The sequence below is a fragment of the Flavobacterium jejuense genome, from assembly GCF_006491595.2.
GTDB lineage: Bacteria > Bacteroidota > Bacteroidia > Flavobacteriales > Flavobacteriaceae > Flavobacterium > Flavobacterium jejuense.
This window is the reverse complement of sequence record NZ_VEVQ02000005.1, coordinates 286,730-343,420: the sequence shown is the minus strand read 5'-3', so window position 1 is coordinate 343,420 and position 56,691 is coordinate 286,730. Positions and strand designations below refer to the sequence as shown.

The window sequence follows — 56,691 nt, the reverse complement described above, 5'->3', positions numbered from 1 at the left end:
ATTAATAGAATATTTATACTAAGAAAAAATAATAAGATAAGTCCTATTGCAAGTGCTTGTGACATAAATTTATTTTGTAATATATTTTTCAAAAATTAAAAAAAAATCTTCAACCGCTACTGTTTCCTCTTCTATCCATTCCTCATTTTCTTTGCGATAGATAATGAACCATTTTTTATAGTTATTATCTTCTTTTAGGTATTTTGTAGTTATTTTTTTATAAGTAATTCCTTTTTGGTAAAAAGTTGTTTTATCAATAGAAGATTGGGCGATTTGTTGGAGACTATCAGGAAAGTCAATAAGGGAATAGTTGGATTCATAATAGACAATTTTACATTTTACCGTACCTTTTTCATCATATTGTTCCCAATCATACTCATAAAAACGATGATTTCTATCATCTCTATTAAATGAGAATAATCTTTCGAGTATTAAAATTTCTTTTCGGGTTATTTTATCAACTAATATTCCTTCTTTAGAAAAGGTTTCTTGTTTTTTAGAATTTCTTAAGCGTTTTAGAGTGCCGTTTTCAAAATAAGAAATTAGTTTTTCTTTTCCTTTCCAGGATTCATATTCAGCAAGTTTCCCTGTTTCATAATACAGTTTCTTGTATTTTTTCCAGTAATTTACCTCTTCCTTTATTTGTCCATCTTTATAGTAATGAAGTAATCTATTTCCTTTTTTATAAGGAATTTCTATGTCTGTTATAATTCCTTCTTTATCATATTTTTTTAAAGTATCTGTAAGTTTTCCGTTTTCAAAAGTACCTGTAGCTCTTATTTTTCCTGAAGAATAATAATCTGTTATTTTTCCAGTTGCATTAGTACTGCAATCTTGAAAAAGTAGAATAGGAGGATGTGATACCAAATAAACCATGCGTATTTTTTCCAAAAAAATAGTATCAATTGTAGTTCCAGTTTTCTCAATTTTAATATGTTCTGCGTCATTAAAATCATAAACCAACTCAAACTCTCCTAGTCTAGGTAATAACACTTCAACATCAAAAGGTTGTTTTTTCAAAGGTTTTCTTTGCTTTTTATCAATAATATTCCAAGTAACAGTCTTATCTTCTTCTTTGGTACATTGATTAATAAAAACAGGTTTGTATTTGATTTCCTGAGCAAGCAAATTCATATTAGTTAACAGAAAAAACAAGAAATACATACTATTTTTCATATCATCTTTCTAAAAGTCAAACTCATTCTACCCTTTTCTGTATTCGATTTTGGTATAGCGTGTTGCCATTCTTTTTGCAGTTCACTAGTCATGTAAAACAGGGAACCTGACTCTAAAGGATAATCGATAATAATAGCTTTATTTTCAATATTTCTAAAGCGTAAAATTCTAGTTTCACCAAGAGAAATAATCGCTACACCTGTATCTTTTTCTAAAATATCTGTTTGATCCGAATGATAACCCATTTTCGATTTTCCATCTAAATAATAGTTAATCAAACAATTATTAGGTTCAAAATGCAAAACAGACTGAATCTTACTAATAAGTGGTTCCATTTCAGGAAGAAAAGCTTGATATGGATAGTGAATTTGGGAATAATCATACGCTTTTCCATAACTAGCTGTTTTTCGCGCAACCATTCTTTCATCCCAATGTATTGATGTTTTGAAAAAATCAAATAATTCAGTAGGATTTTCAATGCAGTTGTTGATGTAGGTTATTCCTTCCATTTTATTCATACACACTAGCGCCTATAAATAAGTCTGAAATCACTTTCCAGTTCGGCTCATCAGCATTATAATTTTGATTCGTATCAATATAATATCCTTGAATATCTTCAGCATATCTTCCTATAGCTTCTAGAAAATCAGGAAGTGTTTTGTTTTCCCATGTTGAAGAGTCATTTATTAGATCTTCTCTTAATAGATGAATTAATTCTATAAAAGATTTTCTATTTGTGGGTTTGAAATGTAATATTTTATCGTTCATAATTGTATTTTTGGTGTAATTGAATGATTTTTCTTGAAAAATGATAAAACTAGTAAAATCTTCTAATTGGTTAAGCTAATCAATTAGAATTTATTACATATCAGTTTACAATAAATCTATTCGAATCTCTTTTCTTAATTCTTCTATTTTTATCCATTCTGAAAAAGGTTTAGAGATTGGAAAACACTTTGAGATAGCTGTTCCTTTAGTATTACTATATGCTTTACGAGAATTAGAACCTAAGCTGATTTTTGTTACATATTCCATTTCATTAGTATCATCTATAAAGAAAACTATTTTAGCATTTATCAAAGTTGGAGCGGTTGTTTTCGTTTTTTTTGCTATTGAATGTATTGAAATTTCAGTAGGATAGATCATAAAATTAAAATGTAAAGCTGTATTTTTAAAAGCTTTTTTGAGATTTGTTCTCAAAAAATTCCAGAAATCTGCATTGTAAGGAGTTAAATTATCAATAGTCATTGTAAATAATAAGTATTTAAAGATTATTAGTTATACATCCAAATCAAACAACTTCTTCAATAATGCAATTATTTAAAAAATAGTAATATTTTAAAATGATAATTTTTTACTTTCTAATATTTTTTCTACGGATATCCAAAAGCGCATCAAACTGCCCATGGATTTGTCAGCAAAATTAGATAGTAGTTTGTAGTTATTTACAAATAGAATTTCACTTTCTTGCTCTGGAGTATAAAATCCCATATTCCAATCCACAAAAAAACGCTTTTCTGCAGTATTTTGCCACAATAACTCTATGGAATGATGTCTATCATCTGCACAAATTTTATCATAAATCTGTAAAACATCCTCTTTACTTCCTTCTAAAATTTGAATAAAAAAATCGTTGTAAAAAACCAAACATCCTGTAATGTTGGATTTTGAATTATTAAGGTTTGAACGTTCTAAGATGACATTCAAATCGTCTAAAGCTATTCTAGATGTAGCCTTTGATTTATAGGTTAATTGATATATTTCCATATATTGTAATAGTAGCTACACATCCAAATCAAACAACTTTTTCAGTAGTTCAATATTCGGATTGATGCTTTTTAGTTTTTCAAACTTTTCAATAGGAGTAAAGGCATATTTCGTCTCTGTAGTTTCATTTACGCGAACTTCAATCGTAATATCATGATTGTGCAGTTTGCCTCTTAAATAACCTAAAAGATCGTGATAACCTGTTAAAAATTCTTCTTTGGTACTTTGATTCGGTAATTCTAAGGTAATTGTAGCTCCATCCAGAATAGGATCATTCATTTGCATATAAGTTGCCATCAAACGCTTGCCTTGATCGGTTAATCGTTGGGCAAACTTGTTCCACATCAAACGCATATCGGTTTCTGTAAAGGCTTCTGTAGGTAATTCTTCATGATGCCTTTGATGTTGGGCTTGCTTGGCTTCCAACTCTTTCTTAGCTCGAATACTCGATAAAGAAAGCGCAGATATTTTCGGACTGTTGTCGGTTGTTTGTGGTTTGTTGTCTGTTATTGGTTGTCTGTTATCGGTTGTCTGTTGTTTGTTCTCAGTGATTTGATTTTCAACATTCGACATTCGACTTTGGACTTCAGTCTTCTGACCTTCAACATTCAACTTTGGACTTTCGACTTCTGTCTTTGGACTTTTAACCTCAGTAATAGAATAAGTGGCATTCCTAAAATGTGTGGCTGGAATTATAAAGGACTTAGCTTTTTTTTTTCTCCATCAAAAGTGATAGAGGCTAGTTGCATCAAGCAAAGTTCGACTAAAAGACGTTGATTTTGACTGTTTTTATACTTCAAATCCGTTTCGTTGGCCAATTCGATACCTTGTAATAAAAATTGTTGAGTAGCTTTTCGCGATTGTGTAGCATACAAACTTTGTGCTTGTTCGCCCACTTCTAAAAGTGAAATTGTAACAGGATTTTGGCACACCAATAAATCTCTAAAATGCGAAGCCAAACCAGCCACAAAATGATGACCGTCAAAACCTTTGGCTAAGATTTCGTTGTAAGCCATTAGTAAATCGGGAATTTTATTTTCTAAAATTAAATCGGTGATTTTAATATAGTATTCAAAATCAAGGACGTTTAAATTTTCTGTAACAGCTTGTCTTGTTAAGTTATTGCCACAATACGAAACCACTCGGTCAAAAATTGACAACGCATCACGCATAGCACCATCTGCTTTTTGAGCAATTACATGCAACGCATCATCTTCAAAGGAAACCCCTTGTTCTTTTGCAATTTCTGCTAAATGTTCTTTCGCATCATTAACGGTAATTCTTTTGAAATCAAATATTTGACAACGCGAAAGTATCGTTGGAATAATCTTATGCTTTTCCGTAGTAGCTAAAATAAAAATAGCATGCTTAGGTGGTTCTTCTAATGTTTTCAGAAAAGCATTAAAAGCCGCTTGTGATAGCATGTGTACCTCATCAATAATATAAACTTTATATTTTCCAGTTTGAGGAGGTATTCGAACTTGATCAATAATACTTCTGATATCATCCACACCATTGTTGGAAGCGGCATCTAATTCAAACACATTAAAAGAGAAATCTTCATTCGGGTCATCATAACCCTCTTGATTGATTTTTCGTGCCAAAATACGAGCACAAGTGGTTTTTCCAACACCTCTAGGTCCTGTAAATAGCAAAGCTTGTGCTAGGTGATTGGTTTCAATAGCATTCAACAAAGTATTGGTAATAGCCTTTTGTCCCACAACATCTTTAAAGGTTTGCGGACGGTATTTTCGAGCTGATACTATAAATTGTTCCATTGCTGTAATTGAACCACAAATATAACATACTATTTGTGATTATTCAAAAGGAAATTTAGTTTTTAGTTTTTTGTTGTAGGTTGTGAGTTATGAGTTGTCAGTTGAAAGTGGATTGGGGTTATTTTTCAAACAATAATAGATGTTTAGCAAATGAGACCCTTTACAGGGTGACAAGTTTGTGGATAGCTTTTGTGTTTGTGTTATTTATTCTAAACTACAAACTATATCCACAAACTTGTCATGCTATAAGCATCCCAGAAGTAGCTAAGACAATATCAACTTCAAATGCTTAAGCGAATTACAAAAAACTGTTATATTGTTAGGTATTGTTATTACTTACTGTTTTTGATGCTATTTGTATTTAAATAGTTGTCAATATCTGCCAATATTTTGTATTCATAGTCATAAGGAAATTGACAACTATCTTTTTGTAAGCTATTGTTATTCTGATCTACTAGTTTATACATTTTATCAATTAATTGAAAGTCACTGTTATAAAATTCAGTTTTTGTTTCGTAAGCAACTCCATCTGTGCAAATGCTATTAAAAAAGTTCGTTTGTCTTTCAAAAGCAAAAGTTTTACCGTCTTTGTCAAAGTAGTGTGTTAGGGTTATATTCCAATCTCCACTTTCACTAAAGGGAAATTCAGAAGCTGAAATAATTTGTCCTAAACTGTCTTTGAGAATGTTAAAAGTAACTTCCACGTTTTCAGGAAAATTACCGTTTTTAATTTGTACTATTTCGTTCTTGTCAATCAGTTTGGCTAAAACGAGTAACTTATCTTCGCTGTACTTGAAAAGGGTATCAATACTTGTTTTCTGATAGTTAAGTCTTTCCAAAACATCAGGTTCAGGAAGAAGACGAGAAGTTGAAGTATCACTTTTCTTACTGTTATTTGAGTTGCATGATAGAATAAATCCAACGAAAAGTAATAATAAGGATAGCAGTCGTTTCATGGTTGATTTATTTTAAAATTATAGGTAATCTTTTTACTAGTTCTGTCAGTTAATAGGTTTCAGCAAAAGCAGGGTGATTGTTATATTTGACCATTATATGTAGTTTATCATTTTGCCATTAATGCTTTCAGATTTTTATCTTCTTCTAGACTAAAGGTTTTTGTTCTTGTACATACGTTTGTCCAATACCCATTATAATTTTTAGACTTTAAAGCTGCTTTTTTAAATACATGATCAAAATAACAATCATTAGATAGATAAACTTGATATTCTTGTCCGATGTCAAAATTCAAATAACCACAAGTTGCAGCAAGTCGAGAGGTATAGACAGTAATATATTTTGAAAGTTTTTTTCCTTTATAAACGCTTACGATTTCCATTTTGATTTTTATTATCCAGTCCTTTTCTAAGAAGTCTATTTTTTCTTTTTCAGAATGATATGCAGATTGTATTAATTGGATTCCTTTTTCATTTACAGTACTTGCAAAACTTACAAATTCTTTAGCAATAACCTTAGCATGAATTATTGCATCAGTTGATACATAATCGGATTTAATATCATCAATTTGTTGACATTTACAAGCAAATAGTGATTGATTTGAAAAGGTTATAAGTAAACATAAAAGAATGTAATTCTTCATAGTATTGGTTTAATTACAGACAAAGGTTATGAATTTTGCTTTTGCGTAAATGTAGTATAAATGAGCATAAGTGCAAAATTATGAACTTAATTGGTGCCTACTGATTACTGCAAATGGCAGTTATTGATAAAAAAAAAGTGTTTATTGTGCTCTATTCTTTTTTATCAAATCTAGTACAAAGTCCATTTGTGTGTCTTTTTGCTTCAGGTAGTCTTCGTAGGTTTGACTTACTTTATAATCTGGAATAATACCTCTATTGTATACTTGGTTCTCTTTTTTGGGTACATCTTGCTCTAAATTTACAACTGAAAAACTAATGCCTAACTTTGAATTGGGTAGGACATATTCCAATTTGGTATGACCATTGTGCCCATAGTAACTGCCCATTGTTTCTTCTCCAATCACAATTGTATTTTGATTACCAGCTACCATGGCAGCAAATAAGCTCCCAGCAGATGCCACTCTTGGACTAATTAGTAAATAAACAGAGCCATTAAAGGCATTTTTATTGGGTACCCAAACTTTATGGTCGTTACTAGTAGAGTCTTGATAAAAATGTTCCTTTTCTTTTTTGGGAAAATCTTTTTGGAATTCTCGATTGTATTTCCCAACACCTAGTGGTCTTAAAAAGGCAGGAATATTTGAATCAATATATTTCAAATAAGGAATTTTATGGAAACTAATCCAGGCCTGTTTGTTTTCTGAAAAATTTCTATTGGTTAAATAAGAATACGTTACTATATCATTAGGATCAGTTCCTCCACCATTATAACGTATGTCAACTATTACATTTTTAATATTCTTTGCATTGATGCTAGTAAAAACACTATCTAAAAAGGAAACGTATTTTAGATGTTTGGGATCATTTTCATTACCTATTGAAAAACTATTGATGGTTAATATTCCTGTTTCTGTATCAATTGATTTATAATTGTAGATTTCATTTTCTTGCCAATGCTTATAATTAACTTGATCGAAAGGTTGCGAATATCTATGAGCTACATTTTTAGAATATGCACTATTTGAGATACTTGTTAGTGTTGTTTTTTTAATTTCGTTTGTCTCTTTTGTTTTGTATGTAATGGTAAATTGCTTGCAACTTCCATAATGTAAACGAAAATACTTACTAAAATTTTTGGTTATTCCAATTCGCTTTCCTGTAGTGTTTACACCATCTGTCGTGTAATATTTATAAATATTTTTGACAATAGTTTCTATTTTTTCATCGTTGATAGATAGAATTTCAGACCCTAAAGGAATTTCCCCTTTGTCATAATTGATAATCCATTTGTTGGCTATCCATTTTATAGGATAAGGGAAATACCCACTTTCTTCATTTCTTAAGGATTGACTTATCTTTTTTGGTAAATAAGTATCATTGTGTAAACTGCCTTCAAAATCGGTTAGTTGGCATATAATATTAAAAAAATCGCGATACGTTGTTGATTTTTTAATTGCTATTTCAGCCCAATTATAAATACTATCGATTTGTGCTTTTGTTCTGTATTTGTAAAGTCCGGAGTTGGCTTCTAATCGTATGTTTTTAAAGATTTCAAAATCCTTTGTCATCTTTTTTTGCGAGAAGGGATCATTAATAGATTGAGAAAATACTAGATTTACTGGTATTAAAAAGAAAAGAAATAGATACGTTACTTTGTTCATTGGTTGTTTTTTTCCAAAAGTAATTGTATGTAAGGATAGGTACTTGTATAATATTGGTTATTTTGTTTTTACAAGGGTACTTTCTTTATATTGCTTAGGAGAAATTCCAATAAAACGCTTAAACGTTTTAGAATAATGTGCCATATCAGTAAAGCCGTATTGATACGCTATATCGGTAAGTTCTGTATCAGATTGAATTGCCTTTTTACTAGAAAATATTTTCCGCATTAAAATATAATTCATGGGCGTCATACCTGTTGCCACTTTGAATTTCTTAGCAAATCCAAATTTGTTGATGTGAGCCATTTTGGATAACTCATTAAGGTTGAATTTATCGAAAATATGGGTTTCGATATAATCGATTATGGGATTGAAGGTATCGAAATTTAAATTGGAATACTCTTCTTCATTTTCTTGTGAATAGCATTTTAAGGTATTGGCAAATTCAGATAGATGTAATTCTATTCGTTCCGCATTTTTTGAATCAATAGCCTTTTTTACTAGTAAAAATTCTTCATTCGCTTTTTTACTAGTGATTTGTCGGGTTATAAACTTAATATTTTCCCCATTTAAAATAGATTTCATGATAGCATTTGGCACATAAATGGTATCAAATTTCAAACAAGAATCTTCATCGATGATAGGATTAGAGTGTATTTCGTAAGGGTTCGTTATCGATATACTACCAGCTTCCGTAAAAAGACTATGGTTTTCAAATTCAATTTGTTCTACACCTTGATGAATTAGTGAAATACAAAACGTTTCGTGAAAATGTTTTGGAAAACTTGTGGTTTGCTTTTCTATGGTAATATATTCTAAAGTATCAAATAGCATTACTGTTTTTTTGATTGGTCTTAAATGTTGTCAATTTGTTTTCATCCATTAAATTTCTGAAATATTAAAAAATTTTCTTTTATTGTTGTTTATAAATATACTGTTGATTAACGTTTCTTACTAATTTTAGATAAACTTGACCCTCTTTATATATTGTTATAGCTAATGAATTAATATTTCCTTTTTCTAAAGTATTATCAGCATATTGGTCAATTAAGTTGGTTAATTGATTAAAAGGATGTTCTTTGGTTTTCTTAGGAGATTGGCAACCAAAAATTAGTAATGCAGCGAGGACAATTATTCTTTTCATTTTTTCATTTTTCATTAGTTTGGAAAGTATAGCCAATGTTTTTGTGTATGAAAGGCTGCAGATTTATACTCCAATTTTTCGCTTAATAACGGATGTTAAATTGACAAAAATATCTATCTCTTAAACATCTAAACGCCTATTTTTATTACGATGTTGTGTAGTGTTTATCCTATTTTAAATTTTATCAAAACAAGTAGTATAATAATATTAAAAGGAAGCAACCACCATACCCATCTAGTATTGTTATTACCAAAAATGGAGTCTGATATGAATCTATCCATTTTATTATAAAGCTTTGTACTTGCTTCAAGTTTGTTGTTTTTTGAAATATCTTCTTTTAAATCAATAAGCATTCCAACAAATGGGATTTTGTTTAAAATAAGTATGATTCCTTTACGTAGAAATTTTGGAGTTTTTTGATATTTTGAGTTAACCATTTTTCCAAAATCTAAGGCATTTTTTAATTGATTATCAGTTAAGTTTACTTTGCCTTGGAATAAATTTTCAACTTTATCGATTATTAACTCGCTTATCTTTTGAAAAAATGAAGATAGATTTTCATAAATAACTCTCATTGTATCTATTATAACATATTGATATGTTCTATATGCAGAATAAATTGTGATGCCCAAGCCAATAAGTAAAACAAGTAGTATAATTACTATTTTTGTAAACTCAAAATCTGTTGATAGTAACCGACTAATAGCATAAAAAAATAAAATAGTATTTGATAAAGCAAAAAGAAATAGAACTGTTAAAAAACGTTTTACTCCATTTACACCTAATTTTCCACCTTCTTTAATTAGTCTCCAAGGTTTATTAAGCAATTCCAATAGTTTGTTGTTCTTTTCTTCATTTTCAGGAAGATTGTCAAACTCTATTTCAAATTTTTTTTCTTCATTACCATTTATTTGGTAACTCCCTTCTATCGAATATTTCTTTTTCATTCTTTTGTTTTTACTACTAAATAATGGTTTAAGACTTGTGTTAGTTGCGTAAATTTAGGTCAAAAGATAAGAATTATTAAGCTTTTGATGTAATTTTTAGAGAAAATTTTGAATACAAGCCGAGTCTAGCAATAGCTAAAATGGCTGTTAGTATAAGTTTTTAAGAATCCCATTCTAAAAAGCCGCAGATAAAATGATTATTTAAACAAAACACTGATTTTCCACCTGACGCAGCTAATCCACTTCCAGTTGTCCAATCTGTAAAACAAACTTCATTTTTAAAATATTCCTTCTCGCATTTTTTACAATAAATCGAATGGAAATCAATCTTACGAACAATTTTCATTGAAAAAGAAGAAACATAGTCTTCATTATTTCCGAAATCAATATCAACCTTTTCAGTCAATCCTTCAACTAATTTTGCTTTTAGTTTACTTATTTCTCTAAATTCAATGTGCCTTGGTGCATCTTTTGGAAGTTTTTTACAGTAATTGTGATAATATCTAATTTCCTGATCATATATTTCAATAAGTTTAGGAATTTCAATTTTAATTACTGAAACGAATTCTTTTTTTTCATAAAAATTAAATTTATAATGGTTCATATTTAGGAAGTATATTGTGGTAAAATTTCTTTATCATTATTAGATTCACTCTTGTTATTTTATTTCCAAATAGTTTTCTAAATCTAGCAATTATTAAAAATGATTTTTTAGCGACAGTTTTCTCTACATTGTTCCACTGTTTTTGAAATGGAGTTTTTGGGTATTTCTAACCATTTATTAATTTCGGTTGTATTATTCATGTATAAATCATAGGTTGTGGTTTTCTTTAGCTTTTCCATTTCCTCTTCATTATCTTTACATGTTTTAAGTTCCTCTTTAAATTCAATCAGATATTCTCTTGTGTGTTTTAACCAATCCATATTTGCAAATTGAATAGTTGAATTTTTTAAAATATACAATCTTAAAATGTCTTCTTGCCAAGAGTAACTTAATTGATTATCACAATCTATAATTATACATTGATTTTTAGGTAAACCATCTAAAAAAGGAGTTAATTGATTGTTCCAAGTTACATCACCACTTATGCTTCCCCAAATTTTATATTCTAAAGGATTTTCTGCAACTTTTCTAATTGGTAAACCATAAAAATAAGGTTCATACGATTCATCAAGGATTTTTAATCCCTCATCATCATCTACAACAGAATAGATGAACTCAAAGAAACTATCAATTAAATTAAATTCTGCTTTATACTTTTTTGAGTTTCTAGAGATATTTCTTGTTGATAATTTCGAAGTAGTACCATCTTTTTTGAAATAACTTATAATAAATCCTCCACCATCAAGAGCAGATTCTGATTTATGAATGTTTGAATTTGGAATATTTTGATTTAATTCTTTTTTGAATTTTGTTACTTGTTGACTAGTAAAACTGTATATTTTTATTGAAAGTATTTTCTCTTTATTTTTAGGTATTTTATGCTTCATTTTACAAAACACCTTATTTTTATTAAAATCAATTGTATACTGTGTATCGTAATGTTTAAAATAATTAAAATCCAGTATCACTTTTTCAATTGTATTGTCTTGTGCCATAAGATTGTAACAAAATAGGGCGAAGAATAGGAATAGTGTATTTCTCATTCAAAAGGTTCAGTTAATAATGAAAAGAACTCATTAATTTGTATGTACAAGCTACTATAGCTTTAGTACAAGTTCAAGTTATTTTTAATTCTTTTATACCTACAAACATAAACTATCCTTTTTAGTTGTACAAGATGTATTCTAAGTAAAACAACAGACTATTTTTGAGTATTCAAAAAAAATTTAATATATATTTGAAAAATAAATCATCAAACCATGGAGTGTAAGAATTGCCAAAACCAATTAACTACTAATCAAAAGTTTTGCCCAGAATGTGGCGGAAAAGTAATTGTAAATAGAATTACTTTTAAAACAATTTCTGCCGAAATTTTAGATAAGTTCTTTAACATTGATAATAAATTTTATCAAACCTTTCTCACTTTATTAAAGCAACCACAAGAGGTAATTAATGGTTATGTAGAAGGGAAAAGGGTGAAGTATTTTAATCCCATTTCTTATTTTGCTTTTGCTCTAACTTTATCGGGTTTGTATTTTTATTTGATACAAAAAGGTTTTATAGATTACAGTAAAATGATGGAGGCTACTGTTGCTTCTTATGATAACGAAACGCAAAAAGAAATGGCGTTAAAAATAAATTCGTATATAGCAGAGTACTCTAATGTTATGGCTGTACTTTTTATACCTGTTTATGTATTGTTTTCTAAAATTTTATTTTCAAAATGCAAAGATTATAACTGGGCAGAACATTTTATCATTAACATTTATCTCTATTCTGAAGCTACTATCATTACCACAATTGTTTTACTTTTCTCAGCTATTAATAGCAAACTCATAGTAACTATTAACATGCTAATGTTTTTGTTTCAAATGTTTTATTTTGCGTATGCCTTTAAAAAAATATTTGGGTTAAGTAGGAAGACATTACTTTTACGAACCCTATTCTTCATTTTATTAATTGTAGGCTTCTTTGCTTTACTATTTATAATTAGTATTGCTATAGGTATTCTCATGGAACTTAAATAATAAAATTTCCTCTTAATTATCTCGTTTGGTTAAATTTTTTAATTTTTCTTAAAGATTAATTACACTAAATAACAAAAAAAGGTATTTACTAAATGCCATGAAAACCAAATATTCAGATTAAGAATTAAATTATATTCTATTTTAATCGTTTAAATTATAGAGTTTTACGATTCACTTCTAAAAATTTATAAATTTAAAAGATAGAAGAAATCGATAGAAAAAATGGGTGTTCTATATAGAAATAAAAACGGTTTATAATTCTACTTATAAACCGTTTTAATTATCTATCTTTTACTACCAAAAGGGGCTCTTTTTATTAAATAACTTATCGTACTATGATATTTATCTAAACCTGCCGCAAAAGGTTTTCGAGCTGCGGAATAAATACTAGAGCCTTTATCATTATAAATATCAATAGTTATTTTAGAATTGAAAGTATCTGTTGTTGTAGAACTTCCTGAATTGATTTCTGTTCCCTTTCTTCTATTGTCATCTTTCTTAGATTTATAAGTGCTTACAGAAGACCCTGTAGTCCTAGTACCTGTGTTCTCAATTTCATAAGACCCTAAAACGACATACTCAACACCTAAAACTTCGGCTAATTCAGTAGGGAGCATATTTTGAAGGTCATTCACTGTAATATTATTTTTCGCTAAAGTAGCATTCACTATCCTTACATCTATTACATCAATCATAGGTGATTCTTGTTTGATAATATTGGAACAATCACTCTGAATTTGTCTGCTAAATGCGTCTTTATCTACAGAATCCATATTGGTAATAATTAAAAAAGGCACAACAGCCATTTTACCTTTTCTATCTGATGCATTTGAAATAGGATTTGCTTTAACATCACTTGGCTGTTTTGAAAATTCCTGAGTTCGTCCACTCGCAAAGATAATTTTACTGATTTCATTCTTTTTAATTTCGTATTTTAAAGTTTCATTACTATAAATAAACGAGATAACGTTTTCATTAATAGCAACTACTTGGCCTTTTTTTTCTTCCCCATCAAGCATCACGATTACATCTGTTTTATCCTGAGAAAAAGTGGAAATGGATAAAAAGAAGATAAAAAATGAAATAGCCTTATAAATAAAGGAAACGGTTTTAAATGAATTTTCCATAGATTGTAAGTTTTAATTAGCAATATAGTAACCACTATTATTGAAATAGGATTTATAAAATAGTTCTAGAATTAATAAATTATAATTTAAAAACAGTAAAATAGCAGGTATATATTTGTACTATAGTTTATAAACAATCTTTTTGTTCATTTAATTTAGGGATCATTTTTTCTGCTGTGTGATCGGTAATTTCTATAAAAGAACTCGATCCTAATACAGATCCAGGTGTTTCAACATTTAAATAGTAGGTTTTATTGGGTTCTAATGTTAATTCAAAATGATCAATGTCAGTTTTTGCATTGGAACCACTCATTTGAACGGAAAATTTATGCAATCCAGGTGATAAAACAGTCTTAATATAATGTTGGTTTTTAAGCTTACACTTAAGTGCATCATCAACAAATACTTTAAACTTTGTTAATGCTCCCATTGATTTCGTATTTCTTATGATATACACGGTGATGGCATCAGTTTTAGTCTCTTCTTGAGAATAAGAAGCTGTCAATATAAAAATGGCAGCCAAAATGGTAAGGATTTTTTTCATGTTTTCTGTTTTTTTGTTTTGTTAAATTTAAAAAAAATAAAATATAGTAGCAAGAAATAAAGCTAATTTTGTATATTTCAGTACTTTAACTATAATCTTATGAATATTTGGTTCCATAAAAAAAATCTTTCCTTGCTTTTCATTTTAGGTGTTTCTCTAGTAATACATGCGCAAATTTTCAACTTGAAATTGGCTTCTGATGCATGGCCACCTTTTACAAATGAGAGTACCAAAAAGTCCTTAGCATTAGATATTGTTAATGAAGCATTAACTAGAAGTCAAATTTCGGTTGATCATGAGATTATCGACTTTGAAAAGGTCTTAACTGCAATTAATAATCAAGAAATCGATGGATGTGGAGCGATATGGAAAACTTCAGAAAGAGAAGAAACATTGCTTTTTTCTAAACCCTATTTAGAAAATAGATTAGTACTTGTTGGATTAAAGGGTAGAGATGTTAGCTTTACAAAAATAGCGGAACTTACAAGATATAAAATAGGTTTAGTAGCAAACTATGCTTATGATGCCAATGTTTTAAACGCTCAAAATTTTGAAATTGTTTATAGTAAAAATGATCAGGAGAATCTTGAAAAATTGTTTGATAAAACAATCGATTATATGTTGGTTGATGAGTTATTAATTCATTATCTCTTCAAACACCAAGTAAATGATGTTGAAAAATATTTAAGTATTGCAGAAGTTCCTTTTCAAATTAAAAAGCTCCATTTGGCTATCAGAAAAAATATACCAAACGCTTCTGAAATTATGAATCGTTTTAATCAAGCCATTCATCAAATGATTATAGACGGAACCTATACTAAAATTCTAAACGTGAATAGCATTCAAACAGATATAGATGGAGACGGCATAACCGAATTGATAATTAATAGTAACTATACTAGCGATGAATTACCAAAAAAATCCTATCCTTTGTTTTATGGACAACACGAAAAAGTCGCCAAAACTAAAGTGTATGTAAATGGAAAACAGTATAAAGACTGGAATTTAGCCTATAAAAATAAAAAGTGGCATACTACAATAGAAGCCTCTACTGATATTTATAATCCAGGGGTGAGAATTAAGACCAATTAATAGGGTACAACTTCTTCATAATTAACGTTATAGTTTTTCAATCACACTGATAAATATACTTCAAAAAAAAAGAGTGCCTAATAAAGACACTCTTTTCGAGTAATAGTCAAAATATTGAATCTATGAATTACACATGGCAAGAAAAAAGCGCGACTATTACTCTGATAAATTCGTTTCGTTTTTTGTATTGAGGGTGCTACTAGCAGAGGTATTCGGAAAAAACTGTCTCAATTCGTCTACTTTTCCAGTATAACCTGGGGTTTTAGTACTCGATTTGTACTTGCTGTAATCATAATCCGTAAGAGCATCCTGATAGTTGTCGTAATCGTGTACAATTTTAAAATCACTCAACATTCTTGTTAACGTTGCCAAACGGTCTAATCGGGTATCTGCAAAAACGCGATCTTGATAATCGTCTTCAAATTCTACCCAGTCCACATCTGGTGAGGCTAAAGATGCTTGAGTTTGTTGGAACTCTCTACACTTGTTGACCAATAACTTATTGGTCTCTTTAATGCTACCAAACTTCTGACGTTCTTCAGAAGATAAGTTTTGAGTAACAGCGGTCAAATTTGCTTCGATGCTGGTTAAGGCATCATCAATAGCTTGTTTCTGAGCTGGAGTAAGATGGTATACTCCTAAGTTGTTTAATGACATATTTGTATATTTTAATTGTTATAAGAAACTATTTACAAACGATGTGCCATAAATTGTAAGAAATATGTTATAGATATGTTAAATAGGTGAAAAAACATAAAATTTTATGTCTCTGCGTTAAAATTTTATGTTCCCGAGATAAAATTTTACGTCTACCAACCTAAAATTTTAAGTCCCGGACTTAAAATTTTAAGTTCCTGAGATAAAATTTTAAGTTTCTGAGATAAAATTTTAGGTTATTTGGGGTGTTTTTGTGGTGAAGTAGCAAGTAGCGGGTTTAAAATAGAGTAGGATGTAAGTGAAAACTGGAAACTTGTGGAAAGTAATTGGTAATAAAAATCAAAAATAAAACTTTACAATATGAAGAGAGAAAAATTGCTACTAATAGTCAAATTCTCCACATATTTTACTAAATGGAATTTCTTTTATAGCCTTTACTATCTCTTCATCAATTGGAAAAGCATAATCTTCTTGAAACCAAATAATACAAAGACTTGAAAACATTTTATTAGTATCTCTAAAAACATCATTATGCCATAATTCTGCCACACAAGTTACTCCAGGTAGCGCAGCAGGATTACCAAAAGGGTATTTCCCATCATAATCTATTGGCATTTCTTTAGGTTCAATCAAATAGATTTCTTCCATATGAGAAAACTCTTTTGCTTCTATCTTAGTTCTTTCAATAATTCTAGCATTCATTTTATCATTTGGAATTCCTTCCAATAATCCACCGTAAGTATGCCATTGTTTGATACTTTTAATGGTCACTTCTTTATTGTTTTCAATGATAAGGTAACTATTCATGTAAGTGTTATTTTTTATTTAAGTTAATGGGTATAATGTTTTTTTTGTATCAAGGGAATAAATTTAATGCAAAAGATTATAAGTGCAATACTCCTCGTGGAATTTTAAATAAAAAACATAGAGATAATTGTTTTATTCAATCAACTTCAAGCACTGTTTTGCATAGGATTTAAAGTGTGTTTCAAAAGGAATCAATTGCTTCTTTTTGATACAATAGGTTAGTACTTCATTACAGTTTAACCATTCTTTATCTTCAACATCTTCAACACTTGATTTATTAGCTGTAGCGTTTAAATACAAAAGACCATTTTCAATGCTCCAGTTTCCTTTTAATTCTGAATAATGAATCTCATGATACTTATAATGATAGCAACGATAAAAGTTTCCATTATTATACAAAACCAGACTGTCTAACTCAGAATAGTGGAATAGCTTTTTTTGCTGTTCTTTTTTAAAGGTATAGATGGATTTGACTTCTTGTGCAGATACATTTAAGAATAATCCAAAAAGGATTAGGAAAAGGGCTTTTTTCATAGGTGTTTAATATATTCTTTACCGGCTTTTTACTTGCGTCTACTGAGTAAATTTAAACTAAAAGTTTACAAGTACAAACGAAAGGTTTATCAAAATTCCAAAAAGTAATAGAAGAAGTGTTTTTTTCATGGAGAGTTAAATATTATAATATAACGGTTTGGGGCTTTGCGCTTGGGCGACAAATTGAAGCACAAAAGTTTAATTGAAAAACTGTTGATGAATTTAGCACTTCAGTCCACCTAATGCAAAACCCTTGTTAGCGGTTTGTGGTTTCTTTTTCTTAGTTTTATTTTAAGTTTAATTTCATTTGGTCTTCATTAAAATATTTTCCTTTCCATTTTATTGCGTTATTTTCTGAACCAAATAGTACAAAGCCAAATTTTTCGTAGAGTTTTTTTGCATTGTCATTATTTGCAATTACTGTCAAATTGATTTGTTCAATGTCAGATATTTTTTCTACTCTTTCAATTAGTTTTTTAATTAATATTTTGGCAATTCCTTGTCCACGAAAGTCTTTGGAAACATACATTCTAAATAGAATACCTTTATGTCTTAATTTTTCTCTATCTCCACCGTCACGTGTAAAACTTACAATACCTGCCAATTCCTTGTTTGAATATGCTCCAAGTGTAAAACTGTCAACTTTGTCTTTAGTTGGGAAAGGAGCATTTAAGTCGTCATTAGGGGTAATCCTAAAATTTTCTTCATCATTAATAAGCCCGAAAGCTAGAAATTTTTTATACTGATTAACTTGGTCAGCCTTAATCTCTTTAATCTCTATATTATTCATTTTATTTGTTAGTTGATGAGTGTCGTTTTATAATGAATCGCTAACGTTTTCTCACTACAAGCAGTTTAGGACTAAATTAAACCCTATTTTTCGGATTTGCCAAATCTTTTAAATACAAAACCGACTATAAATTAAGCCTAATATCCAAATTGTTTGTAGCATGTAGCTCCATCAAAGATAACAAAAGGCAACATTAAAAAGAGTACTTTTTTGTAAATTTAGTCATGCAAGGAAAAAAAGAACTCAAATCCAAAATACTCTATCAAGTTCATTTGATCGACTTGATTCTGGTGCATAATTTTACGGAATGCTTGATAAAGCCATTAGTTTTAGGTTTCTATATAAATCCACAAAAATGTATTATGGACAAGAAGGACAGGAGAGTATTGATCCTGTTGTCTTCTTCAAAATATGCTTAGTAGGCTATTTGAATAACATTAATTAATTCTGATAGAAAACTCATAGAGTATTGTTCCAACTGTTTAGATGTTTGTTTATTCGTTGCGATATTGATGAAGTTTTACCTTGACATAGTACTATTTCAAGAACCCAACAACTATATGGTGAAGAAGTATTCATGGAATTGTTTGAAAAAGTTTTGTCTTTGTGTGTAACAAAAGACATGGTTCGAGGCAAACGTTAAGCGGTTGATAGTGTTTTTATTAAAGCGAATGCTTCTTTTTTGATACATTTATTTGGGTAAGTTTTTAGACCATAGTTTTGCTATATTTTGACTTGCAGTTTTATAATCCGTTATTTTTGCGTTTTCATTTCTTTGTTCGCAAAATGTTAAGTCTTCATTAAACAATGATTTTGCAAAATCTCTTCCTGACATTGTGATTGTCGTAGTTTTTTCAAATCTTATTTTTTGAAATTCACTAAAAACACTTTCTGTTGTTTTTGACTTTTCTAACATAGATGAAAAATGCCATGCATCTTCAATCGCTTGACAAGCACCTTGTCCTGAAGTTGGTAAAGCAGCATGTGCAGCGCCTCCAATTAAACAGACATTATTTTTATACCATTTGGAAATAGGATTGTGATCAAAAACTTCAATATATTTAATACTTTCTTCTTTAGTTAATTGTATGGTTTCTTTAATTTTTGGTGATCAGGAACCAAATATTTTAAGTAATTGAGTTTTATTATTCCGGTTTTTGAGAGAAGTATTTAAAGGCAAAGATTTTCCTCCAGTCCAATATCCTTTGTATTTATTTATAGGTACAATTCCAAAACGTTCTCCTTGACCCCAAAAGTCCAAGACGTTGTTTTCTAAAAAAATAGGTTTGTTACTTTCTAATATTCCAATCCAATTGACAAAGTTTTGATAAATCGGTGTATTGTTTCCATTAACGTATTGTCTGGCAACCGAATTCATTCTTCCATCTGCTCCAATTATTATGTCAGCGTTTATTTTAATAGTATTCTCAAAAGTTAGAGAAGCTCTATTTCCCTGATTAGATAAAGGCAAGGCTTTATGGTTAAAGTAAATAGGGATTGACACTTAGTGAATGCCATAATTCAAAACTTACAACCTAGAACCTACAACCCACAACAGATTACAGCCAACAGAAAACCGACAACTTCTTCCAAAAACAGGTATTTCTACCTATAAATATCCGCTTATTTCTTTGTTCCTTTGGGTAAATGAAATCCGAACGATAAACAAACTAAACATGGCAAGTAAAACAAATGAAAAGTCATTGTACGACCAGGTAGTTTCCATTTTAGATACACTACAAGGGAAAACCATACCCAGTTATCAAGGCTTATATGCTTTTTGGCAAAATCCCGATACTTTTTTAAATGCTTCTTTGTATGGTCAGCGATTAATTGCACCTAAAAACGATGGCACTACTATAGTGGCTTCTTCTGGGTGTTGTGGTTCTTCTACTACTAGTACTGAAGCAACTAAAAGTGCCAGTCCTGTCAAAACAGAAGGATGCTGTAGTTCACAACAAGACGCTACAGTTCCTTTGGATACGAAACAAAACATAACGGCTTCAACTAGTTTAACCTCTACAACAGGAACAGCAGATTGCTGGCCTTCTGGAGGTTCTGGAGGAGGAGGTTCTTTGCCAACGGTAAAACGGAGTGCCCAATCGGGTATTATTATCGGTTTAAAAGGACAATATCCTTTTGATGGCACTATGTTTCCAAGATTATTATGGGACACGGAAAACGTGGCTACAGTAGCACAAATACAAACCATAGCCAATTGGATTGATGCCGATTGTCCATTAACATTGGAAGAAGAAAGAGCGAACAAATTGCAATTGGTTTCATTTACGAATGCAAGCAATCTAGTAGCTTTAGCTCGTGGTGAAATGCTACACCAGCAAGCTACGGTTTCTACCAATGCTAGTAAAGAATCGGTCAATGGGTTAACGGTACGAAAAGAGATTAGTTCGTTGTCTCCAGAGGAATTAGGCATTTTTCGCGAAGCCATTAATTGTATGAACCAATACAATGCGTATTGGCAAGACGATAGAAGCTTTGATTATTGGGCACGCATTCACACCAATTCGTGTCAGCACGGTTGGGAACAATTTTTACCTTGGCACCGTTTGTATTTGTATTTCTTCGAACAAAAATTACAAGATTACGATAAGAACATTACCTTACCCTATTGGTCATGGACCGATTATGCGGATGTCAACAAAACTACTTTTAATAATACGCAATTCGATTTAGGAATTATACCTGATGCTTATGGGTGTTTTTTAACAACAAAAGGCTTTGATAAGTTAAATACAAGTAAAGCGACTGATGGTTCTGCTTTATTTTCTCCTAAAGAGATTACTGCTTTGGCTAATTTGACTAAAAAAGGTACTATCTTCAATTCCGGACTTCGTTTTCTAAAAGCAGCTGGTATTAATTACGAAATCATCAATCAAAATAATACGGCTATTTGGTCTCAAAAAATCAATGTGTTGTATACGGTTTTAAAAGAAGTAAATCCGTTATGGTTTCCTAACAGATGGCCAGGAGCACTAAATGGAACTGCAGGCATGTCGCAATACCCAACCAAAGATGATGTAAAACTTATTTTAGACATTAACAGTTATGCCGAGTTTGGTGGAGGTTCTGCTTATGATCATTATTTTGGAGCTTTGGAAAAAGTGCACAATGGCATGCATAATTTCTCAGGAGGAACAAATCCAAATTATCCCGACAACAATCCAGAATGGGTAAAAATATACAAACAATTAAACCTAACAGCAGATCCTCAAAATGTAGACAATCCTATTTACGGTTGGATGACGGATAATCGAACGACTGCTTTTGATCCTTTGTTTTGGGGACATCATTCTAATGTGGATCGAATTTGGGCACAATGGCAAGAACAACATAACGGTACACCACTAGACATGGATGCAGTAATGGCTCCTTGGACGTTGACGATTAAAGACGCAATGAGTGTGCAGAAATTAGGTTATACCTATATGAGAGATTCTGTTTTCTATAAAGTATCTAATGAAGTAGGGTTAACCAAATTTAATGCAGCACCAGCAAATGTTTCTCAACATACCTTGGAAGCGCATCGTAAAACCGAAATTGTGTTGCATAAAGTACAAGTAGGAAATTTAATGAACGCTTCTATAAGAGTGTTTATCAATACTCCAGATGCTTCTGTGGATACACCTATGGCTGATAACGATAATTTTGTAGAGCAATTTTCCACGTTTAACGGAAGTTGTTTTGGTGGTCCAGGCCATTGTAATTTACCTTTACCTAACACACGTAGATTTGATAGAAGACCCTTACACAATCATGAACCAAGAAACTACAAAATTGATGCTACCGCTACAGTACAACGTCTTTTAAATAAGGGAGCCAAAAATATTACGGTGCAACTAGTTATTGTAGGTTTAAACGGAAAACCAGTGGAGAATGCCGTATTTATAGAAGGCGTTTCAATTAATTTCATAGATTAAAAACACAAACAAATGAGCAAATCATATACTACATTTAAGATACATCCAAGTATTGGAATCGCGAGATTAGGAAATTCTGATCAATTTTACATCGCACCAGAACAACCAGGAGCTTTGCCTATTGATTGTGATGCTTCTGGAAAAGAGAAACAAGATAAAGCAGGAAATCCTGTACGCGTATCTTCTTTTAAAGATGATAATGATTTATCTAAAATTAAAAAGCAAGCCGCACGATTTCGTGTTTTTGCTTATGAAGATGAAAAGGATAAAAACGGAAAAGAAATCAAAGTAGGCGGCAAATATAATTTTATTTACCAAACTGCTGTTACTGCTCCTAGATTAGTAGAGGGTACCGTAACAGATATCGATTGGACCGTGCATTTGGCCAATAAAAAGGCTTCTTGGTACGAATTTCAAGAAACCAATGGACAACATGGATATGCTCCTGATCATCCTTTACGTAACCCAGAAGTAACCCAACCTGATTTAAGAAGGCAATTAATCATTGACCCTGGACCAGTTACTGTGAATTTAAAAAATAACCAAGGGGCTTTTGCTAAATTTGGTTCTGAAAGTAAGAAACTAGATACTAGTAAGAATAAAAAAGTTTCTTATCCACAGACTTTTCCACCATCAGATATTAAACCAAATGCAATTGAAACTTTAGGAAGTTTATTTGTGAACGAACAAGACAAGAATATTCGTTTGCTAGTTTTAGGAGGAAATGGGAATTCGGGTTCGACTAAAACACCAGTTATTGAAAGTTTTGTGAATAATAACGGTTGGTTTGACGATACTTCAGATGGCCCTGTAACGGCTAAAATTGAATATACCTTTATTGATATCACTTATGATGGAGATAAGGAAATTAAAACTAAGACCAAAGCCAGTATGGATGTTCAAATTCCTGCTTGGGTCGTAGTAGGTTATCCTAGATATGCTCCTGAAATGGAAGATATGATTACAATGGATGAAACTATGTATGATATTTTTGTAAGAAACATGGCTTATGAACCAAGATTATTTGGAGTACCACCTTTCGATACAGAAAATAATAGTCCAGCTACGAAAGAAGAATTTGATTTGTGGAAAAATGCTGCTCGTTTTAATCCTGATTATTATCCGAAATTTTACAGAGACATTTGGCCTATTTTTAGAAGACCTTATGAACAAACCACTTTCACTATGACTTTTGACCCTAGTGATGGAGGAGATCCTCATAATAGAGGTACAGGAGGTAATTTGAGTCAGACCGCGCTTTCGCAACCGCCAAGTAATGGTGAAGATCCTAATTTTCAACTGAGACAATTTGTTTTCGGAATCATGAGAGGTACGAATCAAACCAATGAATATACGGTGGTTGGGAATGCTAAATCTCCAAACAAACCTCGTTTAATGCCAATGCTTTGCGGTAATAATCCATTAACAAATGTTTCTGTAGATAAATTCTTAGCCATGCGACCTACGCAATTATTCTTTTTAAAACAATGGGCAGCTGGTAAATTTGTTAATGAATGCCAAGAATGGGAAGAGGGCAATCCTAATTGTTCTAATCCTTGGGCTTTACCGCCTACAACAGGAATTGGAATTGATCGAGGTGTTTTAGGAAATGCAGTTGGAGGTGCTTTTTGTCCAGGTGCAGAAATGACTTGGATTATGAAAAATCCAGCGATTTATAGTGAACCTTTTAGAATCAAACATGCTTCTTATATTCCAGGTGCATTAAGTATTCCTCAACCAATAGCAGATAAAGATGGTAGCACTGCCCCAGATCTTGAAAAAGGGTTAGAACCAGGAGATTTAACCAAATACATAGGAGTACCATGGCAAGCTGATTTCCATGAATGTACGGATCAAAATGTAGATGTCACATATGAAAATTGGAACAACATCTATCCAGATTCTACAGGTGACCCAGTACAGCAACAAACGGCTTATAATATCCCTTGGTGGCCTGCTCACAGACCTATAGTAGTTTTTGATTCGAGCGGTTCTCAGGTGTATTGGGCATCCGGAATTCCAGATAATAATGCAGGTGATTTACAAATGGTACAAGCATGGAAAGACTTAGGTTTTTTAATAGCTAGTGGCGATGGAAATAACAGGTCGTTTTCTCAAATTGAAAGAAATGACGAAGCTTTAGGAGCACCTGTTAAACCAGGAGATCGTATTTCTGGACAAAATACTACTCGTTCGAAATCGAGAAAATAATTAAAAAAAACAAAGAGTATGAGTACAACTATGAATGCAGTTCCAGAAGTTCTTACGGGACTTTGGACGTACAGAAGTTTTTTAAGTAATCCAGACGTAAGTGCTGATTTTGATTCGTTAGAATTTGGAAGAGGAACCATAAAAATTAATGAAGGTCCTATGCAAACTTTAGATGGATTAATTTTTGGTCCAGGTTGGGAATTAAAATTGAGCGGTTCTATAGGTTATGGCAATCCTTTTACGATACAATTTCAAGGAAAAGGTGTAGTAGGTGGTGCCGAATGGATTTATAATTATGTGGGCTATTTTGTACCCAATTGGGTGAATGGAGTGGATCAAGTTCCAGCTATAGTAGGAACCATTGTGAGAGTAATTCCACATCCAACAGGAGCTAATGGACAATCTACAGCACCTGCAGGGGTTGTAGCACAATGGATAGCTGTAAAACAAGATGAAGTATAAAAGATGAGGTATGATGTAGTAATAGTAGGAGCAGGAGTAGCAGGTTGTGCTACGGCATTGGCTATAAAAAAAGTGAATAAATCACTCAGAGTTGCTATTATTGAGCGAAATAAAAGTATAGAAAATCCATTTAAAATTGGTGAAACCTTACCACCTCAAACATCCAAGCAATTCCAAAATTTAAACATTTGGGAGGCTTTTTTATCGTGTAACTTTTCTTCTTCTTATGGTACTTCTTCTTTATGGGGTTCTAATGAGTTGTATACTAATGAATATATTTTTTCACCTTATGGATACGGTTGGAATTTAGATAGAAATCGGTTTGATCAGTTTATGATGGAACAAGCCAAGTTAAAGGCAGTTGATTTTTATTTTAATACAAGTTGTGTGTCTTCTGAATTAGAAAATTCTCAATGGCAATTAGAATGTGAATCGGATTTCAAGAAGGTTTTTGTTACTGCTTCATTTGTGGTTGATGCTTCGGGTAAAAAAGCAGCTTTTTCTACTCTACAAGGCATTAAAAAAGTCAAAAGTGACAAACAGGTAGGTATTTATCGTTTTTATGATGTAAAGCAAGATAATGAAGTCAAAGTAAAAGAAGGAATTGTTGTGGAAACAAATGAAAACGGTTGGTGGTACAGTGCGACCTTACCAAATCATAAATTAGTATTGGGTTATATGACTGATTCCGATTTGGCGAATGACTTAAAGATAAAATCAGCAGCTAATTTTGATACTTTATTACAAGAAACCAAGATTACTAGAGAAAGAACAATATCCTTTAAAACTAAAACTACCCCATTTTTAGTAGCAGCACAAACACAATATTTATCAACTTCTGTAGGAGAAGGTTGGTTAGCAGTTGGTGATGCTGCTTCGAGTTATGATCCTATTTCATCATTAGGAATATACAAATCGTTAGTCATGAGCCAGTGGGCAAGTTTTGCAATTATTGATTCGCTAAAAAAAGTAGAAAATGGATTAAAAAAATATAACCATTTGATAAAACAAGATTTTCAACTTTATGAGGAAAAGAGATTGGGTTATTATCAGCAAGAAAAACGATTTTCAGAAGCTATTTTTTGGAAAAGGAGACACTACAATTAATTATAAATTTAAAACTAACCAACATGAAAACAAAACAGAAAAAAGGTAGAAGAAATAAAGCTATGAATTCCATTACTATGTTTGCTATCTTAGTAACAGTAGTACTTTTCGCTTCATGCGAAAAAAAGAAGGATAAGTATGAGAAAATAAAAGAACCTTTTGAATTATCAGCGAATATTCCAGTAGATGTGAATCCGGAATTACAAGAGCGATTGAAAAAAGAGGGCGATATTTATCAATTAAATGAAGTTTTTAACCAAAATAGTTGGAAAACATTTGTTGCTGTTTTTTGGCCAAGAGATAAAGAGGGTAAAGCAAAACCTAATTTCACAGATGAAGGAAAAGCTACCTGGTTAGGATGGAAAGAAGCTTTTCAAGTATACAGAAAGGATGGAGGAGTACCTGCACCTTGGGAAAGTCCAAGAGAAAAAACAGGCTATAAAAATCTTACAGCTAGTATGTTGGAAGAAAGTACAGTTAGAGTCTATTTGTCTTCAGAAACACCTACACATAAAATAAGATCTAAAAATGTTGCTGATGAAACTGATCAGGCTTTTGCAGGAAAATTATTTGATCAAAATGGAAATGAAGTGTACTATGAAGTATTGATGAATAAAGAAGAGTTTGATTATGTTGTAAAAAACAAATTGTATAATATCAATGGTCAAATAGCATTTTCTAAAAATGGAGCAATTGCTAATTTTCCAGCTGGAAATTATAAAAAAGATTCATTAGGAGCTGTAGAAATTAAATTTGCTTGGAAAATCTTAAATGATACGGACCACAAAGAACGTTATTATAGAAATTGGGGTTATGTTTTTGATGCTTCTGGGAATTTGGTAAAAAAAGAGTTAGGAATGATTGGGTTTCATATCAGTCAAAAAACACCAACAGGAAAGCAATGGGTTTGGTCAACTTTTGAACATATTGATAATTTAGATCAAAATGTAGTAGAAAAAGAGGGTAAAAAAACTATTATTCATCCGTCATTAACGGATCCAGAATGTGAGATCTGTCCTGTAAATGTAGATGTCACAAATGGAGGGACAACCTTTACTCATAATACAGGTGTACATGGTGATTATTGGACCATTTCTGGAGATACTACCGATAAATACTTTGCAAACAGTGAGGTGATGAAAACACAAGCGAAGCGAATGGTAGATATTCCTATTCGTGTGCAACAAATTAATAAAAAAATGCAAGCGTATTTTAAATCACAAAAAAGTGTTTTCCAATATTATCAATTAATTGATACACAATATCCATTAAATCAAAATGCTGTTCCAGATTCACATACAGAAGAAGGGTATAAATTACCTGGTTCTGTAACCAATAAATCAGGAGGTGAGCCTAATATAGCCTTGTTAACCAATATCACTATGGAAACCTTTTTTCAAGGCGGAAATCAATCTGCTTCAAATTTAATGGAAGCAAATCCTGCAAGTGATATTACTGTTTTTGGTACAGAAAGTTGCATTGGATGTCATTCAAGTGCTGGAATTTACAATGGAGTTAGCAATGGACAATTTACTACAGCAGATCAATTGTCTGGAGATTTTAGCTGGTTATTAAGTCAAAAGGCAGAATGGGATGCTAAAATTCCAAAATCAAACGCTTATGAATTAGATACCCAAAAATAAGAATTACAGATAAAAACAAAAAAGGTGCATTTTAACTATAAAGCGCACCTTTTTTTATTCTTTTATAGCCAATTTATGTAGAAATTTGATGACTTCTGCAGAGGAGTCTGATGAAGAGCCATTAACAAAAACACCTTTTTTACCTTCTTTAGATTGAATTCCATAAACCCAAGATTCATCATCAGGATTGGTATTTCCTTCATATCGATATACATGATGAATTTCAAAATATTCTGGGTTTTGTTCAATTTCGTGCTCATTAATATTAAAATCATACTCGTAACCTTTTTCTTTTAATAATGCTAAGGCTTCAGACACTGACGCGTAATGATATCTTTCTTTCATAGTTGGTTATTTTAATTGTTTTCCTAAAGTTACCAATTTTATAGTTATTTACATTTAAAGTAATGTTAAAGTGGAACTAATTTTATTATTTTCAGAATTAAATTTATTGTAAGTTTGCACCGCAGACCGCCTTATCGTCGTTTCGATTTATCGGAAGGGAGGAAAGTCCGGACACCAAAGAGTAGCATAATGGGTAACGCCCATCCATCGAAAGGTGAGGACAAGTGCAACAGAAAGTATGTACAGATAATGCTGTAGTGAAACCAGGTAAACTCTATGCGGTGAAATGCCAAGTATATCAACAATTCTAGCTTCGGTTAGATAAGAGCGACTCGTTCGATGTTGAAGGGTAGGCAGCTTGATTTCAATAGTAATATTGGAACTAGATAAATGATAAGGCTCCGATTTATTGGAGACAGAATCCGGCTTATAGGTCTGCTTTTTTTATTATCTCTTAAAATGTTATTTATACGTTAAATAATCAATTATCATTCTTCTTAAAATTTAATTTTAGCTAAATTTGATAAAATCCATATCATAGTAAAGTAGGTGCTATTTCACCAATTTTATTAGTAATGATGGTTAATCTATAAAAAAATAACGTATGAAAACTCAAAATTTAAAAATTGAATTAATGAAGCAAATTCTTTCTATTGATAATGCAGAAATTATTGAAAGTATTGCTTTGTTTGTGGAAGAAAAATTAGAAAATAGTGATGAAAAATTCTATTTTGAGAATGAAGATGAAACTCAAAAAGGAATAGAAACTATTCTAAAAATGGTTAAAGAATTTAAATGATTAAAAATCTTCTTCATTTTCCTCTTTAACAATCTCTTCTTCATCAAAATCAAATTCAAAAAAGGAGAAAACAGTCCCTCCATAATGTTTTGAGAATGAAAAATTAATTAAATGATCTAGTTTTGTGTGCTTAGAATGTTCAATAATAAGCATACCCTCTTCGTCTAAAATTTTATTTTCAAATATCTGTAAAGCTATTTTTTCAAAATTCTCTTGTGTTAAATCATAAGGAGGATCTGCAAAAATAATGTCAAAAGAAGAGTTACATCTTTCTAAATATTTAAAAGTATCCGATTTTATGGCAGAAATATCTAAGTCTAATTCTGTTGCTATTTTTTTAATGAATGCAATACAACCTAAATCTGCATCTATGGCAATAACACTATTGTTACCTCTTGAAGTAAATTCATACCCTATATTTCCAGTTCCAGCAAATAGTTCTAATATTTTTAAATCGCTAAAGTTGAAATAATTATTAAGGATATTAAATAAAGCTTCTTTTGCCATGTCTGTTGTAGGTCTAACAGGTAGTTTTTTAGGAGCTTGTATTCTTTTTCCTTTGTGTTTACCAGAAATAATTCTCATGAATGAAAGAGTATAAAGTTATTGCGGATTTCGGTTTCAGTTTTGTCTAAAATTGTAATCCATTTATTGACTTGTAATAAATTACAATTTCTGATAAACTTATACGCGATTTTAAAATAGTCATCCGTTTTCTCTATTAGCCCAAATAAATGTACTAAAACGGATTCTGGATTCAATTGTAATTGTTCATATGTAAATAAAATATAGTAAATAAAATCTTCAGGAGTTGCATATTCAAATGAATTAAAAAGCAATAATTGTTGATTTTTTACTACAACAATTTCAAAGTGACCTTTTTGAATATGAACAAAAACTTCTTTTTCATCATTTCCTATAGAAATATCTAGTATTTTTTTTACTAGTATCGAATTTACGTTTTTATAATCGAAAGAAGCGTATTGGTCCAATAAGAAATTGTTAATATTTACATATGGAACATGTACATTACTTAAATCATAATTATCTAGTTTGTCAAATGCGAAGAAGTCATTATCAAATACTTTTACGTTATATTGAAGATAACTACCTAAAAAATTAGAATCAAATAACGAATTTGGGACAAAGCTATTTAAACAATTGTCATGTAGTACAATAATTTCATCGTATGCATTAGAAAGAATATTGTTATCCACAAAAACTTTCCATAATTGCTCTTCTATTACATTACTTTTAATGAATTCTACAGTATTGAATGCAATTATTTTTTTTGTAATTAAATCAAAAACACAAAAAGAAAGTCCACTCAGAGAAACCTGAATGGACAACTTTTTATAATTTTTGGTTGTAATATCGTTAGTCGTTATTACCATATCTTTTTGGCCAGTTTCCAGATAGAGTTACGTCCACTAAAGAACCTAAAGTAATTTTATCACCGTTAATTTCGTTGATATCTTCAACTTTACTTTCTTGAGCTAATAAATCTTGATCTAAATCTGCTAAAAGTGCATTTTTATCTATTGTAGCTTCAAAAACAGGAAGTTTAGTTTCATTTCTGATAACAAAACTTGTTTTCATTTCTACCGGTACTTCGATATCTTTATATTTAACTGAACTTAAATTTCTGTATCTGTCAGTTCCTCTAAATAGAGAATCTTTAACTGAAACAGTACCAATTTTATTAATGATTACAGTATCTTTGAAGAACCCTCCTTCACCTTTTTCATTTACTGTAAGGTTAAAAGCTTTATTTTTCTTACGATCAATTATAGTAGTATCTCTTCTTGTTATTATATCAAAAGTCCCATTATCAATAAAAGTTACTAATTTATCAAACGAATCAGCGTAATCACCATTGACTTTTTTATAGCCTAATTGTGCTTTTTTAAGATCCATTAATGTTTGAACAGCAACTTTATAACGGTCATTCTTAGCTTCATCAAAACGAATTGGTTTCATAACAGATTCATAAATAAGATATGCTAAGAAAAAAGTTGCAGCCCATAATAGTATAGAAACTATAGGTCTAGCTCCACCTGGCAGAAATTTATCAATCAATTTAACTAAGCCTAGTGCTACAAGGCATGTCAGAATTACGGAAAGGATTAGTAACATTTATATTTATTTTTTTAGTTATATGGTACGCAAATCTACAATTTTTTTTTCTTCTCAAAAGAATTTCTTAAAAAAATCATCAGTATATTTGAAAAATTCTACAAGCCAATATTAAGAAATGATGAATTCTTCACTGTTTTACAAAACTTTACGAGATAATTTCCCTTTTGAACCAACATTAAAACAAGACATTTTTTTTCAAAAAATTGCCGATTTTGTCTTAAATAATAAAAAAGATGAGATTTTTATTCTGAAAGGATATGCAGGAACGGGTAAAACAACTATAATTTCTACTTTAGTAAATTATCTTAAAAATGCTGATAAAAAATACATTTTACTTGCACCAACAGGTAGAGCAGCAAAAGTTATAAGTAATTATGTACAAAAACCTGCTTTTACAATTCATAAACGTATTTATTTTCCAAAAAAAACGCAATCTGGAGGTGTATCATTTACTTTACAGCAAAATAAGTTTAAAAACACTATTTTTATTGTAGATGAATCTTCAATGATTTCAGATACTTCTCAAGAATCAAAATTATATGAAAACGGTTCTTTATTAGACGATTTAATATTTTATGTAGATCAAGGAGTTAATTGCAAACTTATTTTTATTGGTGACACAGCTCAGTTACCTCCCGTAAATTTAGATGTTAGTCCAGCTTTAAATAGTGATACGTTGTCTTTACATTTTAATAAAGAAATTCAACAAATAGAACTAGACGAAGTGATGAGACAAGCCGTTGAATCAGGTATTTTGTTTAATGCAACTGAACTAAGAGAAGAATTGAAATCTCTTTTTATAGATAGCTTTAAATTTCAATTAAAATCATTTAAGGATATTATAAGGTTGCAAGACGGCTATGAAATTGAAGATGCTATTCATCAATCTTTTCAAAAAAATGGAGCAGAAGAGACAGCATTTATTGTTCGTTCTAATAAAAGAGCCAATCAATATAACCAACAGATAAGAGCTAAAATTTTAAATAGAGAAGGTGAACTTTCTTCTGGAGATTTATTAATGGTAGTAAAAAACAATTATTTTTGGTTAAAGGAAAGTTCGGATGCTGGTTTTATTGCTAATGGAGATATTATTGAAGTTCTTAAAATAATAAGTATTCAAGAATTGTACGGTTTTCAGTTTGCTAATGTAACTATTAGAATGATTGATTATCCAGATCAACCTTCGTTTGAAACCATGCTCCTTTTAGATACAATTCACAGTGAATCTCCTTCTTTAACTTATGATGAATCAAATAAGCTATATCAAGAGGTTATGAAGGATTATGAAGAAGAAAGACAACAGTATAGAAAATTTTTAAAAGTGAAGAATAATCCGCATTTTAATGCTTTACAGGTAAAATTTTCTTATGCCATTACATGTCATAAATCACAAGGTGGTCAATGGAATACTGTTTTTATAGAACAACCTTATTTACCAAATGGTGTAGATAGAGATTATCTAAGATGGTTGTATACAGCAGTAACAAGAGCTAAAGAGAAATTATATTTGATTGGATTTAAAGAAGAGAGTTTTGATAATTAATAAGATATGTTTAAAAATATCATTTTAATATTAGCTCTTTATATAAATTAGGTATTGAAATTAATATTGATAATACTAACTATACATAATGGAAATAAATTAAGAATTGATTCTAAGAAATAAAAAAAATCAAAATATATTCTATTTTTGAACCATATAAAAGTTAACAAATGAAAATAATAGCTGTCATTCCAGCAAGATATGCTTCCACTCGTTTTCCAGCAAAATTAATGCAAGATTTAGGAGGTAAAACGGTAATTTTAAGAACGTATGAAGCAGCACTTCAAACTAAAATTTTTGATGATGTTTTTGTAGTTACTGATTCGGAACTTATTTATAATGAAATAGTTATAAATAAAGGAAAGGCGATAATGAGTATAAAAGAACACGAGAGTGGAAGTGATAGAATAGCTGAAGCAGTTGAAGAAATGGACGTTGATATTGTCATAAATGTACAAGGTGACGAACCTTTTATTGACATAGAACCGTTGCAAAAAGTAATAGAAGTTTTCAAAAATGATGAAGATAGAAAAGTAGATTTGGCTTCTTTGATGTTTGAAATAAAAGATAAAATAGAAGTTGAAAACCCAAATAATGTTAAAGTTATTGTTGACCAACAAGATTTTGCTTTGTATTTTTCTCGTTCGGTAATTCCCTACCCAAGGGAAGAAAATGTGGGTGTTCGTTATATGAAACACATTGGTATTTATGCTTTTAGAAAACAAGCATTGATGGATTTTTACAATTTACCTATGTTGTCTTTAGAAGCTTCTGAAAAATTAGAACAACTCCGTTATTTAGAGTATGGAAAAAGAATAAAAATGGTAGAAACTTCTCATGCCAGTATAGGAATAGATACATTAGAAGATTTAGAAAGAGCGAGATTATTAATCAAATAAAAATAACTTTCTACTGATGAAAGAGTATTTTAAATTGCAATTTAAAATGACAAATCGTCGTTTAACGGAATTTGGAGTACCTCCAATAGTTGCCTATTTGACTTTATTGGTTCTATTTTTTTATTTATCAACAGAATTATTTAAAAGAACTGAATATGCAGGATTGATTTATACCTTCGTTGGAATAAGTTCACTGATTCATTTAGCAGAGGAAAATAAAATTAACTTTTTAAAATTAATTTATTCAAAGATAGATTTTCTTAAGATTCGTCTTCTAGAAAATTTGTCAATCACTTTTCTTTTTTGGGTAATCTTGATTTATAATAAAGCTTATTTATTAAGTTTTTTTATAATATTAATTAGCTGTATTTCAGTATTTTACACATTTAATAAAAAAAATAATTTTACAATTAAAACACCATTTTATAAATATCCTTTTGAGTTTTGCACTGGTTTTAGAAAAACTTTTTTCATTTTCATTTTGTGCTATTTTTTAACTTATATAGCAGTTGATGTTACCAATTATAATTTGGCTATTTTTTCTTTATTATTGATACAATTTACTTGTCTTACTTTTTATATTTCTCCAGAAAATATTTTTTATGTTTGGATATATTCGCTTAATCCCAAAGGATTTATTCGTTACAAATTTAGAATAGCCATATTATATTCAACTGTTTTATGTTTACCAACTATTTTATGTTTGTTATTTTTCTTTCAAAATGAAATTTTAATTTCTTTAGGAATACTAGTTTTAAGTTATTTGTTCATTTTTACAGGAATGCTTGCAAAATACACTGCTTTTCCAAACGAAATTTCAATTAGAGAAGGAGTAGTACTAGTTTTTTTAATTTGGTTTCCACCAATTTTAGTCTTAATAATTCCTTATTTATACTTTCAATCGATTAAAAATTTAAAAACCATTCTAAAATGATTCAAATTACTAATTTGTATAAATCTTTCGGAAAAAATGTAATTTTGAATAACATCCATTTATCATTTGAAAGAGGAAAAATTTATGGAATTGTTGGTGAAAATGGAGCAGGAAAAACAACTTTATTTAAGTGTATTGCTGGAATAGAAACCTATAAAGGGGAAATTACATCTATTTATGGTATCCTAAAAGAAAAATTAGGCTTTCTTCAAACGGAATCTTTTTTCTTTTCAAAAATTACAGGGAGAGAATATTTACAATTACTTTGTGTGGCTAGAAAAATTCAAGAAAATGATTTTGATGCAAAAAACATTTTTGATTTACCTTTAGATCATTATGCTACAACCTATTCAACAGGAATGAAGAAAAAATTAGCTTTAACTGCTATTTTACTACAAAAAAATGAGTTTTATATTTTAGACGAGCCCTTTAATGGGGTTGATATTCAAAGTAATATGATTATTACCGAAATTCTTCACGAATTAAAAAGATTAAATAAAACCGTTTTAATTTCATCTCATATTTTTTCAACGTTAAGTGATACTTGTGATGAAATTATTGTTTTGAAAAATGGAGAAATTACCAAAATAATTACTAAAGAAAATTTCTCGACATTAGAAAAAGAAATGAAAGAATTTTCGATGATTGATAAAATTAGTAAATTGAAACTATGCTAATTTTTCAATAATAATTAGCTGATTGTAATATTCAACTTTAGAATAGGTCTTGCAATAAAAAGCTTTTTTTTCAAACTGTTTTAGAAAAGAATTATTTCGATCAATCTGTTTTTCATTTAAAATCATAGTATTAAATAGGATGTACCCATTTATATTTAGAATTTGTTTACAAGAATCAACAAATTTTTTTTCAAATAAAAAAGCAGGCATTTCTGTATCTTCAAAAATATCAATAATAATTAAATCCTGTTTTTTATTCATTTTGCTAATAATTTCTTTAGCATCTCCAATAACTGTTTTGTAATTTTTTATTTGGTTTAAACCAAAATATTGATTGGCAATTGTGATACTATTTTCATCGATTTCAACACCAGTAATATTTCCTTTGAAATGGATTTCATCGACTAAAGTTTTAATCACACTTCCTCCTGCAACACCTAAAACTAAAACTTCATTCATTTTTAGAATTTTCTCAAAACCAATAGCAATCAAACCTTTACGGAGTACTTTTTGTAAACTTCCATAGGAATAGTTAGTGTTTTTAGAGTCTAAAACAAGTTTGCCATTGTTCCAAGAGACTTCAAGTGTTTGACTTATTTTTGAAGTTTTCTCATAAATTTTAATAGGAATAATGTAGCTTAATAAACGTTTAATCATATAAAAGGTTTCTAATTGTAAATATAATTTTAATTTTACAGCAAATTAGATATAGATGAAACAAAAATTTTATCGTTTTATATTTTGTAAACTTTTTGGATGGAAAGTTGTAGGTGACATAGATCCAAATTTAAAAAAATGTATTGTAATAGCCGTACCACATACAAGTTGGTGGGATTTTTTTTTAGGTATTTTTTCTAGAGGTATTCTAAATATTGAAATTAATTTTTTAGCTAAAAGGGAATTGTTTATTTTTCCTTTTAATTATTTTTTCAAATGGGTAGGTGGTGCTCCATTAAATAGAGGAAAAAAAGAAAATAAAGTAGATGCTATTGCAAAAATTTTTGCTGAGAAAGAAGTTTTTCGATTGGCATTAGCACCAGAAGGAACAAGAAAAAAAGTAGAAGTTTGGAAAACAGGTTTTTATTATATGGCCTTAAAAGCAAATGTTCCAATTATTCCTGCGACTTTTGATTATGGTAATAGACAAGTTGTTTTTAACAAACCCTTTTATCCTACAGGAAATATAGAAGAAGATTTTAAAATTTTACAATCATATTATATAGGTATTTTAGGAAAAATTCCAGAAAAAAGTTTTATTCCAAAATAAAATAAAACCAAAAGCATTTTTTTTACGTAAGTAAGTTTATGAGTAATCAATAAAATATATTTATGGAAACAATGCTTTTTTTATTTATCTCATCAATATTGATGTTTTTTACATATAAAGAAGATCAGAATGAGATTTTAATAGCAGACTTTAAATTAGTTACATCTCGTAGCATAATTGAAAAACTTCATAAATCATTTTTTTATAAATTTTATTAGTAATATAATTTCTTTTTCAATTTATGTTGGGTTAGATATCGTTTAAGTATATAAAAGTAAATAAAGATAGTTTTTTTGAATTAGTAGGTTTTAGTTTTGAAAAGCGTTATTCATTTTGTGAATAACGCTTTTTTATTTTTTTGAAGCATATTTTTTAAAAGTTCCATTTTTATAGAAAATAACAATATAATCAACATCATCATCAGTAGTGTTCATATTGGAGATATTTGAAATATTTTGAGAATTATTTTCAAAAATGCTTTTATTTTCTTGTACATTCATTTGAGTAAATAAATCTGTTTCTAAATTAGATTTATTTTTTTCTTCAGTTTTAACATTTTCTAAAATAGGAGTAACCTTTTTTTCTTCAATTTTTTTTTCAGATTTTGGAAAATTTCCTTTTCCATTTAAAATCCAATACAGATCAACATCAGGAAAAATTTCAATCACTTTAAGTATAAAATCTAAACTAGGTTTATTTCTACCAGATAGAAGATGAGAGATACTTGAGCGTTGTACATCAATTCTATCTGCAAAAGCAGAAGCAGATAAACCATAATAATCGAGTATTATTTGGAGTCTTTTTATGAAATCATCGATGTTTACCATTGTAAATTATTAATGTAAGATTTGCTGTTTACAAATGTAATAAAAAGAAAAATAAGATGCAAATTTAAGTTGATTACAAATGTAAATAGTAATTTATTTATTAAAGAAAAGATACAGTTGAATGCATTTAAAGTACTGATTTACTGATATTTTGGTTTTAATTATACAAACTTAATATTTTGTAAACACTAGTAAACAAAAAAAGATTACTATTGTAAGAAGTAGTGTTTACAATAATATACAAAGACTAGATTTTAACTGTTTACAGATGTAAATAATATCTTGTTTACATTTGTAACATAATATAATCACATGAATAGTTTACAATTAGCAACAGCATTTTTAGAACAAAACTTAAAAGGAAGGTATGTAACAAACACACACATAAAACCTTTATTAAATAATTTATCTAATCGTTTTAAAATTCAGATAGAAGGAAAATCAGTTCAAGAAAAAGATATCTTTAGTGTACAATATGGAGTTGGTAAAATAAAAATATTGGCTTGGTCGCAAATGCATGGAAATGAATCAACGACTACAAAAGCATTATTTGATGTCTTTAATTACCTTTCTTCGGATAGCGAAATGGTAATGAATTTTTATAATACCTATACCTTATATTGTATTCCAATATTAAATCCTGATGGTGCTGAAGCATATACAAGGATGAATGCTAATCAAATTGATTTAAATAGAGATGCTTTTGAGCTTACGCAGCCAGAAAGTAAGTTGTTTAGATCTGTTTATAATCAATTTAAACCTGATTTTTGTTTTAATCTACACGACCAACGTACTATATTTGGTACTGAAGGGTATCAGTTACCAGCTACAGTATCTTTTTTATCACCAGCTTTTGATGAGACAAGAGGATTTAATGAAGTAAGGTATAAAGCTATTAAAGTTATAAATGCTATAAATGACGATTTAAAGCAATATATACCTAATCAAATAGGTAGATTTGATGACTCTTTTAATATAAATTGTATTGGAGATTATTTGACTTATAAAAATACACCTACAATACTTTTTGAGGCTGGTCATTTTAAAAATGACTATGAAAGAGATGAAGTTAGGAAGTTTGTATTTTGCTCATTAATAACTTCTTTGAAAGCTATTAGCGAAAACGTTATAGTTGATAATAATTTAGAGGATTACTTGAATATTTCTCAAAATTCTAAGTGTTTTTACGATTTTCTTTATAAAAATGTTAGAATTATTGATAATTCTCAAGAAAAATTAATTAACTTTGCGGCTCAATTTACTGAGATATTAAAAGAAGGTAGTATTCATCTTGAGGCTGTAATTGTTCAAATCGATGATTTAGATGGTTATGTTGGTCATTATGAATATGATGCCAAAGGAATGTTTTTTAATGCAGCTTATGGAAAAATGCCAATAATTGGAGAAAAAGCTAATTTTTCTGTAGGAAATACTATTAAATTCAAGAATGGTGTACAATATCAGTAATATTATATCGTTTAAATACAATAAATTTATATAATTCTCTTATGAGTAAGTTTCGTTTAGATGAAGTTGATCATCAAATTTTAGACATGTTGATTGACAATACAAGGGTTCCTTTTACAGATATTGCTAAAAAATTATTAATATCGGCAGGAACAGTGCACGTTAGAGTTAAGAAAATGGAAGATGCAGGAATTATTCAAGGTTCTTCTTTAACTTTAGATTATGAAAAATTAGGATATTCTTTTATTGCTTATGTAGGTGTATTTCTTCATAATACTTCACAAACTAAGTTTGTATTAGAAAGAATTAACCAAATTCCTTATGTAACAGTTGCTCATGTTACAACTGGTAAATTTAATGTCTTTTGTAAAATTAGAGCAAGAGATACTAAGCATGCTAAAGAGGTTATCTTCATGATAGATGATATTGATGGTGTTTATAGAACTGAGACTATGATTTCTCTAGAAGAGAGTATCAATGATAAAAAACGATTGATGCATACTATTTTTAAAGAACTTTAATTATATAATCCCGATTTATTCGGGATTTTTTTTATTTTATGATAACATTTAACAAAGATGAATTTGCTCCTTTTTATGCAGATTATATTGCTAAGTCTTTACTGCATACGGATATTGTTGGTGGTTTAAAACAACAACAAGAAAAGATAGTCTCTTTTTTTAAATCAATTCCTGAAAATAAGCAAGAATTTCGATATGAAATAGGGAAGTGGACACCAAAGGATATTTTATTACATTTGATAGATGCTGAACGTATTTTTACATACAGGGCGTTAAGAATTTCTAGAAATGATCAAACGGCATTGTCTGGTTTTGAAGAAAATGATTATGTACCTAATGCTGGTGCTAATTCTCGAAATATGGATAGTCTAATAGAGGAATATGAGACGGTTAGAAACGCTACAATAAGTCTGTTTTCTAGTTTAACAGAGGAACAATTACTAAGAATAGGAATAGCTTCTGGAAGTACAGTTTCAGTTAGAGCAATTGGCTGTATTATATTAGGTCACGAACTTCATCATGTATCTGTCATTAAAGAGAGATATTTATAATACAACAAAAAAGGCATGTAAAATACATGCCTTTTTTTATTTAATCTTCTTCATCTAAATCTTCATCCTCTTCGTCAGTTTCAGCTTTATCTTCTATATCTAAGTCATCTGTATCATCTACATCATCATCGTCTAAATCGATGCCTTTGATAGGATCTAAAACAGGTACATCTATTTCATCATCTATTTCATCATCTTCATCAAAATTTTCAATTCTATCAGCTAGTTTCATACTTACTTTTACTAAGTAAATAGTATCTTCAGTACGTACTTCTACAGCTTCAATAGCTTCATTTTTAGCGTTCTTAAAACGGATAATGTCTGACTCGTCATATCCTTCTGGAAATTTTTCAACTAGTAAAGTTAAAATTTCGTTTGTCAATTTTGCGTAATCAACAATTACTCTTTTCATTGGGTTGTTTTTATTCATAGATATTTTTCAAAAGTAATATCCTATTTCAAATTATCAAACAATTTTTATAAAAAAAAATAAAAAAAATTATTGGCCTAAAATATAAGCGAAAATCAGAGGTGCAACTATCGTAGCATCAGACTCTACTATGAATTTTGGTGTATTGATGTCTAATTTACCCCAAGTTATTTTTTCGTTAGGAACAGCTCCAGAATAAGAACCATAACTTGTTGTAGAGTCAGAAATTTGGCAAAAATAGCTCCAGAAAGGAATATCGTGCATTTCCATATCTTGATATAACATGGGTACTACACAAATAGGAAAATCTCCAGCAATTCCTCCACCAATTTGGAAGAAACCAATTCCTTTTCCACCTGAATTTTTTGGATACCAATCGGCTAACCACATCATATATTCAATACCACTCTTAGTGGTTGAAACTTGTAATTCTCCTTTAATGCAGTAAGAAGCAAAAATATTCCCCATAGTACTGTCTTCCCATCCAGGAACTACAATAGGTAAGTTCTTTTCTGCAGCTGCTACCATCCAAGAATCTTTAGGATCAATTTCATAATATTGTTCTAAAACACCAGAATTAATCATTTGATACATGAATTCGTGTGGGAAATACCTTTTACCTTCACTTTCTGCTTTTTTCCAAATGTCAATTAAGTGTTGTTGTAATCTTCTAAAAGCTTCTTCTTCTGGAATACAGGTATCTGTTACGCGATTATAGTGATTTTCTAATAAATCCCATTCTTCTTGTGGCGTTAAATCTCTATAATTTGGAATTCTTTTATAGGAATTATGAGCTACTAAGTTCATAATGTCTTCTTCCAAGTTAGCTCCTGTACAAGAAATAATATGAATTTTATCTTGACGAATCATTTCAGCTAATGATTTACCCATTTCAGCAGTACTCATAGCACCAGCTAAAGTTACCATCATTTTTCCATCTGCTAATAAATGCTCTTCATATCCTTTTGCAGCATCTACTAAAGCTGCAGCGTTAAAATGAAGGTAATTTTTTTCAATAAATTGACTAATTGGTCCTTTGCTCATTTTTATTTTATTTATTTTTATTATAACCTAATATATTTAATACATCTTCAGCATTTTGCTGTTCTGAGAAAATTTCGGTTGCTAAAATTCCGTTTTTGTCTCGATCAATTAATATGTGTTTGGGTTGTGGAATCAAACAGTGGTGTAATCCTCCAAATCCTCCAATAGTTTCCTGATAGGCTCCAGTGTTGAAAAAACCAATATACAATGGTTTCTCTTTGTTGTATTTTGGTAAATAAACGGCATTCATGTGTTGTTCAGAGTTGTAATAATCATCACTATCACAAGTCATCCCACCAAGAAGTACTCTTTCATATGTATCATTCCATCTATTAACAGCTAACATTACAAATCGCTTGTTAATTGCCCAAGTGTCAGGTAAAGTAGTAATGAAAGAAGAATCAATCATATTCCAATACTCTCTGTCATTTTGTTGTTTTTGATACAAAACTTCATAAACAGCACCACCAGATTCGCCAACAGTAAATGATCCGAATTCTGTAAAAATATTAGGTACGTCTATTTCAGCTTCATCACAAGCAATTTTTATTTGGTTTAAAATTTCGTCGATCATATATTGGTAATCATATTCGAAAGCCAACGAATTTTTAATTGGGAAACCACCACCTATATTCAAACTGTCTAGAGTAGGGCATTCTTTCTTTAATGCAATGTACACTTTCATACATTTTAAAAGCTCATTCCAGTAATAGGCAGTGTCTCTAATTCCTGTATTAATAAAGAAGTGAAGCATTTTCAGCTCTAATTTCTTGTTTTCTTGAATTTGCTTTCTGTAAAATGGCAAAATATTTTTGTAACCGATTCCTAAACGAGACGTATAAAACTCAAATTTTGGTTCTTCTTCGGCTGCAATTCGAATACCAATTTTTATTTTACTCTTTATTTTTTCTTGTAATAGGTCTAATTCTTCATAATTATCAATAATCGGAATTGTATTTTTATGCCCATTATTGATTAATCGTGCGATATTGTCAATATATTGGTCTCTTTTAAAACCATTACAAATCACAAAGGTATTTTTGTTTATTTTTCCTTCTGCTATTAAATTTTCAACAATATTAATGTCAAAAGCTGAAGAAGTTTCTATATGAATATTGTTTTTAAGAGCTTCATTTAGAATGAATTCGAAATGGGAACTTTTAGTACAATAGCAGTAGAAATATTTCGCATCGTAATCGTGCTTTTCCATAGCATTACGAAACCAAGTCTTTGCTCTTTTTATATTTTTTGAAATTTTTGGTAAATAAGTAAATTTTAAAGGTGTGCCATATTCTTCCACTAATTTCATTAAATCGATTCCATGAAAGTGAAGGTTATCTTTGTTTAAAGTAAATTCTTCTTGCGGGAAATAAAAAGTTTGATTGATTAAATCGTAATATTTAGTATTCATTTGAAAAATAAGGTTTTAAAGTTTATAAAAATAAGAAAATGTAGAAAATCTTACCCATTTAAACTCTAATATTTGAAAATTGAATTAAAAGTTTTTCTCTAAAAGTTTTAGAAAAAATAAAGGTATTAATAAAAGGAAAAAAAGCAAATAAAATAACTAAGCTGATTGAAAAATCAGGTGTAAGATTACTACAGTTGTTATTTGTAAAACGAAAAGTTTTGGTTTCTTTCATTCCAGCAAAGGTAAAAAAATATTATTATGAAATAATAAGGATAGTAGTAAAAAAAATTAAGATTTATAATCAGAAAAAGCACTGTAAATTAGCTCATTAGTAGAAGATTCATTGATTTTACAATTTCCAATTTTATCTAACAAGGCAAATTGTACGTTTCCAAATTCATTTTTTTTGTCATAAATAAGTAAATTAATGCAATTTTCAATGTCTTTTTCATTAAAAGAAACAGCATCATAAATGTCACTCAATACATATTTAATTTCATGATATTCTTCCGAACTTATTAATGCTTTTTCTTTGGAAATATAACTTTCTAAAATCATGCCTACGGCAATAGCTTCTCCATGTAGTAAACTTTTCTTTTCGTCATTCTCCAAAAAATAACTTTCAATAGCATGACCTAAAGTGTGACCAAAATTTAAAGCTTTTCGAATACCATTTTCTGTTAAATCTTGGGAAACTATATTGTTTTTTATTTCAATGGATTGGTAAATTAAAGTGTCTAAATCATCTGTATTTAAGTTAGATATGTTTTTTAATTTATTCCAATAATTTTTATCGAAGATTAAACCGTGTTTCAACATTTCAGCAAAACCAGAACGCATTTGTTCACCAGGTAAAGTTTCCAAAAACTGTGTGTCAATAATTACAGCTTTTGGTTCTCTAATAATACCAATTTGATTTTTTAGGTTACCCAAATCGACTCCGTTTTTACCACCTATAGAAGCATCTACCATAGCTAATAACGTAGTAGGAATGTTAATAAAATCGATACCACGTTTGAACGTACAAGCAATAAACCCACCAATATCAGTAATGACACCACCACCTAAATTAAGCACAATACTTTTTCGGTCACCACCTAACTCGGTTAAAGAATGCCAAACTTGCAAACAAGTTTCAATATTTTTATGTTCTTCACCTGCTTCTAATTCGATAATTTCAATTTCAATTTCGGTAGCTAGTAAAGATAAAAGTCTTGGTAAACAATAATTTGAGGTGTTTTCATCGGCTATAATAAATATTTTAGAATAACTTTTTACATCTAAAATGGCATTTAAATACGTATAACCGTTTTCGTTAAAAAAAACCTGATAATTATTGGCTTGAATGGTTTGCATGATTATGGATTTCAATTTATTGCAAAATAAGGCATTTTTTATTTAAAATTACAATGGTGTAAAGTATATTTGCACCAGAAAAACGGACCTTAAAATGGAAAAAATATTCAACAATACAGAAGTTGCCTTTGCGTTAAAAAGTGATACTCAGTTAGAAAGAGCTTATTTTTTATTTAAATTAATTGAAAGTCAGCCACTTGTAAGAATTGGAACGGCAGTTACCAATTTTGCTTTAAAAGCACATTTGCCTGTAGAAGGCTTAATTAGAAGTACTGTTTTTGATCATTTTTGTGGTGGTGTGAATGAAAATGATTGCTTGCGTGTGGTGGATAATATGTTTACCAAAGGGGTTTCGTCAGTTTTAGATTATTCTGTAGAAGGAAAGGAAGAAGAGAATCAGTTTGATGCTGCTTTGGAAATGACTTTGAAAACCATTGTATTTGCTAAAGAAAGAGATGCAATTCCTTTTGCCGTTTTTAAACCCACAGGATTAGGTCGTTTTGCTTTGTATCAAAAAATTGGAGAAGGTAAATCGTTTACGGATGAAGAACAAGCAGAATGGAATAGAGTAGTGGCTCGTTTCGATAAAGTTTGTAAAACAGCTCACGAAATGGATGTGGCTGTGTTGATTGATGGAGAGGAAAGTTGGATGCAAGATGCTGCAGATGATTTAGTAGCCGATATGATGCGTAAATACAACAAGGAAAAGGCGATAGTTTTCAATACGTTGCAAATGTACCGTTGGGACAGATTAGAATATTTGAAAAAAATGAATGCTTTGGCAAAAGCAGAAGGATTTTTCGTAGGAATGAAATTAGTGCGTGGTGCTTACATGGAAAAAGAAAACAACAGAGCGGAAGAAAAAGGCTATACCTCACCAATTTGTACAAGCAAGCAAGCGACTGATGATAACTTTGATGCGGCTGTGGTTTATATGTTAGATAATATTGATCGAATGGCTATTTTTGCTGGGACACATAATGAGCTAAGTTCGTATCGATTAATGGAATTAATGGCTGAAAAAGGGATTGCTAAGAACGATTCACGTGTGTTTTTCGGGCAATTGTTTGGTATGAGTGATAACATTAGTTATAACTTAGCGGCTCATGGCTATAATGTGGCCAAATATTTGCCTTTTGGACCTGTAAGAGATGTGATGCCTTATTTAATAAGAAGAGCAGAAGAAAACACTTCTGTTGCCGGACAAACGAGTAGAGAATTGGATTTGATTAAGAAAGAACGTAAAAGAAGAAAATTATAAAAATAGAAAAATCCCTTGAAAGAGGGATTTTTTTTATGTTTTAAAGTTATGAAATGGTTTATTGTTTGTATTTTTAGTTTACCAATAAACAACGAATATGACAAACGATAATTCTAAAGAATCTTTTATTATTGCAATTCCTATATATGACGGTGTAGATTATATGGATATTGCAGCTCCTAGAGAAATATTTGGGTGGCTTTCAAAAGACCCAACTTTTGAAAAGGAAGTCAAAATATATTATGTAGGAGGGAAACAGCCTTTTTTTACCACTATTAACGGAGTGAAAATAGCAGTTGAAGCTACTTTTAATGATCCTTGTGTGCAAAAACCTAATTTAATTTGGGTTCCGGGAGGAGATGCAGCTGTATTAGCAGCCATTATAGCCGACAAGAATTCACCTTTTATAAATTATGTAACTTTTGCTGGTTCACAAGCGGAATGGGTGTGTTCGGTTTGTGAAGGAGCAGTTTTGTTAGCAAGGACAGGTTTATTGAATGGACATACGATTACTACACATTGGGCTTTTGTTAATTGTTTTGGAAAATATCCAGAAGTAAAGGTGGCTAAGGGACATAATAGATATGTAAAATCTGGAAATAGAGTTACCGGTGGAGGGATTTCCTCTGGATTAGATGAAGCGTTATATTTGGTGGAACTAATTGCTGGAAAAGAGAGTGCTATTTCAGTGCAAAGAACTTTACAGTATTATCCTAAACCTCCAGTGCATAGTACTATACCAGAAGCGGGTGCATGTCCTGTGTTTAATTTGGTTACTAGGAAATAGTTTAAAAAATCATGATTTTATTATTTTTTGGTTTTAGGCGGTTTTATTTAAAATCTTCTTTATTGTTCTTGACATAATCAAGTAGAAGTTTGCTAATATTTTCATCATTTGCATAAAAGTCATCTTCTAATAGATTCCATTTATTTGAAATATTTTGATCTATATTCTCTAAAATAGTTCTTCTTTTTTCGTTATCTTTTGGTATTGGTTGAACTGGAAATATTTCAAAAGCTTGTGCAACAATTTTAGCCGTTTTGTGAGCTTTTATTCTTTCTAAAGATTCCAATGTTTCTAAAGCATAATTACCACTTGAATTAAAAAAATACTGATCAAAACCACCATTATTAATTTCAGCTTCCAACATTTCTACAAAAATAAATGTTTTTTCAGCTTCAGTTAAATTTTCATAATTATCACCTAATTCTGTCTTTCTCCATAAAATTTCTCCAATGGCAATAAGTGATTTTGTTTCATTTTCATTCTGAAGTGCTTTCTCTATAAGGTTCATTTGATTGCATTTAGTATATATGAGCAATAGTAGTATGTAAAGTATATTTTTCAAGTTTTAATATATAATCAGGATTCTTTGTTGATTTTATAAAATTAGATATAAAAATTTTATGATTGAAACAAACTGTAATTAATATAAAAATTATTTAATTGACACCCTATTAAACCTCTTTTTCCCCTCTAATACATCAATTATATCTTCACAAATGACATTTAGTTTCACTAAAGCCAAATTGTTATTTGATTTGTAGTTGATGTTCTTTTTAGTTTCAGTAGTTTCTAGATTATACATGTCGAAACCTTTTTCAAATGTTATTTTGCCTTGGTAAAACCAATAATAACGTAATGGTGTGTGCGATTGCATAGAAATGGAAGAATAGATTCTATTATTTGCAATACTGTCTGGTTTCGTTTTATAACTTTGAACTTCTTCTTTTTTAATTTCTTCAATATTATCTTTATAAAAAATTATAGGTTTTGAATTTTCTAATGCTATAGTGTTAAACGCTCCACAGTTATCAAATTTCTGAATAAAACCTTGTTTCCCTTTACTCCAAAAAGCATACAGCTCAAAATATGTACTGTTTAGATTGCATGCGTTTGGATCTTTAGGATCAAAAATGTATACACTACCATAAGTAATATGTTTGATAATAAAGAAATCAGAAACACTATCCTTTTGCATTGCTGTTTTAAACTGTGAAAGTAATATTTCTGTAGTATCTTTTCCTTCTTGTCCTAAAACAATAGTAGTAGTGAAAAGAATGAAGAATAGTTGTAGTTTTCGCATCTTTAAAAATAGTAAGCTTTTCAGTTGTACTAACTTTAGAATTTTAAAATTATGATAAATTAAATAGAGTTGGGTTGCTTTAGGCTGTGGCAAATTAATTTTTAATTTTTCACTTGCCACACTTTTGTGGTAATTTGATTTTTTTTTGAAAAATTGCCACAGTTTTTAAAAGTAAATGTTTACTTCTTAATTTCTACCTCTACTTTAACTTTTCCGTCTTTTTCTCTTCTTGTAGTTGATTTGGTATCAGGTTGTAGATTTCCTTTAAGGACTTCTTTTACATCGTTTTTAAGTTTCTCAAAATCTATATCTTCTTTATAGGTATAAGAATACAAAGTGCCACTTGTTTCTTCTGTAGCTGTTTCAAGTCTTTTGGTCAATACATAATCGAAATTCTCATTCGCTCCATGAAACATTAAAACATGTAATCTGTACAGTTGGTCTTTATCTGAGCCATCAGGATTTGTGCTATATACATAATAGATTGCTTTAGTGAAACTACTGGAATAGCGATCTTTTGGTAAATCGGCAAACCATTCGTAACCCCAAATATTCTTATCTTCAAATTTAAAAAAATCGTAATTGAAGTATTGATCTATACCTTCAGGTAAAAGGTTTTCTTTATGTGCAGCGTACATTTTTTCTTTCCACTTTTTGCCTTCATCATAATTGTTCAAACCATAGTTTGAAACAATTATATTTTTAACCATAAAATATTTCTTTTTCGCGAACTCTTCGTCGAAAATGACTATTCCTTTTTCAATGTCGGCTAATGCTTCAGTTCCATATTCAAGTGATTTATTGAAGTTTTCTTGTAAACGGTTCACTGATTCTAAATGGGTAGCAGTTCTAATTTTGTACCAAAGTGCATACTCATATAAAGTATCTTCTTTTGGTACATTTGCTTCTAATTCTTTATATTTTAGAAAAGCCTGTTCTATATCATTTGTTGCTATGAACTTTTCTGCTTCTTCATATTTTTTTATAAAATCATTTTGACATAACCCAATTATTGGAATAAATAATAGGACTAAGAAATTTATTTTTTTCATAGTATAGTTTGAGATAGTAAATTAAATACTTTTTTATTTAAAGTCAAACAAATGTATTTTTTATGTTGCGAATTGAAATCAGATTTTTTTGTTACTACTTTTTTGGAGTACTAATTATCAGGTAATGCTTCCATATAAAATCCTTGTTCATCAATCAGTTTAGTAATTGTTGTAGCATCAATTGCATTCATAGAGGTTTCAATTCGCAATATGTTATCACAATCTTCAAGATCAAAATTAATTTTGGCTGTTGGTAAGATTTTTTGCAAAACTGAAATGACTTGCTTAGCCTTCTTTTTAGAATTTATATTTGTTTTATATACTTCAACCATTCATTAATCTGTTTTTAATCTTAGCATACAGTGTACCTTTATATCAGTGTAATTTTTGTAGACTTCTATGCTGTATCCTTTTGTTATTTGTTTGTATTTAATTTGTGATAACTACTATAAGAAACCATTAGAATTCCTAAGAATATAAGTGGAAAAAAAGAAAGGAACGTTATTCCATCTACTGCAAAATGACTGATGGATGCAAATAAAAAATCGAATACAAATCCTGCGTAAGCCCATTCTTTGATGCGCTTAGGCATCTTTGGAACGACTAAAGCGATTACTCCTAATATTTTAAAAACTACCAAAGCGTTTCCAAAGTATTCTGGATAACCCAAATGTCTTATTCCTTCTTTTGCAAGTTCGGTTTGTGAAGTAAGTGCAGGCATTACGCCTTCAAATAAAGCAATAATTATTGTTGCAGTCCAAAATAATATTTTAGTCGTTTTCATGTTTTAAAATTTAAAGTTATTTGTTGTTTTTATCAAATTCGACCATCCATTCTATGCCGTATTTGTCTCTGAACATTCCAAAATAGGTTCCCCAAGGACTGTCTCCAATGGGCATTTCGACTGTTCCTCCAACAGATAATTGGTTGAATAATTGGTCTGCTTCTTCTGTACTTTCTGCGGTAATTGAAATTTTAAATCTGTTTTCGTCTTCATTTATTGTTCCCAACACTTCTGGAACATCGCTTCCCATTAACGTACTTTTTCCAATAGGTAAACCGATGAACATGATTTTGTTTGCTTCTTTTTCGCTCACTTGAAAGTCAGGAGACGAAAGATCTTTGAAGCGAGCCAACTTCGTAAAAGAACCTCCAAATACAGATTGGTAAAAATTAAATGCTTCCTCTGCATTTCCGTTGTAGTGTAAAAAAGGATTGATTTGTGCCATGATTAGTTTTTATTTAATTTGTTTTTCTATTTTATGTGTATTACAATTTAGTATCCAGTTATTTCCATATTTATCCGTTAAGTCTCCAAATAAAGCACCCCAAAAATTTTCTTCGAGTGGCTGTTTTACTATTCCATTTTCCGAAAGTTTGGTATAACATTTTTTTATTTCTTCTTCGCTACCACAATTTAGCGAAAGCGAAACGGAATTGCCTTTTATTAATCCATTTTCAGGCACCATATCAGAAGCCATTAAAATGAAATGTCTTGTTGTGAGTGTTGCCTGTAGTATAGCATCCTTCATTTTTTTAGGCATTTTGTTGGATAATGCTGATTCGCCTAATGTTTGAAAAATAAGTTCGCCACCAAGACACTCTTTGTAGAATGTCATTGCTTCACGACAATTGCCATTAAAGGTTAGATAGGAATTAATTTGTAGCATTAATTTGCGCTTTTTAAAATTTAGATTGGGTTTTTATTTCTAATTAAGCATCTGGAATTTCTGGTTCTACTAATTTTATTAGTTTGTCTAATGATTCTTGCCAGCCTAAATAACACATTTCTGCTGGTATTTGTTCAGGAATTCCTTCTTGTAAAATTTTTAATTTTGTGCCGCACATCACTTTCTTAAACCAAATGGTGGTTTTCATTTCACCAGGTAAGTTCGGGTCATCAAATGTATCTGTATTTATGATTAGTTCATTGGGTACAATTTCTAAGAAATCACCGCCAAAAGAGTGACTACTTCCTGTTGTGAAATTGGTAAACGACATTTTATAACTACCACCGATTTTAAAATCCATTTGTTGAATTTCTGCGATGAACCCGTAAGGAGGTAGCCAACTTGCATAAGCTGTTGGATTAGAAAAGGCACGAAACACTTTTTCTGGTGCAGCCTTTATTACTCTGTGTAAGGATACATTATTATTTTTCATGGTGTTTTATTTTTAGGATTATTTATTTTCAGTATATTTTTTGAAATTATTTAGGATGGATTGCCAGCCTGCTTTTTGCATATCAATAGGGTTTTCAGTTTCAGCATCAAATGTTACTACCACTTCGGTTTGATTTGTTAAGGCATTGAATTCAACTGTAGCTGTTCTTCCTCCAAATTCGTATGTGAAATGTTTGTTTTCAGTTATTTCTGAATAAACGGCTTCGAAATCAAAACCATAGCTTCCGTCTTTAGCTTCCATTCTTGCTTTGTAAATGCCTCCAATTTTCATGTTGTTAGTAGCCGTTGGACAATGCCAACTAGGATCTGCAAAATTCCAATTGATGATGTGTTTTGGATTTGTATAGTAATCCCATACTTTTGCTACTGGTGCTTTAATTGTAGTTTGTACTGTGATTTTTAACTGGCTCATGTTTTTTTTATTTATTAATTTGTTAATGTGTCGATTTACAGATTAGTCAATCCTTCAATCTAATAATCTCTTCCCCTTTAAATTCTTTAATCATTCATTACGTTAAACATCCATCGTATTCCAAATTGATCGAGGCAGCAACCCCAGTATCCCCAGAATTCGTCTCTCATGTTTTGTTTGTCGGAACCGTTTTCTGACAACGCTTTATACAATTGATCGGCTTCTTCTTTTGAATCCAGTTGCAGACTAATGGTGGTATTATTTCCTATTACTAACTGGTGTCCCATAGACTCTAGCATATCGGTTCCCATAAGTTCTGTACCACCAATTATAGGTAGGGCTACATGCATTACATAATTTAATTCGGATTCAGAGAATTTTGGTGTATTTGGATCAGGAGGTAAATCCTTAACACGCATTATGGGCATTGAGAAATCCGTTTTAAAAACAGATTTGTAAAAGGTAAATGCTTTTTCAGCATTGCCTTGAAAATTAAGATAAATGGCTACTTTGCTCATGTTTATTTATTTAAATTATTTATTTTAATACTACAAAGTTCTGATTATCATTTTAAATAAATATGTGTAAAAATGACAAGGTTAGGGTGTTTTACGTCAAAAATGTTTTTAACTTTGTTTTGATTTAAATGATACCTTATGCATGTAAGTATTCTTGTTCCAGAAAATTCAGTAATGCAAGCCATTGCAGACCCGCAGTATCTCTTCTCAGCCGTGAATCAATTTATGACTGTAGCTGGTAAAAAACCTTTATTTGATGTTCAATTAGTGGGTTTAAAAAAACAAGTAAAATTGAATAACGGATTGTATTCGGTAACAACTTCAAAACTTTTGAAAGAAGTGCAGCAAACTGATTTAGTAATTATACCTGCTTTGTTTGGTGATATGAAGAATGCTATAATGACTAACGAAAAAGCGGTTCCTTGGATAAACAAACAATATGCCAATGGGGCAGAAGTGGCTTCTTTGTGCGTGGGGGCTTTTTTATTAGCTTCAACTGGATTATTGGATGGAAAAAAATGTTCTACGCATTGGGGTTTTCAAAGTGAGTTTCGAGAAATGTTTCCCAAAGTGGAAGTAGTGGAAGGTAATATTGTGACAGAGGAAGAACGATTGTATTCTAGTGGTGGTGCTATGTCCTATTGGAATTTATTACTTTATTTGGTTGAAAAATACACCGACAGACAAACTGCTATTTTAGTTTCTAAGTATTTTGCTGTTGATATTGATAGAGATAGTCAATCTACTTTTGCTATGTTTCAAGGACAGAAAAACCATACTGATGAAGCTATAAAACAAGCACAAGATTATATTGATACTAGAATTCATGAAAAAATTACTATTGATGAATTAGCGGATTTAGTTGTATTAGGTAGGAGAAGTTTTGAAAGGAGGTTTAAATTAGCCACTAACAATTCAGTTTTAGAATATATTAATAGGGTAAAAATTGAATTTGCCAAACGCGAATTTGAAAACAGTAGAAAAAACATCAATGAAGTGATGTATGATGTTGGCTATACAGATACTAAAGCTTTTCGTACCATCTTTAAAAAAATAACAGGTTTAACACCAATTGAATATCGCAATAAATATAATAAGATGGTGACGGAGCAAAGTTAAATATGTACTTGATTGTAAATTTTGCACTAATTACAGCGTATTTCAGAGTAATTAACCTTATTAGGCTTTACCAAATATGACCAATAAAATAAAGAAAAGCTGAACAATAGGTCCAAAAACAACTGAATAATAAACCAACTGTAAAAAGGAATACCCTAAAGTTTCTTATTCCTATTTTGTTTTTTAGATAATACCAATCAAAAAGTTCAAGTAAAATTCCTAAAGAATATAAAATATTGGCTCCGATTCCCCAAATAAGAACTCCAATTGTATCAGAAATACTCCAACTGTAATCACATTGAGAAAGTCCTTTATAAAGAGCTAAACTACCAAAAAAACAAACTAAACAATTGAAAATCCATCTTTTAGATTCCCACCATTTCATATCTAATTTTAATTCCTCTATTGTCATTCTATTGTTATTCTATTGTTATTTAGATGTTCTAATTTTCTTGTGTTTTGTTCAATTGTTACAATGCTATTTTTATAATATAGTAATAAGCTCGCTTTTTAATCATTCCTACTAGGGTTTGATACAAGTCGTCTGGTTCGTAAATTTATAATAAAAGAGTACAAGTACAAGACTCCTCAAAAAAATATAAATAAAATAAGACTTAGTTTGTGGGCACGGAAAACACTTCCAAGCTAAAGTTATGGATGTCATAACCAATTGGTTGCAGCATTTTATTTTAATCTTTCTAGCTTTCCTTTTCTTTTGACAATGTTTTTATAATCCCATTGAATTTCGGTTGCTTTTTTGAGCCATCGTTTCAATTCGGTTTGCTCGATTGCTGTCGTTGTATTATAAAAAATTGAAGCATCTTTAAACTTTTCGCCAAGAATATGCAACCCTTTTTCATCAAAGTCGACACCACTCCAAAACATCAATCGGATTCCTTTCTTTTGCTTGCTATAACCTACTATAGGATTGCCCTCTAAAAACCAAACGGGGTGAGCATGCCAAATTTTACTTTCAACATCGGTTAGTTCGCTGTCAATAATTTGTGCAAGGATAGTACAGATTTCTTTGTCCTCTCCATCTTGCTTGTCGTTGTATTCTTGTATTGCAGCATTCATTTTTGTATTGTTAGTACGATTTCAACATTTGTTTAGTTGTGTAAATTTAAGCTAAAATAATACAAGTTCATGACTACTTTGAATACCTAGTTTGTGGTCACGGAAAATATTTCTGAGCTAGCGTTGTGAATATCCGAGCAATTGGGATTTTATTATTTGGTATTACAATTGTTTCAACATTACTTTATTGTCATACATATTAGTTTCCATTTGAAATGAAGCATTACCTATATGTTTAAATTTTTATTTTTCATAAAAGGATATTGCTCTTTCGTTTGAAACAAGTACCCAAAGTTACATTTTATTTATTCCTTTCAATTTCAATATGTTTTTAGCTTCTGCTAATAAATTATATCCTATTCCCTTTCCACAGAACCATTCTAAAATGTATAATTTATTAAGTTCAGGTGCAACTATATTATTAATTGGACATTTTTTATCAAATTCGATTTCTACTACACCCACTAAATTCCCTTTTTAGACAGCTACAATAATTGTATCTGGGTTATTGTCTGTTAATATTTATAAGGGGATTGGTCGGTACGCTTGCTACCAAAGTTCTCGTACATTCTTGTAAACAGTCTAATCCCAATTTATGGTGCTTGGTTGCATTTCATTTATATAGATTACGGCATCAAAATTATGGCTCCATTTAGAAGTTATATTCATATTTAGGATTTTAGTTTTATATTGACTAAGTTGATGGTGCTTTTCAAATTCTTTGAGGTCAATAAATAATGCGTTACTGTTTTTTTTTCTAAGATACCATTCAAGAGAGTTTCTTTTAGTTTTAACTAGATCAATAATCTCTTTATTTATCACGTTTATTGTTCGTCCTTTATGAGCCGTGAAGCCAATAGCATAAGATTTAGTTGGATAATTTTTATGAATATATTCTCCAAGTGTTTCCTTATTATTAACTTCGGCATCCAAACTATTCCAATTTCTTAAGATATGAGATGAAGCTGCCCAAACTATAAATTTAGAATTTACGGAATTATTCTCTAAATGGTATTTTAAATTTGCAAACATTTGTGTATCTCTTGCAGCTATAATGTCAATGTTATCTTCCTTTTCTGGCCATTTAATCTGAAGTAATATCTTTATATTTTCGAAATATAAAGCCCATATATCTTTGCTTTTTTCATGTACCCTTTTAGCAACTTCATCTTTATAATAACTTAACAATGACAAAAATTTATCTCTTGAAATTTGGTGCTTATCTTGTGGTAAAGCAGTCAGCCAAGGACCTATTAATTCAAGCTCAAACGCAAATTGTTGAAATTTGATGCTTGAAGTTTCATCTTCACCTAATATTTCACCAACTATATCTACAAATGTCTTCGAATTTTCTTTTCCCGAAAATTGACAATCTATTCCTAGTAATTTTAAAGGTTTTCCTTTTTTTTCCTGTTCTGAAAGGTATTTATAAAGCTCTTTGGTTTCCTCAATCTGGCTCCAAAATTTAAAAACATGGTCTTCAGCAATAGATTGAGCGTCTTCGTTATCTTGGAGTAATTGCCAAAAGCGGTCACAGTTGAAAACACTATTTTCAAGAACAAGAAAATTGAAGTCTAAATTTTCGTGAAGATATTTAATTATACTAGTTTTTATCTTGAACGTAGTTCCATCTCCGTGATTCATTTCCCCTAAGAGAACCAAGCTTTTACCTTTTAATTGATTGTCAATAAACAAAGTATTTCTTATTTGGTTACTAGGTTCTTGAGATAAATCCAATTCAGTCCCAAATGGTAAGTCTTGGGCTATTGAATTCAAGCAAAAAGTAAAAAAAATGATTTTGAAAAGGGTATCTATTTTCATAAAATTGTTTATAACGTGTTGCTACTTATGGCAGTTGCGTAAATTTAGAATAAAAGAGTATAAGTACAAAACTCCTCGTGGAATTTTCTCCGAAAATTCCGAACACACACCGAACCTATCAATTGCAACAAACGGCTGTGCTTGTTGTACAACTAATAAATCCTATTTAAATACCAGTTTTGTGATTTTAATAAAAGTATAAGTGACTGAATATTAATTACTTTTTATTTTTTTTAAATTATTAAAAACCATGAATTACATTCTTTTATTGGTTGTGCAACAGCTACTGTTGTTGTGCTTAGTTTTTATCCTACGATTCCGTATATGGTTCCAATTAAGCCCAAACCATTGAACATGAAATGTGCTATAATTCCTGGCCATGTATTATTAGTCTTTTGAACAACAAAACCATAAGCTAAACTTTCTGGTAAAATACGCAAAAAATCCCATGGATAGAACATATGAAAAAGATGATAACATAAACCATGAACTATCCATGTATATTTTTTGTGAATTAATTTTTGTTTTGGAAAAAGAATACCTCGAAAAAATAACTCTTCTCCAAATACATTAAGAACTAAAATCATAATATGCAAAACTAGAATCCACCAATTTCCTTTTAGAGGTAAACCAAAAAAACTATTTTCCGTTCTTATTAATTCAAACTCTTTAGGAGGACTTAAAAATGGAAATTGTTTTATAATCCAATCACCTGTGTTTGCTAAACCAAAATAACCAAGAAAAATAACAGCGATTAAAAAAAATGTCCAAAGCCAATCTTTTTTTTGCATTTTTTTTAGATTCCACCTTTCTATTAAGCCGTTCCATCCTGATTTAGATTGTTCCAATTTTCCAATGATTATAGCATAAATTAATAAGAGTAATAAGGGAAGTAGAATTCCAGCAGAAAATGGGAGAAAATTATTTTCATTTTCTGAAACAAATTGAGGTATTATTATATAAATACCGATAAAAAAAGGAATTGCTGCAAAAGCATAGTAAAAGAATGTGTTTGATAATTTGAGAGCTTTAATGTTTGATTTAATTGAGTCCATAATTTTTATTTTTGGACAAAAGTGATTAAAATAATAGTTTCAGTCGACCGACTTTGGAAAGTCGAACTGATTTTAAGAAAAAATTATAGGGAATTCGCTTTTTTGAATTCAGTTGGGGTCAGATTGGTATGTTTTTTAAACGCTGTATTAAAAGAAGATTTGGAATTAAATCCTACCTCATATAAGACTTCGAGGATAGTTTTATCATTCTTTTTAGGGTCGCTTAAAATTTTTTTTGCTTTTTTAATTCTGTATTCATTTATAAAATCGAAAAAATGAGAA

Annotated in this window: 69 protein-coding genes, 1 other RNA gene and 1 pseudogene (2 of these 71 only partly in view); 20 read left to right on the top strand and 51 right to left on the bottom strand. The window is 30.0% G+C overall.

The annotated features are described in order from the left end of the window. The 16 genes from FIA58_RS10015 to FIA58_RS09940 form a co-directional block, all read right to left on the bottom strand. Positions 1-65 carry the 5' portion of a hypothetical protein gene (locus FIA58_RS10015; protein WP_140962340.1) on the bottom strand. 451 nt of this gene lie to the left of the window's left edge, so 65 of the gene's 516 nt are visible here — the first part of the coding sequence; it begins with the start codon at positions 63-65; its stop codon lies off the left edge, out of view. 4 nt (positions 66-69) lie between these two features. Continuing rightward, on the bottom strand, positions 70-1,176 hold the full coding sequence (locus tag FIA58_RS10010; RefSeq protein WP_140962339.1) for a toxin-antitoxin system YwqK family antitoxin: 1,107 nt from the start codon (positions 1,174-1,176) through the stop codon (positions 70-72). Next, complete coding sequence (locus tag FIA58_RS10005; protein ID WP_140962338.1) at positions 1,173-1,685, bottom strand: alpha-ketoglutarate-dependent dioxygenase AlkB; 513 nt, start codon at positions 1,683-1,685, stop codon at positions 1,173-1,175. Before FIA58_RS10005 ends, FIA58_RS10010 begins: the two co-directional genes overlap by 4 nt. Position 1,686: 1 nt before the next feature. After that, positions 1,687-1,944, bottom strand: a complete 258-nt coding sequence (locus FIA58_RS10000; RefSeq protein WP_140962337.1) for a DUF7660 family protein — start codon at positions 1,942-1,944, stop codon at positions 1,687-1,689. A gap of 105 nt (positions 1,945-2,049) precedes the next feature. Beyond that, positions 2,050-2,424 carry a hypothetical protein gene (locus FIA58_RS09995; protein ID WP_140962336.1) on the bottom strand — a complete coding sequence of 125 codons (375 nt, stop codon included), beginning with the start codon at positions 2,422-2,424 and terminating at the stop codon, positions 2,050-2,052. 90 nt (positions 2,425-2,514) lie between these two features. Next, complete coding sequence (locus FIA58_RS09990; RefSeq protein WP_140962335.1) at positions 2,515-2,943, bottom strand: BLUF domain-containing protein; 429 nt, start codon at positions 2,941-2,943, stop codon at positions 2,515-2,517. 15 nt (positions 2,944-2,958) lie between these two features. Further along, entirely contained in the window at positions 2,959-3,516 is a 558-nt protein-coding gene (locus FIA58_RS09985; protein ID WP_243754660.1) for a DNA polymerase III subunit gamma/tau, read from the bottom strand. A 119-nt stretch (positions 3,517-3,635) separates the two neighbouring features. After that, positions 3,636-4,721, bottom strand: coding sequence for a DNA polymerase III subunit gamma/tau (gene dnaX / locus FIA58_RS09980; protein WP_140962334.1), 1,086 nt, complete (start codon positions 4,719-4,721; stop codon positions 3,636-3,638). A 332-nt stretch (positions 4,722-5,053) separates the two neighbouring features. Continuing rightward, positions 5,054-5,677 carry a hypothetical protein gene (locus tag FIA58_RS09975; protein ID WP_140962333.1) on the bottom strand — a complete coding sequence of 208 codons (624 nt, stop codon included), beginning with the start codon at positions 5,675-5,677 and terminating at the stop codon, positions 5,054-5,056. Positions 5,678-5,784: 107 nt separating this feature from the next. Beyond that, complete coding sequence (locus FIA58_RS09970; protein ID WP_140962332.1) at positions 5,785-6,318, bottom strand: hypothetical protein; 534 nt, start codon at positions 6,316-6,318, stop codon at positions 5,785-5,787. Positions 6,319-6,459: 141 nt separating this feature from the next. Continuing rightward, on the bottom strand, positions 6,460-7,887 hold the full coding sequence (locus tag FIA58_RS09965) for a S41 family peptidase (protein WP_243754659.1): 1,428 nt from the start codon (positions 7,885-7,887) through the stop codon (positions 6,460-6,462). Between the two features lie 150 nt (positions 7,888-8,037). After that, the gene (locus tag FIA58_RS09960) at positions 8,038-8,814 is read right to left on the bottom strand and encodes an AraC family transcriptional regulator (protein ID WP_140962330.1); all 777 of its coding nucleotides are present in this window, start codon (positions 8,812-8,814) and stop codon (positions 8,038-8,040) included. 79 nt (positions 8,815-8,893) lie between these two features. Beyond that, a complete protein-coding gene (locus FIA58_RS09955; RefSeq protein WP_140962329.1) occupies positions 8,894-9,124 on the bottom strand; it encodes a hypothetical protein in 231 nt (76 codons plus the stop codon). Positions 9,125-9,288: 164 nt separating this feature from the next. Beyond that, complete coding sequence (locus FIA58_RS09950; RefSeq protein WP_140962328.1) at positions 9,289-10,071, bottom strand: hypothetical protein; 783 nt, start codon at positions 10,069-10,071, stop codon at positions 9,289-9,291. A gap of 160 nt (positions 10,072-10,231) precedes the next feature. Further along, entirely contained in the window at positions 10,232-10,675 is a 444-nt protein-coding gene (locus FIA58_RS09945) for a hypothetical protein (protein WP_140962327.1), read from the bottom strand. Positions 10,676-10,782: 107 nt separating this feature from the next. Continuing rightward, positions 10,783-11,562, bottom strand: coding sequence for a hypothetical protein (locus tag FIA58_RS09940; protein ID WP_140962326.1), 780 nt, complete (start codon positions 11,560-11,562; stop codon positions 10,783-10,785). 372 nt (positions 11,563-11,934) lie between these two features. Between FIA58_RS09940 and FIA58_RS09935 the strand changes: the two genes are divergently transcribed. Beyond that, positions 11,935-12,702: a DUF3667 domain-containing protein gene (locus FIA58_RS09935; protein WP_140962325.1), complete on the top strand. Its 768-nt coding sequence runs from the start codon at positions 11,935-11,937 to the stop codon at positions 12,700-12,702. Positions 12,703-12,986: 284 nt separating this feature from the next. Here FIA58_RS09935 and FIA58_RS09930 read toward each other — a convergent pair whose 3' ends face one another. Then, positions 12,987-13,829 (bottom strand): hypothetical protein, encoded by an 843-nt coding sequence (locus FIA58_RS09930; protein WP_140962324.1) that lies wholly within the window; start codon positions 13,827-13,829, stop codon positions 12,987-12,989. Positions 13,830-13,956: 127 nt separating this feature from the next. Beyond that, positions 13,957-14,373 (bottom strand): DUF2846 domain-containing protein, encoded by a 417-nt coding sequence (locus FIA58_RS09925; protein WP_140962323.1) that lies wholly within the window; start codon positions 14,371-14,373, stop codon positions 13,957-13,959. 132 nt (positions 14,374-14,505) lie between these two features. Here FIA58_RS09925 and FIA58_RS09920 point away from each other — a divergent pair, with 132 nt between their 5' ends. After that, complete coding sequence (locus tag FIA58_RS09920; RefSeq protein WP_208022791.1) at positions 14,506-15,465, top strand: substrate-binding periplasmic protein; 960 nt, start codon at positions 14,506-14,508, stop codon at positions 15,463-15,465. Positions 15,466-15,621: 156 nt separating this feature from the next. On the opposite strand, the gene FIA58_RS09915 is transcribed toward FIA58_RS09920, so the two are convergent. The 7 genes and pseudogenes from FIA58_RS09915 to FIA58_RS09890 form a co-directional block, all read right to left on the bottom strand. After that, a complete protein-coding gene (locus FIA58_RS09915) occupies positions 15,622-16,122 on the bottom strand; it encodes a hypothetical protein (RefSeq protein WP_140962321.1) in 501 nt (166 codons plus the stop codon). A gap of 381 nt (positions 16,123-16,503) precedes the next feature. After that, the gene (locus FIA58_RS09910; protein WP_140962320.1) at positions 16,504-16,929 is read right to left on the bottom strand and encodes a hypothetical protein; all 426 of its coding nucleotides are present in this window, start codon (positions 16,927-16,929) and stop codon (positions 16,504-16,506) included. A gap of 132 nt (positions 16,930-17,061) precedes the next feature. Further along, the gene (locus FIA58_RS09905) at positions 17,062-17,463 is read right to left on the bottom strand and encodes a hypothetical protein (RefSeq protein ID WP_140962319.1); all 402 of its coding nucleotides are present in this window, start codon (positions 17,461-17,463) and stop codon (positions 17,062-17,064) included. Between the two features lie 286 nt (positions 17,464-17,749). Then, a complete protein-coding gene (locus tag FIA58_RS09900) occupies positions 17,750-18,253 on the bottom strand; it encodes a GNAT family N-acetyltransferase (protein ID WP_140962318.1) in 504 nt (167 codons plus the stop codon). A 691-nt stretch (positions 18,254-18,944) separates the two neighbouring features. Further along, positions 18,945-19,169: a hypothetical protein gene (locus FIA58_RS09895; RefSeq protein WP_243754658.1), complete on the bottom strand. Its 225-nt coding sequence runs from the start codon at positions 19,167-19,169 to the stop codon at positions 18,945-18,947. A 6-nt stretch (positions 19,170-19,175) separates the two neighbouring features. Continuing rightward, positions 19,176-19,286: pseudogene (locus FIA58_RS21815) on the bottom strand (FAD-dependent monooxygenase); the annotation flags it as partial. A gap of 78 nt (positions 19,287-19,364) precedes the next feature. Next, positions 19,365-19,724 carry a flavin-dependent monooxygenase gene (locus FIA58_RS09890; protein WP_140962316.1) on the bottom strand — a complete coding sequence of 120 codons (360 nt, stop codon included), beginning with the start codon at positions 19,722-19,724 and terminating at the stop codon, positions 19,365-19,367. 205 nt (positions 19,725-19,929) lie between these two features. Between FIA58_RS09890 and FIA58_RS09885 the strand changes: the two genes are divergently transcribed. Genes FIA58_RS09885 through FIA58_RS09865 form a run of 5 tightly spaced genes read left to right on the top strand, consistent with a single transcriptional unit; the run spans position 19,930 to position 27,614 of the window. Further along, positions 19,930-22,191, top strand: coding sequence for a tyrosinase family protein (locus FIA58_RS09885; RefSeq protein ID WP_140962315.1), 2,262 nt, complete (start codon positions 19,930-19,932; stop codon positions 22,189-22,191). A gap of 12 nt (positions 22,192-22,203) precedes the next feature. Next, a complete protein-coding gene (locus tag FIA58_RS09880) occupies positions 22,204-24,402 on the top strand; it encodes a LodA/GoxA family CTQ-dependent oxidase (protein WP_140962314.1) in 2,199 nt (732 codons plus the stop codon). A gap of 18 nt (positions 24,403-24,420) precedes the next feature. After that, on the top strand, positions 24,421-24,864 hold the full coding sequence (locus FIA58_RS09875) for a hypothetical protein (RefSeq protein WP_208022790.1): 444 nt from the start codon (positions 24,421-24,423) through the stop codon (positions 24,862-24,864). Between the two features lie 3 nt (positions 24,865-24,867). Continuing rightward, a complete protein-coding gene (locus tag FIA58_RS09870; protein ID WP_140962313.1) occupies positions 24,868-25,971 on the top strand; it encodes an NAD(P)/FAD-dependent oxidoreductase in 1,104 nt (367 codons plus the stop codon). Positions 25,972-25,994: 23 nt separating this feature from the next. Further along, on the top strand, positions 25,995-27,614 hold the full coding sequence (locus FIA58_RS09865; RefSeq protein WP_165928893.1) for a hypothetical protein: 1,620 nt from the start codon (positions 25,995-25,997) through the stop codon (positions 27,612-27,614). Between the two features lie 54 nt (positions 27,615-27,668). On the opposite strand, the gene FIA58_RS09860 is transcribed toward FIA58_RS09865, so the two are convergent. Further along, positions 27,669-27,959: a hypothetical protein gene (locus FIA58_RS09860; RefSeq protein ID WP_140962312.1), complete on the bottom strand. Its 291-nt coding sequence runs from the start codon at positions 27,957-27,959 to the stop codon at positions 27,669-27,671. 118 nt (positions 27,960-28,077) lie between these two features. Between FIA58_RS09860 and rnpB the strand changes: the two genes are divergently transcribed. After that, positions 28,078-28,405, top strand: an RNA gene (gene rnpB, locus FIA58_RS09855) — RNase P RNA component class A. Positions 28,406-28,563: 158 nt separating this feature from the next. Further along, the gene (locus FIA58_RS09850; protein ID WP_140962311.1) at positions 28,564-28,758 is read left to right on the top strand and encodes a hypothetical protein; all 195 of its coding nucleotides are present in this window, start codon (positions 28,564-28,566) and stop codon (positions 28,756-28,758) included. Here the strand turns inward: FIA58_RS09850 and FIA58_RS09845 are convergent, their stop codons facing one another. Genes FIA58_RS09845 through FIA58_RS09835 form a run of 3 tightly spaced genes read right to left on the bottom strand, consistent with a single transcriptional unit; the run spans position 28,759 to position 30,894 of the window. Further along, positions 28,759-29,343, bottom strand: coding sequence for an RsmD family RNA methyltransferase (locus FIA58_RS09845; protein WP_140962310.1), 585 nt, complete (start codon positions 29,341-29,343; stop codon positions 28,759-28,761). It lies immediately after the preceding gene. After that, positions 29,340-30,152, bottom strand: a complete 813-nt coding sequence (locus FIA58_RS09840; RefSeq protein ID WP_140962309.1) for a DUF3822 family protein — start codon at positions 30,150-30,152, stop codon at positions 29,340-29,342. The genes FIA58_RS09845 and FIA58_RS09840 overlap by 4 nt, the downstream gene beginning before the upstream one ends. Further along, complete coding sequence (locus FIA58_RS09835) at positions 30,136-30,894, bottom strand: hypothetical protein (RefSeq protein ID WP_140962308.1); 759 nt, start codon at positions 30,892-30,894, stop codon at positions 30,136-30,138. The genes FIA58_RS09840 and FIA58_RS09835 overlap by 17 nt, the downstream gene beginning before the upstream one ends. Positions 30,895-31,015: 121 nt before the next feature. Between FIA58_RS09835 and FIA58_RS09830 the strand changes: the two genes are divergently transcribed. The 4 genes from FIA58_RS09830 (at position 31,016) to FIA58_RS09815 (ending at position 34,950) form a co-directional block, all read left to right on the top strand. Then, positions 31,016-32,440, top strand: a complete 1,425-nt coding sequence (locus FIA58_RS09830; protein ID WP_140962353.1) for an ATP-dependent DNA helicase — start codon at positions 31,016-31,018, stop codon at positions 32,438-32,440. A 170-nt stretch (positions 32,441-32,610) separates the two neighbouring features. Beyond that, complete coding sequence (gene kdsB, locus FIA58_RS09825; RefSeq protein ID WP_140962307.1) at positions 32,611-33,339, top strand: 3-deoxy-manno-octulosonate cytidylyltransferase; 729 nt, start codon at positions 32,611-32,613, stop codon at positions 33,337-33,339. A gap of 16 nt (positions 33,340-33,355) precedes the next feature. Beyond that, positions 33,356-34,273, top strand: coding sequence for an ABC transporter permease (locus tag FIA58_RS09820; protein ID WP_140962306.1), 918 nt, complete (start codon positions 33,356-33,358; stop codon positions 34,271-34,273). Then, positions 34,270-34,950, top strand: coding sequence for an ABC transporter ATP-binding protein (locus FIA58_RS09815; protein ID WP_140962305.1), 681 nt, complete (start codon positions 34,270-34,272; stop codon positions 34,948-34,950). Before FIA58_RS09820 ends, FIA58_RS09815 begins: the two co-directional genes overlap by 4 nt. On the opposite strand, the gene FIA58_RS09810 is transcribed toward FIA58_RS09815, so the two are convergent. Next, entirely contained in the window at positions 34,942-35,607 is a 666-nt protein-coding gene (locus tag FIA58_RS09810) for a spermidine synthase (RefSeq protein ID WP_140962304.1), read from the bottom strand. The genes FIA58_RS09815 and FIA58_RS09810 overlap by 9 nt on opposite strands. A gap of 55 nt (positions 35,608-35,662) precedes the next feature. On the opposite strand from FIA58_RS09810, the gene FIA58_RS09805 reads away from it, so the two are divergent. After that, on the top strand, positions 35,663-36,217 hold the full coding sequence (locus tag FIA58_RS09805; RefSeq protein ID WP_140962303.1) for a 1-acyl-sn-glycerol-3-phosphate acyltransferase: 555 nt from the start codon (positions 35,663-35,665) through the stop codon (positions 36,215-36,217). Positions 36,218-36,567: 350 nt separating this feature from the next. Here the strand turns inward: FIA58_RS09805 and FIA58_RS09800 are convergent, their stop codons facing one another. Next, positions 36,568-37,044 (bottom strand): helix-turn-helix domain-containing protein, encoded by a 477-nt coding sequence (locus FIA58_RS09800; protein ID WP_140962302.1) that lies wholly within the window; start codon positions 37,042-37,044, stop codon positions 36,568-36,570. 312 nt (positions 37,045-37,356) lie between these two features. Between FIA58_RS09800 and FIA58_RS09795 the strand changes: the two genes are divergently transcribed. Genes FIA58_RS09795 through FIA58_RS09785 form a run of 3 tightly spaced genes read left to right on the top strand, consistent with a single transcriptional unit; the run spans position 37,357 to position 39,583 of the window. Continuing rightward, on the top strand, positions 37,357-38,511 hold the full coding sequence (locus FIA58_RS09795) for a M14 family metallopeptidase (protein WP_140962301.1): 1,155 nt from the start codon (positions 37,357-37,359) through the stop codon (positions 38,509-38,511). A gap of 41 nt (positions 38,512-38,552) precedes the next feature. Continuing rightward, positions 38,553-39,032, top strand: coding sequence for an Lrp/AsnC family transcriptional regulator (locus FIA58_RS09790; RefSeq protein ID WP_140962300.1), 480 nt, complete (start codon positions 38,553-38,555; stop codon positions 39,030-39,032). Between the two features lie 38 nt (positions 39,033-39,070). After that, entirely contained in the window at positions 39,071-39,583 is a 513-nt protein-coding gene (locus FIA58_RS09785) for a DinB family protein (protein WP_140962299.1), read from the top strand. Positions 39,584-39,623: 40 nt separating this feature from the next. On the opposite strand, the gene FIA58_RS09780 is transcribed toward FIA58_RS09785, so the two are convergent. The 4 genes from FIA58_RS09780 to aroB form a co-directional block, all read right to left on the bottom strand. After that, a complete protein-coding gene (locus FIA58_RS09780; protein ID WP_140962298.1) occupies positions 39,624-39,995 on the bottom strand; it encodes a DNA primase in 372 nt (123 codons plus the stop codon). 87 nt (positions 39,996-40,082) lie between these two features. Further along, complete coding sequence (locus FIA58_RS09775; protein WP_140962297.1) at positions 40,083-41,057, bottom strand: deoxyhypusine synthase family protein; 975 nt, start codon at positions 41,055-41,057, stop codon at positions 40,083-40,085. 7 nt (positions 41,058-41,064) lie between these two features. Continuing rightward, on the bottom strand, positions 41,065-42,468 hold the full coding sequence (locus tag FIA58_RS09770) for a type III PLP-dependent enzyme domain-containing protein (protein WP_140962296.1): 1,404 nt from the start codon (positions 42,466-42,468) through the stop codon (positions 41,065-41,067). A gap of 288 nt (positions 42,469-42,756) precedes the next feature. Next, the gene (gene aroB / locus FIA58_RS09765) at positions 42,757-43,824 is read right to left on the bottom strand and encodes a 3-dehydroquinate synthase (RefSeq protein WP_140962295.1); all 1,068 of its coding nucleotides are present in this window, start codon (positions 43,822-43,824) and stop codon (positions 42,757-42,759) included. Between the two features lie 94 nt (positions 43,825-43,918). Here aroB and FIA58_RS09760 point away from each other — a divergent pair, with 94 nt between their 5' ends. Further along, entirely contained in the window at positions 43,919-45,085 is a 1,167-nt protein-coding gene (locus tag FIA58_RS09760) for a proline dehydrogenase family protein (protein ID WP_140962294.1), read from the top strand. Between the two features lie 97 nt (positions 45,086-45,182). Then, positions 45,183-45,872 (top strand): DJ-1/PfpI family protein, encoded by a 690-nt coding sequence (locus FIA58_RS09755; protein ID WP_140962293.1) that lies wholly within the window; start codon positions 45,183-45,185, stop codon positions 45,870-45,872. Positions 45,873-45,915: 43 nt separating this feature from the next. Here FIA58_RS09755 and FIA58_RS09750 read toward each other — a convergent pair whose 3' ends face one another. From FIA58_RS09750 to FIA58_RS09705, 10 genes are all read right to left on the bottom strand, one after another. Continuing rightward, on the bottom strand, positions 45,916-46,380 hold the full coding sequence (locus tag FIA58_RS09750; protein WP_140962292.1) for a DMP19 family protein: 465 nt from the start codon (positions 46,378-46,380) through the stop codon (positions 45,916-45,918). Positions 46,381-46,524: 144 nt separating this feature from the next. Beyond that, complete coding sequence (locus tag FIA58_RS09745; RefSeq protein WP_140962291.1) at positions 46,525-47,172, bottom strand: hypothetical protein; 648 nt, start codon at positions 47,170-47,172, stop codon at positions 46,525-46,527. Positions 47,173-47,351: 179 nt separating this feature from the next. After that, entirely contained in the window at positions 47,352-48,224 is an 873-nt protein-coding gene (locus FIA58_RS09740; RefSeq protein WP_140962290.1) for a hypothetical protein, read from the bottom strand. Positions 48,225-48,334: 110 nt separating this feature from the next. After that, positions 48,335-48,556 carry a hypothetical protein gene (locus tag FIA58_RS09735; protein ID WP_140962289.1) on the bottom strand — a complete coding sequence of 74 codons (222 nt, stop codon included), beginning with the start codon at positions 48,554-48,556 and terminating at the stop codon, positions 48,335-48,337. 83 nt (positions 48,557-48,639) lie between these two features. After that, positions 48,640-49,008 (bottom strand): DoxX family protein, encoded by a 369-nt coding sequence (locus FIA58_RS09730; RefSeq protein WP_140962288.1) that lies wholly within the window; start codon positions 49,006-49,008, stop codon positions 48,640-48,642. 16 nt (positions 49,009-49,024) lie between these two features. Continuing rightward, positions 49,025-49,453 (bottom strand): VOC family protein, encoded by a 429-nt coding sequence (locus FIA58_RS09725; RefSeq protein ID WP_140962287.1) that lies wholly within the window; start codon positions 49,451-49,453, stop codon positions 49,025-49,027. Positions 49,454-49,462: 9 nt separating this feature from the next. After that, positions 49,463-49,894, bottom strand: a complete 432-nt coding sequence (locus tag FIA58_RS09720; protein WP_140962286.1) for a VOC family protein — start codon at positions 49,892-49,894, stop codon at positions 49,463-49,465. Between the two features lie 43 nt (positions 49,895-49,937). Then, positions 49,938-50,387: an SRPBCC family protein gene (locus tag FIA58_RS09715; protein WP_140962285.1), complete on the bottom strand. Its 450-nt coding sequence runs from the start codon at positions 50,385-50,387 to the stop codon at positions 49,938-49,940. 18 nt (positions 50,388-50,405) lie between these two features. Further along, positions 50,406-50,819, bottom strand: a complete 414-nt coding sequence (locus tag FIA58_RS09710) for an SRPBCC family protein (protein WP_140962284.1) — start codon at positions 50,817-50,819, stop codon at positions 50,406-50,408. 86 nt (positions 50,820-50,905) lie between these two features. Further along, positions 50,906-51,337, bottom strand: a complete 432-nt coding sequence (locus tag FIA58_RS09705; RefSeq protein WP_140962283.1) for a VOC family protein — start codon at positions 51,335-51,337, stop codon at positions 50,906-50,908. Positions 51,338-51,475: 138 nt separating this feature from the next. Here FIA58_RS09705 and FIA58_RS09700 point away from each other — a divergent pair, with 138 nt between their 5' ends. Beyond that, a complete protein-coding gene (locus FIA58_RS09700) occupies positions 51,476-52,456 on the top strand; it encodes a GlxA family transcriptional regulator (RefSeq protein WP_140962282.1) in 981 nt (326 codons plus the stop codon). Between the two features lie 67 nt (positions 52,457-52,523). Here the strand turns inward: FIA58_RS09700 and FIA58_RS09695 are convergent, their stop codons facing one another. The 6 genes from FIA58_RS09695 to FIA58_RS21730 all read right to left on the bottom strand — a co-directional run. Next, positions 52,524-52,868, bottom strand: a complete 345-nt coding sequence (locus tag FIA58_RS09695) for a hypothetical protein (RefSeq protein WP_140962281.1) — start codon at positions 52,866-52,868, stop codon at positions 52,524-52,526. A 272-nt stretch (positions 52,869-53,140) separates the two neighbouring features. Beyond that, positions 53,141-53,533 (bottom strand): DUF1801 domain-containing protein, encoded by a 393-nt coding sequence (locus tag FIA58_RS09690; RefSeq protein ID WP_140962280.1) that lies wholly within the window; start codon positions 53,531-53,533, stop codon positions 53,141-53,143. A 294-nt stretch (positions 53,534-53,827) separates the two neighbouring features. Then, positions 53,828-53,998, bottom strand: a complete 171-nt coding sequence (locus FIA58_RS09685; protein WP_165928892.1) for an N-acetyltransferase — start codon at positions 53,996-53,998, stop codon at positions 53,828-53,830. Between the two features lie 117 nt (positions 53,999-54,115). Continuing rightward, entirely contained in the window at positions 54,116-55,354 is a 1,239-nt protein-coding gene (locus FIA58_RS09680) for an erythromycin esterase family protein (protein WP_140962279.1), read from the bottom strand. Positions 55,355-55,659: 305 nt separating this feature from the next. Next, the gene (locus FIA58_RS09675; RefSeq protein ID WP_140962278.1) at positions 55,660-56,409 is read right to left on the bottom strand and encodes a CPBP family intramembrane glutamic endopeptidase; all 750 of its coding nucleotides are present in this window, start codon (positions 56,407-56,409) and stop codon (positions 55,660-55,662) included. An 83-nt stretch (positions 56,410-56,492) separates the two neighbouring features. Then, positions 56,493-56,691: the 3' portion of a helix-turn-helix domain-containing protein gene (locus FIA58_RS21730; protein WP_140962277.1), read on the bottom strand. Its footprint extends 962 nt past the window's final position; only the last 199 of its 1,161 coding nucleotides appear in the window; the start codon falls outside the window, past its right edge; the stop codon is at positions 56,493-56,495.

Coding starts and splice junctions, on each gene's coding strand:
- FIA58_RS09715 (WP_140962285.1), bottom strand. CDS start 50,387: ATGAAAAATAATAATGTATCCTTACACAGAGTAATAAAGGCTGCACCA.
- FIA58_RS09965 (WP_243754659.1), bottom strand. CDS start 7,887: ATGACAAAGGATTTTGAAATCTTTAAAAACATACGATTAGAAGCCAAC.
- FIA58_RS09815 (WP_140962305.1), top strand. CDS start 34,270: ATGATTCAAATTACTAATTTGTATAAATCTTTCGGAAAAAATGTAATT.
- FIA58_RS09755 (WP_140962293.1), top strand. CDS start 45,183: ATGACAAACGATAATTCTAAAGAATCTTTTATTATTGCAATTCCTATA.
- FIA58_RS09850 (WP_140962311.1), top strand. CDS start 28,564: ATGAAAACTCAAAATTTAAAAATTGAATTAATGAAGCAAATTCTTTCT.
- FIA58_RS09810 (WP_140962304.1), bottom strand. CDS start 35,607: ATGATTAAACGTTTATTAAGCTACATTATTCCTATTAAAATTTATGAG.
- dnaX (WP_140962334.1), bottom strand. CDS start 4,721: ATGGAACAATTTATAGTATCAGCTCGAAAATACCGTCCGCAAACCTTT.
- FIA58_RS09880 (WP_140962314.1), top strand. CDS start 22,204: ATGAGCAAATCATATACTACATTTAAGATACATCCAAGTATTGGAATC.
- FIA58_RS09930 (WP_140962324.1), bottom strand. CDS start 13,829: ATGGAAAATTCATTTAAAACCGTTTCCTTTATTTATAAGGCTATTTCA.
- FIA58_RS09970 (WP_140962332.1), bottom strand. CDS start 6,318: ATGAAGAATTACATTCTTTTATGTTTACTTATAACCTTTTCAAATCAA.
- FIA58_RS10005 (WP_140962338.1), bottom strand. CDS start 1,685: ATGGAAGGAATAACCTACATCAACAACTGCATTGAAAATCCTACTGAA.
- FIA58_RS09790 (WP_140962300.1), top strand. CDS start 38,553: ATGAGTAAGTTTCGTTTAGATGAAGTTGATCATCAAATTTTAGACATG.
- FIA58_RS09805 (WP_140962303.1), top strand. CDS start 35,663: ATGAAACAAAAATTTTATCGTTTTATATTTTGTAAACTTTTTGGATGG.
- FIA58_RS09750 (WP_140962292.1), bottom strand. CDS start 46,380: ATGAACCTTATAGAGAAAGCACTTCAGAATGAAAATGAAACAAAATCA.
- FIA58_RS09915 (WP_140962321.1), bottom strand. CDS start 16,122: ATGTCATTAAACAACTTAGGAGTATACCATCTTACTCCAGCTCAGAAA.
- FIA58_RS09865 (WP_165928893.1), top strand. CDS start 25,995: ATGAAAACAAAACAGAAAAAAGGTAGAAGAAATAAAGCTATGAATTCC.
- FIA58_RS09680 (WP_140962279.1), bottom strand. CDS start 55,354: ATGAAAATAGATACCCTTTTCAAAATCATTTTTTTTACTTTTTGCTTG.
- FIA58_RS09770 (WP_140962296.1), bottom strand. CDS start 42,468: ATGAATACTAAATATTACGATTTAATCAATCAAACTTTTTATTTCCCG.
- FIA58_RS09975 (WP_140962333.1), bottom strand. CDS start 5,677: ATGAAACGACTGCTATCCTTATTATTACTTTTCGTTGGATTTATTCTA.
- FIA58_RS09675 (WP_140962278.1), bottom strand. CDS start 56,409: ATGGACTCAATTAAATCAAACATTAAAGCTCTCAAATTATCAAACACA.
- FIA58_RS09955 (WP_140962329.1), bottom strand. CDS start 9,124: ATGAAAAGAATAATTGTCCTCGCTGCATTACTAATTTTTGGTTGCCAA.
- FIA58_RS09875 (WP_208022790.1), top strand. CDS start 24,421: ATGAGTACAACTATGAATGCAGTTCCAGAAGTTCTTACGGGACTTTGG.
- FIA58_RS09960 (WP_140962330.1), bottom strand. CDS start 8,814: ATGCTATTTGATACTTTAGAATATATTACCATAGAAAAGCAAACCACA.
- FIA58_RS09895 (WP_243754658.1), bottom strand. CDS start 19,169: ATGTTAGAAAAGTCAAAAACAACAGAAAGTGTTTTTAGTGAATTTCAA.
- FIA58_RS09910 (WP_140962320.1), bottom strand. CDS start 16,929: ATGAATAGTTACCTTATCATTGAAAACAATAAAGAAGTGACCATTAAA.
- FIA58_RS09735 (WP_140962289.1), bottom strand. CDS start 48,556: ATGGTTGAAGTATATAAAACAAATATAAATTCTAAAAAGAAGGCTAAG.
- FIA58_RS09730 (WP_140962288.1), bottom strand. CDS start 49,008: ATGAAAACGACTAAAATATTATTTTGGACTGCAACAATAATTATTGCT.
- FIA58_RS09940 (WP_140962326.1), bottom strand. CDS start 11,562: ATGAAGCATAAAATACCTAAAAATAAAGAGAAAATACTTTCAATAAAA.
- FIA58_RS09905 (WP_140962319.1), bottom strand. CDS start 17,463: ATGAAAAAAGCCCTTTTCCTAATCCTTTTTGGATTATTCTTAAATGTA.
- FIA58_RS09935 (WP_140962325.1), top strand. CDS start 11,935: ATGGAGTGTAAGAATTGCCAAAACCAATTAACTACTAATCAAAAGTTT.
- FIA58_RS09775 (WP_140962297.1), bottom strand. CDS start 41,057: ATGAGCAAAGGACCAATTAGTCAATTTATTGAAAAAAATTACCTTCAT.
- FIA58_RS09830 (WP_140962353.1), top strand. CDS start 31,016: ATGAATTCTTCACTGTTTTACAAAACTTTACGAGATAATTTCCCTTTT.
- FIA58_RS09690 (WP_140962280.1), bottom strand. CDS start 53,533: ATGAATGCTGCAATACAAGAATACAACGACAAGCAAGATGGAGAGGAC.
- FIA58_RS09720 (WP_140962286.1), bottom strand. CDS start 49,894: ATGCTACAAATTAATTCCTATCTAACCTTTAATGGCAATTGTCGTGAA.
- FIA58_RS09760 (WP_140962294.1), top strand. CDS start 43,919: ATGGAAAAAATATTCAACAATACAGAAGTTGCCTTTGCGTTAAAAAGT.
- FIA58_RS09885 (WP_140962315.1), top strand. CDS start 19,930: ATGGCAAGTAAAACAAATGAAAAGTCATTGTACGACCAGGTAGTTTCC.
- FIA58_RS09820 (WP_140962306.1), top strand. CDS start 33,356: ATGAAAGAGTATTTTAAATTGCAATTTAAAATGACAAATCGTCGTTTA.
- FIA58_RS09725 (WP_140962287.1), bottom strand. CDS start 49,453: ATGGCACAAATCAATCCTTTTTTACACTACAACGGAAATGCAGAGGAA.
- FIA58_RS09990 (WP_140962335.1), bottom strand. CDS start 2,943: ATGGAAATATATCAATTAACCTATAAATCAAAGGCTACATCTAGAATA.
- FIA58_RS09900 (WP_140962318.1), bottom strand. CDS start 18,253: ATGAATAATATAGAGATTAAAGAGATTAAGGCTGACCAAGTTAATCAG.
- aroB (WP_140962295.1), bottom strand. CDS start 43,824: ATGCAAACCATTCAAGCCAATAATTATCAGGTTTTTTTTAACGAAAAC.
- FIA58_RS09780 (WP_140962298.1), bottom strand. CDS start 39,995: ATGAAAAGAGTAATTGTTGATTACGCAAAATTGACAAACGAAATTTTA.
- FIA58_RS09860 (WP_140962312.1), bottom strand. CDS start 27,959: ATGAAAGAAAGATATCATTACGCGTCAGTGTCTGAAGCCTTAGCATTA.
- FIA58_RS09785 (WP_140962299.1), top strand. CDS start 39,071: ATGATAACATTTAACAAAGATGAATTTGCTCCTTTTTATGCAGATTAT.
- FIA58_RS09835 (WP_140962308.1), bottom strand. CDS start 30,894: ATGTTACTAATCCTTTCCGTAATTCTGACATGCCTTGTAGCACTAGGC.
- FIA58_RS09695 (WP_140962281.1), bottom strand. CDS start 52,868: ATGACAATAGAGGAATTAAAATTAGATATGAAATGGTGGGAATCTAAA.
- FIA58_RS09710 (WP_140962284.1), bottom strand. CDS start 50,819: ATGAGCCAGTTAAAAATCACAGTACAAACTACAATTAAAGCACCAGTA.
- FIA58_RS09950 (WP_140962328.1), bottom strand. CDS start 10,071: ATGAAAAAGAAATATTCGATAGAAGGGAGTTACCAAATAAATGGTAAT.
- FIA58_RS09945 (WP_140962327.1), bottom strand. CDS start 10,675: ATGAACCATTATAAATTTAATTTTTATGAAAAAAAAGAATTCGTTTCA.
- FIA58_RS09985 (WP_243754660.1), bottom strand. CDS start 3,516: ATGTCGAATGTTGAAAATCAAATCACTGAGAACAAACAACAGACAACC.
- FIA58_RS10010 (WP_140962339.1), bottom strand. CDS start 1,176: ATGAAAAATAGTATGTATTTCTTGTTTTTTCTGTTAACTAATATGAAT.
- FIA58_RS09800 (WP_140962302.1), bottom strand. CDS start 37,044: ATGGTAAACATCGATGATTTCATAAAAAGACTCCAAATAATACTCGAT.
- FIA58_RS09745 (WP_140962291.1), bottom strand. CDS start 47,172: ATGCGAAAACTACAACTATTCTTCATTCTTTTCACTACTACTATTGTT.
- FIA58_RS09995 (WP_140962336.1), bottom strand. CDS start 2,424: ATGACTATTGATAATTTAACTCCTTACAATGCAGATTTCTGGAATTTT.
- FIA58_RS09925 (WP_140962323.1), bottom strand. CDS start 14,373: ATGAAAAAAATCCTTACCATTTTGGCTGCCATTTTTATATTGACAGCT.
- FIA58_RS09870 (WP_140962313.1), top strand. CDS start 24,868: ATGAGGTATGATGTAGTAATAGTAGGAGCAGGAGTAGCAGGTTGTGCT.
- kdsB (WP_140962307.1), top strand. CDS start 32,611: ATGAAAATAATAGCTGTCATTCCAGCAAGATATGCTTCCACTCGTTTT.
- FIA58_RS09840 (WP_140962309.1), bottom strand. CDS start 30,152: ATGGTAATAACGACTAACGATATTACAACCAAAAATTATAAAAAGTTG.
- FIA58_RS10000 (WP_140962337.1), bottom strand. CDS start 1,944: ATGAACGATAAAATATTACATTTCAAACCCACAAATAGAAAATCTTTT.
- FIA58_RS09845 (WP_140962310.1), bottom strand. CDS start 29,343: ATGAGAATTATTTCTGGTAAACACAAAGGAAAAAGAATACAAGCTCCT.
- FIA58_RS09705 (WP_140962283.1), bottom strand. CDS start 51,337: ATGAGCAAAGTAGCCATTTATCTTAATTTTCAAGGCAATGCTGAAAAA.
- FIA58_RS09700 (WP_140962282.1), top strand. CDS start 51,476: ATGCATGTAAGTATTCTTGTTCCAGAAAATTCAGTAATGCAAGCCATT.
- FIA58_RS09795 (WP_140962301.1), top strand. CDS start 37,357: ATGAATAGTTTACAATTAGCAACAGCATTTTTAGAACAAAACTTAAAA.
- FIA58_RS09740 (WP_140962290.1), bottom strand. CDS start 48,224: ATGAAAAAAATAAATTTCTTAGTCCTATTATTTATTCCAATAATTGGG.